The organism is Mycobacterium sp. MFM001 (assembly GCF_003402475.1).
Taxonomy (GTDB): domain Bacteria; phylum Actinomycetota; class Actinomycetes; order Mycobacteriales; family Mycobacteriaceae; genus Mycobacterium.
The window spans coordinates 1-54,864 of the sequence record NZ_BFAB01000012.1 but is presented as its reverse complement, the minus strand read 5'-3'; the positions used below and the strand labels follow the sequence as shown (position 1 = coordinate 54,864).

The 54,864-nt window shown below is 66.6% G+C and carries 60 protein-coding genes (1 of these 60 only partly in view); 34 read left to right on the top strand and 26 right to left on the bottom strand.

From position 1 onward, the window contains the following. Together rlmB and MFM001_RS19145 are read left to right on the top strand one after the other, a co-directional pair. Positions 1-604: the 3' portion of a 23S rRNA (guanosine(2251)-2'-O)-methyltransferase RlmB gene (gene rlmB, locus MFM001_RS19150; protein WP_116376853.1), read on the top strand. 329 nt of this gene lie to the left of the window's left edge; the window shows 604 of its 933 coding nt (coding positions 330-933); its start codon lies off the left edge, out of view; it ends in the stop codon at positions 602-604. Positions 605-606: 2 nt separating this feature from the next. Then, entirely contained in the window at positions 607-1,494 is an 888-nt protein-coding gene (locus MFM001_RS19145) for a glycerophosphodiester phosphodiesterase family protein (protein WP_116376852.1), read from the top strand. Here the strand turns inward: MFM001_RS19145 and MFM001_RS19140 are convergent. The 3 genes from MFM001_RS19140 to MFM001_RS19130 are packed head-to-tail and all read right to left on the bottom strand — an operon-like array spanning position 1,491 to position 4,420. Beyond that, a complete protein-coding gene (locus MFM001_RS19140; RefSeq protein ID WP_116376851.1) occupies positions 1,491-2,732 on the bottom strand; it encodes an SLC13 family permease in 1,242 nt (413 codons plus the stop codon). The two genes, MFM001_RS19145 and MFM001_RS19140, sit on opposite strands and share 4 nt — an antisense overlap. A gap of 6 nt (positions 2,733-2,738) precedes the next feature. Further along, on the bottom strand, positions 2,739-3,659 hold the full coding sequence (locus MFM001_RS19135; RefSeq protein WP_116376850.1) for an MBL fold metallo-hydrolase: 921 nt from the start codon (positions 3,657-3,659) through the stop codon (positions 2,739-2,741). Next, positions 3,659-4,420, bottom strand: a complete 762-nt coding sequence (locus MFM001_RS19130) for a LamB/YcsF family protein (RefSeq protein ID WP_116376849.1) — start codon at positions 4,418-4,420, stop codon at positions 3,659-3,661. The genes MFM001_RS19135 and MFM001_RS19130 overlap by 1 nt, the downstream gene beginning before the upstream one ends. 18 nt (positions 4,421-4,438) lie before the next feature. Here MFM001_RS19130 and MFM001_RS19125 point away from each other — a divergent pair, with 18 nt between their 5' ends. Together MFM001_RS19125 and MFM001_RS19120 are read left to right on the top strand one after the other, a co-directional pair. Continuing rightward, positions 4,439-5,278, top strand: coding sequence for a sulfurtransferase (locus MFM001_RS19125; protein ID WP_116376848.1), 840 nt, complete (start codon positions 4,439-4,441; stop codon positions 5,276-5,278). Positions 5,279-5,297: 19 nt separating this feature from the next. Continuing rightward, positions 5,298-6,371: a substrate-binding domain-containing protein gene (locus MFM001_RS19120; RefSeq protein ID WP_116376847.1), complete on the top strand. Its 1,074-nt coding sequence runs from the start codon at positions 5,298-5,300 to the stop codon at positions 6,369-6,371. A gap of 5 nt (positions 6,372-6,376) precedes the next feature. Here the strand turns inward: MFM001_RS19120 and kstR are convergent, their stop codons facing one another. After that, a complete protein-coding gene (gene kstR / locus MFM001_RS19115) occupies positions 6,377-6,982 on the bottom strand; it encodes a cholesterol catabolism transcriptional regulator KstR (RefSeq protein ID WP_163659790.1) in 606 nt (201 codons plus the stop codon). A gap of 239 nt (positions 6,983-7,221) precedes the next feature. Here kstR and MFM001_RS19110 point away from each other — a divergent pair, with 239 nt between their 5' ends. Then, a complete protein-coding gene (locus MFM001_RS19110; protein ID WP_116376846.1) occupies positions 7,222-9,315 on the top strand; it encodes an acyl-CoA dehydrogenase in 2,094 nt (697 codons plus the stop codon). A 67-nt stretch (positions 9,316-9,382) separates the two neighbouring features. Here the strand turns inward: MFM001_RS19110 and MFM001_RS19105 are convergent, their stop codons facing one another. Both MFM001_RS19105 and MFM001_RS19100 read right to left on the bottom strand, forming a co-directional pair. Continuing rightward, positions 9,383-9,901, bottom strand: coding sequence for a hypothetical protein (locus tag MFM001_RS19105; RefSeq protein ID WP_371685574.1), 519 nt, complete (start codon positions 9,899-9,901; stop codon positions 9,383-9,385). 34 nt (positions 9,902-9,935) lie between these two features. Then, positions 9,936-11,015 (bottom strand): ferredoxin--NADP reductase, encoded by a 1,080-nt coding sequence (locus MFM001_RS19100; protein ID WP_116376845.1) that lies wholly within the window; start codon positions 11,013-11,015, stop codon positions 9,936-9,938. Positions 11,016-11,111: 96 nt separating this feature from the next. Between MFM001_RS19100 and hsaA the strand changes: the two genes are divergently transcribed. Genes hsaA through hsaB form a run of 4 tightly spaced genes read left to right on the top strand, consistent with a single transcriptional unit; the run spans position 11,112 to position 14,637 of the window. Beyond that, on the top strand, positions 11,112-12,299 hold the full coding sequence (gene hsaA, locus MFM001_RS19095; RefSeq protein ID WP_116376844.1) for a 3-hydroxy-9,10-secoandrosta-1,3,5(10)-triene-9,17-dione monooxygenase oxygenase subunit: 1,188 nt from the start codon (positions 11,112-11,114) through the stop codon (positions 12,297-12,299). A 3-nt stretch (positions 12,300-12,302) separates the two neighbouring features. Then, the gene (gene hsaD, locus MFM001_RS19090; RefSeq protein WP_116376843.1) at positions 12,303-13,169 is read left to right on the top strand and encodes a 4,5:9,10-diseco-3-hydroxy-5,9,17-trioxoandrosta-1(10),2-diene-4-oate hydrolase; all 867 of its coding nucleotides are present in this window, start codon (positions 12,303-12,305) and stop codon (positions 13,167-13,169) included. Next, entirely contained in the window at positions 13,169-14,074 is a 906-nt protein-coding gene (hsaC, locus tag MFM001_RS19085; protein ID WP_116376842.1) for an iron-dependent extradiol dioxygenase HsaC, read from the top strand. The genes hsaD and hsaC overlap by 1 nt, the downstream gene beginning before the upstream one ends. Further along, the gene (hsaB, locus tag MFM001_RS19080) at positions 14,071-14,637 is read left to right on the top strand and encodes a 3-hydroxy-9,10-secoandrosta-1,3,5(10)-triene-9,17-dione monooxygenase reductase subunit (RefSeq protein ID WP_116376841.1); all 567 of its coding nucleotides are present in this window, start codon (positions 14,071-14,073) and stop codon (positions 14,635-14,637) included. Before hsaC ends, hsaB begins: the two co-directional genes overlap by 4 nt. A gap of 13 nt (positions 14,638-14,650) precedes the next feature. Here the strand turns inward: hsaB and MFM001_RS19075 are convergent, their stop codons facing one another. Beyond that, entirely contained in the window at positions 14,651-15,079 is a 429-nt protein-coding gene (locus MFM001_RS19075; protein WP_116376840.1) for a type II toxin-antitoxin system VapC family toxin, read from the bottom strand. Next, a complete protein-coding gene (locus tag MFM001_RS19070; protein ID WP_116376839.1) occupies positions 15,066-15,314 on the bottom strand; it encodes a hypothetical protein in 249 nt (82 codons plus the stop codon). The genes MFM001_RS19075 and MFM001_RS19070 overlap by 14 nt, the downstream gene beginning before the upstream one ends. 164 nt (positions 15,315-15,478) lie before the next feature. Between MFM001_RS19070 and MFM001_RS24385 the strand changes: the two genes are divergently transcribed. After that, positions 15,479-15,733 (top strand): hypothetical protein, encoded by a 255-nt coding sequence (locus MFM001_RS24385; RefSeq protein ID WP_142760712.1) that lies wholly within the window; start codon positions 15,479-15,481, stop codon positions 15,731-15,733. Between the two features lie 35 nt (positions 15,734-15,768). On the opposite strand, the gene MFM001_RS19065 is transcribed toward MFM001_RS24385, so the two are convergent. Genes MFM001_RS19065 through fadD3 form a run of 7 tightly spaced genes read right to left on the bottom strand, consistent with a single transcriptional unit; the run spans position 15,769 to position 23,697 of the window. Beyond that, a complete protein-coding gene (locus MFM001_RS19065) occupies positions 15,769-17,019 on the bottom strand; it encodes a hypothetical protein (protein ID WP_116376838.1) in 1,251 nt (416 codons plus the stop codon). Continuing rightward, the gene (locus tag MFM001_RS19060; protein WP_116376837.1) at positions 17,016-18,179 is read right to left on the bottom strand and encodes a pyridoxal phosphate-dependent aminotransferase; all 1,164 of its coding nucleotides are present in this window, start codon (positions 18,177-18,179) and stop codon (positions 17,016-17,018) included. Before MFM001_RS19060 ends, MFM001_RS19065 begins: the two co-directional genes overlap by 4 nt. Beyond that, positions 18,176-19,162 (bottom strand): linear amide C-N hydrolase, encoded by a 987-nt coding sequence (locus MFM001_RS19055; RefSeq protein WP_116376836.1) that lies wholly within the window; start codon positions 19,160-19,162, stop codon positions 18,176-18,178. Before MFM001_RS19055 ends, MFM001_RS19060 begins: the two co-directional genes overlap by 4 nt. A gap of 4 nt (positions 19,163-19,166) precedes the next feature. Further along, positions 19,167-20,123 (bottom strand): acyl-CoA dehydrogenase family protein, encoded by a 957-nt coding sequence (locus MFM001_RS19050; RefSeq protein WP_116376835.1) that lies wholly within the window; start codon positions 20,121-20,123, stop codon positions 19,167-19,169. Beyond that, complete coding sequence (locus MFM001_RS19045; protein ID WP_116376834.1) at positions 20,123-21,058, bottom strand: acyl-CoA dehydrogenase family protein; 936 nt, start codon at positions 21,056-21,058, stop codon at positions 20,123-20,125. Before MFM001_RS19045 ends, MFM001_RS19050 begins: the two co-directional genes overlap by 1 nt. Continuing rightward, positions 21,055-22,176 (bottom strand): acyl-CoA dehydrogenase family protein, encoded by a 1,122-nt coding sequence (locus MFM001_RS19040; RefSeq protein ID WP_116376833.1) that lies wholly within the window; start codon positions 22,174-22,176, stop codon positions 21,055-21,057. Before MFM001_RS19040 ends, MFM001_RS19045 begins: the two co-directional genes overlap by 4 nt. Continuing rightward, complete coding sequence (gene fadD3 / locus MFM001_RS19035; protein WP_116376832.1) at positions 22,177-23,697, bottom strand: 3-((3aS,4S,7aS)-7a-methyl-1,5-dioxo-octahydro-1H-inden-4-yl)propanoate--CoA ligase FadD3; 1,521 nt, start codon at positions 23,695-23,697, stop codon at positions 22,177-22,179. A 110-nt stretch (positions 23,698-23,807) separates the two neighbouring features. On the opposite strand from fadD3, the gene ipdE1 reads away from it, so the two are divergent. The 5 genes from ipdE1 to MFM001_RS19010 all read left to right on the top strand — a co-directional run bounded on the left by ipdE1 (position 23,808) and on the right by MFM001_RS19010 (position 28,554). Further along, positions 23,808-24,956 carry an acyl-CoA dehydrogenase IpdE1 gene (gene ipdE1, locus MFM001_RS19030; protein WP_116376831.1) on the top strand — a complete coding sequence of 383 codons (1,149 nt, stop codon included), beginning with the start codon at positions 23,808-23,810 and terminating at the stop codon, positions 24,954-24,956. After that, positions 24,953-25,741, top strand: a complete 789-nt coding sequence (gene ipdF, locus MFM001_RS19025; RefSeq protein WP_116376830.1) for a (5R,7aS)-5-hydroxy-7a-methyl-1-oxo-2,3,5,6,7,7a-hexahydro-1H-indene-carboxyl-CoA reductase — start codon at positions 24,953-24,955, stop codon at positions 25,739-25,741. Before ipdE1 ends, ipdF begins: the two co-directional genes overlap by 4 nt. Next, positions 25,738-26,325: a TetR family transcriptional regulator KstR2 gene (kstR2, locus tag MFM001_RS19020; RefSeq protein WP_116376829.1), complete on the top strand. Its 588-nt coding sequence runs from the start codon at positions 25,738-25,740 to the stop codon at positions 26,323-26,325. Before ipdF ends, kstR2 begins: the two co-directional genes overlap by 4 nt. Further along, a complete protein-coding gene (fadA6, locus tag MFM001_RS19015; protein ID WP_116376828.1) occupies positions 26,318-27,466 on the top strand; it encodes a steroid 3-ketoacyl-CoA thiolase FadA6 in 1,149 nt (382 codons plus the stop codon). Before kstR2 ends, fadA6 begins: the two co-directional genes overlap by 8 nt. 125 nt (positions 27,467-27,591) lie before the next feature. Next, positions 27,592-28,554: a hypothetical protein gene (locus MFM001_RS19010; protein ID WP_116376827.1), complete on the top strand. Its 963-nt coding sequence runs from the start codon at positions 27,592-27,594 to the stop codon at positions 28,552-28,554. A 51-nt stretch (positions 28,555-28,605) separates the two neighbouring features. On the opposite strand, the gene MFM001_RS19005 is transcribed toward MFM001_RS19010, so the two are convergent. After that, the gene (locus MFM001_RS19005) at positions 28,606-29,178 is read right to left on the bottom strand and encodes a TetR/AcrR family transcriptional regulator (protein WP_238159283.1); all 573 of its coding nucleotides are present in this window, start codon (positions 29,176-29,178) and stop codon (positions 28,606-28,608) included. Between the two features lie 82 nt (positions 29,179-29,260). Between MFM001_RS19005 and MFM001_RS19000 the strand changes: the two genes are divergently transcribed. From MFM001_RS19000 to MFM001_RS18990, 3 genes are all read left to right on the top strand, one after another. Further along, complete coding sequence (locus tag MFM001_RS19000) at positions 29,261-29,947, top strand: DUF899 family protein (RefSeq protein WP_116376825.1); 687 nt, start codon at positions 29,261-29,263, stop codon at positions 29,945-29,947. Then, entirely contained in the window at positions 29,944-30,321 is a 378-nt protein-coding gene (locus MFM001_RS18995; RefSeq protein WP_116376824.1) for a VOC family protein, read from the top strand. Before MFM001_RS19000 ends, MFM001_RS18995 begins: the two co-directional genes overlap by 4 nt. Positions 30,322-30,441: 120 nt before the next feature. Next, entirely contained in the window at positions 30,442-31,359 is a 918-nt protein-coding gene (locus MFM001_RS18990) for a hypothetical protein (RefSeq protein WP_116376823.1), read from the top strand. A gap of 14 nt (positions 31,360-31,373) precedes the next feature. Here MFM001_RS18990 and ipdC read toward each other — a convergent pair whose 3' ends face one another. The 4 genes from ipdC to echA20 are packed head-to-tail and all read right to left on the bottom strand — an operon-like array spanning position 31,374 to position 34,840. After that, the gene (ipdC, locus tag MFM001_RS18985; RefSeq protein ID WP_116376822.1) at positions 31,374-32,432 is read right to left on the bottom strand and encodes a (3aS,4S,5R,7aS)-5-hydroxy-7a-methyl-1-oxo-octahydro-1H-indene-4-carboxyl-CoA dehydrogenase; all 1,059 of its coding nucleotides are present in this window, start codon (positions 32,430-32,432) and stop codon (positions 31,374-31,376) included. Between the two features lie 49 nt (positions 32,433-32,481). Next, positions 32,482-33,225 (bottom strand): cholesterol ring-cleaving hydrolase subunit IpdB, encoded by a 744-nt coding sequence (gene ipdB, locus MFM001_RS18980; protein WP_116376821.1) that lies wholly within the window; start codon positions 33,223-33,225, stop codon positions 32,482-32,484. After that, positions 33,222-34,100, bottom strand: coding sequence for a cholesterol ring-cleaving hydrolase subunit IpdA (gene ipdA, locus MFM001_RS18975; protein ID WP_116376820.1), 879 nt, complete (start codon positions 34,098-34,100; stop codon positions 33,222-33,224). The genes ipdB and ipdA overlap by 4 nt, the downstream gene beginning before the upstream one ends. Beyond that, positions 34,097-34,840, bottom strand: a complete 744-nt coding sequence (gene echA20, locus MFM001_RS18970; protein ID WP_116376934.1) for a (7aS)-7a-methyl-1,5-dioxo-2,3,5,6,7,7a-hexahydro-1H-indene-carboxyl-CoA hydrolase — start codon at positions 34,838-34,840, stop codon at positions 34,097-34,099. The genes ipdA and echA20 overlap by 4 nt, the downstream gene beginning before the upstream one ends. A 55-nt stretch (positions 34,841-34,895) precedes the next feature. Between echA20 and MFM001_RS18965 the strand changes: the two genes are divergently transcribed. Further along, entirely contained in the window at positions 34,896-35,669 is a 774-nt protein-coding gene (locus MFM001_RS18965; protein WP_238159282.1) for an SDR family oxidoreductase, read from the top strand. Positions 35,670-35,683: 14 nt separating this feature from the next. Then, positions 35,684-36,589, top strand: coding sequence for an SDR family oxidoreductase (locus tag MFM001_RS18960; protein WP_116376818.1), 906 nt, complete (start codon positions 35,684-35,686; stop codon positions 36,587-36,589). Here the strand turns inward: MFM001_RS18960 and MFM001_RS18955 are convergent. The 4 genes from MFM001_RS18955 to MFM001_RS18940 are packed head-to-tail and all read right to left on the bottom strand — an operon-like array spanning position 36,586 to position 39,025. Further along, the gene (locus MFM001_RS18955) at positions 36,586-37,038 is read right to left on the bottom strand and encodes a nitroreductase family deazaflavin-dependent oxidoreductase (protein WP_116376933.1); all 453 of its coding nucleotides are present in this window, start codon (positions 37,036-37,038) and stop codon (positions 36,586-36,588) included. The genes MFM001_RS18960 and MFM001_RS18955 overlap by 4 nt on opposite strands. Beyond that, positions 37,038-37,490, bottom strand: coding sequence for a nitroreductase family deazaflavin-dependent oxidoreductase (locus MFM001_RS18950; protein WP_116376817.1), 453 nt, complete (start codon positions 37,488-37,490; stop codon positions 37,038-37,040). The genes MFM001_RS18955 and MFM001_RS18950 overlap by 1 nt, the downstream gene beginning before the upstream one ends. A gap of 9 nt (positions 37,491-37,499) precedes the next feature. Then, entirely contained in the window at positions 37,500-37,865 is a 366-nt protein-coding gene (locus MFM001_RS18945; protein WP_116376816.1) for a nuclear transport factor 2 family protein, read from the bottom strand. Continuing rightward, positions 37,865-39,025 (bottom strand): steroid 3-ketoacyl-CoA thiolase, encoded by a 1,161-nt coding sequence (locus MFM001_RS18940; RefSeq protein ID WP_116376815.1) that lies wholly within the window; start codon positions 39,023-39,025, stop codon positions 37,865-37,867. Before MFM001_RS18940 ends, MFM001_RS18945 begins: the two co-directional genes overlap by 1 nt. A gap of 118 nt (positions 39,026-39,143) precedes the next feature. On the opposite strand from MFM001_RS18940, the gene MFM001_RS18935 reads away from it, so the two are divergent. The 7 genes from MFM001_RS18935 to MFM001_RS18905 all read left to right on the top strand — a co-directional run bounded on the left by MFM001_RS18935 (position 39,144) and on the right by MFM001_RS18905 (position 45,983). Next, on the top strand, positions 39,144-40,394 hold the full coding sequence (locus MFM001_RS18935; protein WP_116376814.1) for a cytochrome P450: 1,251 nt from the start codon (positions 39,144-39,146) through the stop codon (positions 40,392-40,394). Further along, a complete protein-coding gene (locus MFM001_RS18930) occupies positions 40,394-41,407 on the top strand; it encodes an acyl-CoA dehydrogenase family protein (protein WP_116376813.1) in 1,014 nt (337 codons plus the stop codon). Before MFM001_RS18935 ends, MFM001_RS18930 begins: the two co-directional genes overlap by 1 nt. Then, a complete protein-coding gene (gene fadE29 / locus MFM001_RS18925; RefSeq protein ID WP_116376812.1) occupies positions 41,392-42,555 on the top strand; it encodes an acyl-CoA dehydrogenase FadE29 in 1,164 nt (387 codons plus the stop codon). Before MFM001_RS18930 ends, fadE29 begins: the two co-directional genes overlap by 16 nt. After that, positions 42,552-43,481: a bifunctional MaoC family dehydratase N-terminal/OB-fold nucleic acid binding domain-containing protein gene (locus MFM001_RS18920; RefSeq protein WP_116376811.1), complete on the top strand. Its 930-nt coding sequence runs from the start codon at positions 42,552-42,554 to the stop codon at positions 43,479-43,481. Before fadE29 ends, MFM001_RS18920 begins: the two co-directional genes overlap by 4 nt. After that, on the top strand, positions 43,478-43,873 hold the full coding sequence (locus MFM001_RS18915; protein ID WP_116376810.1) for a MaoC family dehydratase: 396 nt from the start codon (positions 43,478-43,480) through the stop codon (positions 43,871-43,873). The genes MFM001_RS18920 and MFM001_RS18915 overlap by 4 nt, the downstream gene beginning before the upstream one ends. After that, positions 43,860-45,020, top strand: coding sequence for a lipid-transfer protein (locus tag MFM001_RS18910; RefSeq protein ID WP_116376809.1), 1,161 nt, complete (start codon positions 43,860-43,862; stop codon positions 45,018-45,020). The genes MFM001_RS18915 and MFM001_RS18910 overlap by 14 nt, the downstream gene beginning before the upstream one ends. A gap of 117 nt (positions 45,021-45,137) precedes the next feature. Then, entirely contained in the window at positions 45,138-45,983 is an 846-nt protein-coding gene (locus tag MFM001_RS18905) for an endonuclease domain-containing protein (protein ID WP_116376808.1), read from the top strand. Positions 45,984-46,034: 51 nt separating this feature from the next. Here MFM001_RS18905 and MFM001_RS18900 read toward each other — a convergent pair whose 3' ends face one another. Beyond that, on the bottom strand, positions 46,035-46,895 hold the full coding sequence (locus MFM001_RS18900; RefSeq protein ID WP_116376807.1) for a MaoC family dehydratase: 861 nt from the start codon (positions 46,893-46,895) through the stop codon (positions 46,035-46,037). A gap of 1 nt (position 46,896) precedes the next feature. Next, positions 46,897-48,555 (bottom strand): 3-oxosteroid 1-dehydrogenase, encoded by a 1,659-nt coding sequence (gene kstD, locus MFM001_RS18895; RefSeq protein ID WP_116376932.1) that lies wholly within the window; start codon positions 48,553-48,555, stop codon positions 46,897-46,899. A 72-nt stretch (positions 48,556-48,627) separates the two neighbouring features. On the opposite strand from kstD, the gene MFM001_RS18890 reads away from it, so the two are divergent. The 7 genes from MFM001_RS18890 (at position 48,628) to MFM001_RS18860 (ending at position 54,844) form a co-directional block, all read left to right on the top strand. Next, positions 48,628-49,413, top strand: coding sequence for a 2-keto-4-pentenoate hydratase (locus tag MFM001_RS18890; RefSeq protein ID WP_116376806.1), 786 nt, complete (start codon positions 48,628-48,630; stop codon positions 49,411-49,413). Positions 49,414-49,433: 20 nt separating this feature from the next. Further along, complete coding sequence (locus MFM001_RS18885; protein ID WP_116376805.1) at positions 49,434-50,348, top strand: acetaldehyde dehydrogenase (acetylating); 915 nt, start codon at positions 49,434-49,436, stop codon at positions 50,346-50,348. Beyond that, a complete protein-coding gene (gene dmpG / locus MFM001_RS18880) occupies positions 50,345-51,385 on the top strand; it encodes a 4-hydroxy-2-oxovalerate aldolase (protein WP_116376804.1) in 1,041 nt (346 codons plus the stop codon). The genes MFM001_RS18885 and dmpG overlap by 4 nt, the downstream gene beginning before the upstream one ends. A gap of 19 nt (positions 51,386-51,404) precedes the next feature. Next, entirely contained in the window at positions 51,405-51,701 is a 297-nt protein-coding gene (locus MFM001_RS18875) for a hypothetical protein (RefSeq protein WP_116376803.1), read from the top strand. 88 nt (positions 51,702-51,789) lie between these two features. Further along, positions 51,790-52,917, top strand: a complete 1,128-nt coding sequence (locus MFM001_RS18870; RefSeq protein WP_116376802.1) for a hypothetical protein — start codon at positions 51,790-51,792, stop codon at positions 52,915-52,917. A 2-nt stretch (positions 52,918-52,919) separates the two neighbouring features. Then, positions 52,920-53,702 (top strand): SDR family oxidoreductase, encoded by a 783-nt coding sequence (locus MFM001_RS18865; RefSeq protein ID WP_116376801.1) that lies wholly within the window; start codon positions 52,920-52,922, stop codon positions 53,700-53,702. Continuing rightward, entirely contained in the window at positions 53,699-54,844 is a 1,146-nt protein-coding gene (locus MFM001_RS18860) for a sulfotransferase (RefSeq protein WP_116376800.1), read from the top strand. Before MFM001_RS18865 ends, MFM001_RS18860 begins: the two co-directional genes overlap by 4 nt. Positions 54,845-54,864 lie beyond the last annotated feature (20 nt).

Sequence of the window (54,864 nt, the reverse complement as noted above, 5' to 3'; positions counted from 1 at the left end):
CGATTCCGGTATCCCAATCCTCGAGGTGCCGCGCACCGACCTGGACCGGATGACCACCAACGGCCTGCATCAGGGCATCGCGCTGCAGGTTCCCCCGTACGACTATGCCCATCCCGACGACCTGGTTGCGGCGGCGATGGAATCTCCGCCGGCATTGCTGGTCGCGCTGGACAACATCTCCGACCCCCGCAACCTGGGTGCCATCGTGCGCTCGGTCGCGGCGTTCGCCGGCCACGGCGTGTTGATCCCGCAGCGGCGATCGGCCTCGGTGACGGCGGTGGCGTGGCGAACCAGTGCGGGTGCGGCGGCCCGGGTTCCCATCGCGCGGGCCACCAATCTGACTCGAACACTTAAGGATTGGGCCGGCCAAGGTGTGCAGCTGGTCGGGTTAGACGCCGACGGTGACACCACGCTCGACGACCTGGACGCCACCGGCCCGGTGGCCGTCGTGGTCGGATCGGAAGGCAAAGGGCTCTCCCGGCTGGTGCGGGAAAACTGCGACGCGGTGGTGTCGATCCCAATGGCCGGCCCCGCCGAGTCGCTGAATGCCTCGGTGGCCGCCGGGGTGGTGCTCGCCGAAATCGCCCGCCAGCGCAGGCATTAAAGGTGCCGTGCCGCCTGCGCGCACTGGTTGCGCTGGCGGCCGTCGCGTTTCTGGGCGCACAGCCGACGGCCGTCGCGCAGCCATGTGAATTTGACGTGGTGGCGCATCGCGGCGCCGCCGACGCGCTCGAAATCGGCGTCAGCACTTTGGAATTCGATATCGGCATCACCAAAGACCGCCAACCGGTGGTGTGGCATGACCAGGACATGCAGCTGCAAAAGTGCACCGACACCGGGCCCGCGTCGGCCGCAGACCCGCAGTACCCGTACGTCGGAAAGCTGGTGCACGAGCTGACTCTCGCCCAGATCCGCACACTCGACTGCGGCGACCGGATCGCGACGCTGCCGGAGATCTTCGCACTCACCGACTCGTATCGCGCCGACGTTCGATACGACATCGAAACCAAAGTCGACCCTGAGCAGCCGAACGTGACGGCCAGCCCGCAGGAGTTCGTCGACGTGATCCTTGCCGCTGTCCGGGCGGCCGGCAAGACCGACCGCGTCGAGATACAAAGCTTCGACTGGCGAACCCTGCCTTTGGTTCGACAGGCGGAGCCGTCGATTCCAGTGGTGACGCTGTGGAACCAGGCGACGTGGCAACCGGATTCGCCGTGGCTGGCCGGAATCAAACCCGCCGTCGTCGGTGATCCGCTTGTCGCGGCCAGGATGATCGGCGCCAGCATCGTCTCACCCGCGTATCAGCTGGTCGACAAACCGTTTGTGGACCGGGCACATGCGTTGGGGCTCAAGGTGCTTCCATGGACGATCAACGACGCTGAGACCATGCGGCGGCAGATCGACGACGGCGTCGACGGCATCATCACCGACGATCCCGCGGCATTGCGTGCGGTGATGGCCGATCTCGGCATGCCGCTGCCGCCCAGCTACTAAACGCCCAGCAGTCGCACGCTGACCCATAGCGCCAGCACCGCCGCGACCAGCGCGGTGGGCACCGTGCACAGCCCGAGCCGGGTGTATTCACCGACGCTGGCTGGAACGTCGTGGCGGCGTAACACCCTGCGCCACAGCAGGTTCGACAGCGACCCGACATAGGTCAGGTTGGGTCCGATGTTCACCCCGATCAGCACCGCCAGGATCGCCGCCGGCCCACTGCTGGCGGCCAGCGGCACCAGCACCAGCGTCGCGGGCAGGTTGTTGACGATGTTGGCCAGCACCGCCGCGACGGCCGCGATGCCCAGCAAGGCAAGCAGGCCCGAACCCGTCGGCAGCGCCGCCCGCATGCCGTCGGCGAACCCGTTGAGCATCACGGCCTGCACCACGACACCGAGCGCCAACACGAACAACAGGAACGGCACGTTGACCGCGCGCACGATCTCGACCACCGAGGTGTGCCGCCGAGCGAGGCTGCGCACGGCCAGCACCAGCGCTCCGGCCAGCGCCGCCCAGGCCGGTGCCACGCCGGCAGCTTCGGCGATCGCGAACCCCGCCAACGTCAGTGCGACCACCACCAGCACGAACACCGGTGGCCGGGCCGGTGGCCCGATTTCCTGCCGCTCCGGCACCGCGGACAGATCACGCCGGAAAAACCAGCGGAAGACGACGTACACGGTAGCCACCGCGGCCAGCCACGGCAGCGCCATCAACAGCGTGAATTTGACGAAAGACAGGTCGGCGACATGGAACGCGAGCAGGTTCGTCAGATTCGACACCGGAAGCAGCAGCGAGGCGGCGTTGGCCAAATGCGCACTGGCATAAGCGTGTGGACGCACCGGCGCCCGCAGCCACCGAACCGTGACCAGCACCACCGGAGTCAACAGCACCACGGTGGCGTCCAAGCTCAGCGCGGCGGTGATCACGGCGGCGATGACGAACACCTGCCGCAGCAGGCCCTGGGGCCCGAAGCGGGAGTGTGCCATTGCCGCGCCGGCCGCCTCGAACAGGCCTTCGTCGTCGCACAGCTTGGCCAGCACCAGCACCGCGCCCAGGAACGCGACCACCCGCGCCAGGCTCGCCACTTCGGCCACGGCCTGATGCACCGAGATCGCGCCGACCCCAAGCAGCACAACGACGGCGGGGACGGCGGCGAACGCCTCCGGCCAGCCCCGCGGTCGGGCGACCGCGAACCCCAGCACGACAGCAAGAAGCAGCAGCGCGAGAAATAGGGTCAACGTTCTTCAGTTCCAGGGGTCTTCGCGTCGCCATACCGTCGGCATATCCAGTGCGATCCCGTCTGCTGCGGCCAGTTGATCGAGGACCCGCATCGAAGCGTCTAGATCGTCGCCCGCATATGGCAACGCCCGCAACGGTTTCGACAGTGGGCGGAAGAAGTCATCCCAGTGGATAGGTACGACGCGGCGTGCGCCCACCGCGCGCACCGTCTCGGTCCAGTAGTCGACGAGGTAGCTTTCCGGCTGCAGGCCAAGCTGTCCCACGCCGAGGTAGACGACGTCGGCGCGTTGTCCGGTCAGCGCGCCCTTGACGAAGCCGGCGCTGCCCTGGATCAAGCACCGCCGGTCCGACGGTCGATGGTGCACGATCGCCGACCAAGCCTCCCCGCAGCGGTACACCGAGGCTTTGACGGGAGGAACGACCGGCGCGGTGATCGCGCCGGGAAACCGATCGGGCGGGCAGTGCTGCGACTCGATCAATGTCAACGCGAAGGGCCCCAACACAATTGACTCGCCAGAGGTTGCCACAGTTATGCGGTCGGCAGGCAGCCCGTGGCCGCGGCCGACGTTGGCCGCCGATTCTCCGCCGACCAGTTGCGCGCCGGTGCGGTCGGCCACCAGGGCGGAGTCCAACGCATGGTCGATATGCGTGTGCACCGGAATCACGGCTTCCAGCCGCGAGACCTTGGCCCGGGCCAGGCAGCCGTCGACCCGGGCCGGCGAGGGTGCCACCTTGCGCAGCGCGACCCGCGCCAGGCTCGGCCGGGAGAAGTAGCCGTCGGTCAGAAGCGCGGACGATCCGTCGTCGAGCAGCAGCGTGGACACGCCCATCCACGTCACCGCAAGCGGCGCACCGGAATCCGCGGCCGGAACGGTGAACCGGTGTGCATACCGGCCGATGTCCGGTCGCCCGAGCCGCAGCCGCATCAGCTGAACGCCTTCACGTCGATGCCGTCGGCTTTCAGCCGGTCCCGCACCGCAGTGGCGATCTGCACAGCGCCTGGCGAATCACCGTGCACGCAAACAGATTCCACGTGGATGTCGATTGTTGACCCCTCGACTGCGGTGACTCGCCCCGCGGTCACCATGGTCAGCACACGGTCGGCGATGGCCGCCGGATCGTGCAACACCGCGCCGCGTTCGCGTCGGGACACCAACTGGCCGTCTGGCCGGTACGCGCGATCGGCGAACGCCTCGGCGACGGTGCGAAGGCCGCGCTGCCGGGCCTCGTCGAAAAACACCGAACCCGCCAGGCCCAGCACCGGCAGCCCAGGGTCCACCGAGCGCACCGCCTCGGCGACCGCGGCGGCCTGCTCGCGGTGTGTGACGATCGTGTTGTACAGCGCGCCATGGGGTTTGACGTAGGACACGGCCGAGCCGGCGGCCTGGGCCAGTCCTTGCAGCGCGCCGATCTGGTAGACGACGTCGGCGAGCAGATCGTCGGCGGAGACGTCGATGAAGCGCCTGCCGAAGCCGGCCAGATCGCGGTAGCTCACCTGCGCGCCGATGCGCACACCCCGCTCGGCGGCCAACCGGCAGACCCGCAGCAGCCCGGCAGGGTCGCCTGCGTGGAAGCCGCACGCAACGTTGGCGCTGGTGACGATGCCGAGCATGGCGTCGTCGTCACCGAGGCTCCAGACGCCGAAGCCCTCGCCGAGGTCGGCGTTGAGATCCACGGAGGAGGCCACGGACGTTAGCTTAGGGCTGTGGAGAGTACCCGTGCCGAGGTCTTGATCACCGCGACCGAGTTGGCGCAGCGCATCGACAAGGGCCAGCCGGTCACGATTCTCGACGTGCGCTGGCAGCTCAGCGAGCCGGACGGGCGGGCAGCCTATCGGCAGGGCCACCTACCGGGTGCGGTGTACGTGTCGCTCGAGGACGAGCTGACCGATCACACGGCCACCGGCCGGGGCCGTCATCCGCTGCCGTCCGGGCGCAGCGTCGAGGCGGCCGCGCGACGGTGGGGCGTCCGTCGAGGTGTGCCTGTGGTGGCCTACGACGACTGGAACCGGGCCGGTTCGGCGCGGGCCTGGTGGGTGCTGACGGCAGCGGGGCTCGACGACGTCCGCATCCTCGACGGCGGCTTGGCCGCGTGGGTCGCGGCCGGCGGCGCGCTCGACGCCGGGACCGTCGCACCCGAGCCCGGAGACGTGACGGTGTCGCACAGCGACCTCTACTCCGGAGCGCGGCGGACGCTGACGGCGGAACAGGCCGCGGACGCCCCGCTGCTCGACGCACGTGCACCCGAACGCTTCCGCGGTGACGTCGAGTCCGTCGATCCGGTCGCGGGCCACATCCCGGGCGCGACGAACGTGCCCAGCACTCGCGTCCTTGCAACTGACGGCACATTCCTGCCCGACAAAGAGCTGCACGAGCTGTTCGCGGGGCAAGGCGCCGTCGGCGCCTACTGCGGCTCCGGGATCACCGCCTCGGTGCTCGTCGCGGCGCTGGCCGCGACAGGGCGGGACGCCGCGTTGTTTCCGGGCTCGTGGTCGGAGTGGATTTCTGATCCCGCGCGGCCGGCAGCCCGTGGCGAGGACGGCTGAGCCGGTAGCGTCACGGAGCATGAGTCCCACGCCGCGACGGCGGGCGACCCTGGCTTCGCTCGCTGCCGAGCTCAAGGTGTCGCGGACCACTATCTCCAATGCCTACAACCGGCCCGATCAACTGTCGCCAGAACTGCGGCAGCGGGTGCTGGCCGCCGCGAAGCGACTGGGATATCCGGGACCTGATCCGGTCGCGCGGTCGCTGCGCACCCGCAAGGCCGGCGCGGTCGGGCTGGTCAGCACCGAACCGCTGACCTATTCGTTCAGCGACCCGGCGGCGCTGGATTTCGTTGCGGGACTGGCACAGTCGTGCGAGGAACGGGGCCAGGGCCTGATGCTGATCGCCGTCGGGCCGAGCCGGAGCGTGGCCAAGGGATCCGAATCGGTGCTCGCGGCGGGCGTCGACGGCTTCGTGGTCTACTCGGTGTCCGACGACGACCCCTACCTGCAGGTTGCGCTGCAGCGACGGCTGCCCGTGGTCGTAGTCGATCAGCCCAAAGACGTTCCCGGAACGTCGCGGGTTGCCATCGACGACCGGGCCGCGATGCGCGAGCTCGCCGATCACGTGCTCGCGCTGGGCCATCGGCATATCGGGCTGCTGACCATGCGGCTGCGACGCGACCGCCGCGAAGGAGTGGTCAACGCGGGACGCTTGCGCTCTGCCACGTTTCAGGTGCAAGCCGAACGCATTCACGGTGTCCGCGACGCCATGACGGCCGCCGGCCTCGACCCGGAGTCACTGACGGTCGTCGAAAGCTACGAGCACACGCCCACGTCGGGCGGTGTCGCGGCGGAGGTGGCGCTGCAGGCGAACCCGCGGATCACCGCACTGATGTGCACCGCCGACGTCCTCGCCCTCTCGGCGATGGACTACCTGCGCGGCCGGGGTACCTATGTGCCCGGTCAGATGACCGTCACCGGCTTCGACGGCGTGCCGCAAGCACTGCGTCGCGGGCTGACCACGGTCGCGCAGCCAAGCCTGCACAAAGGCCGTCGCGCCGGTGAGCTCTTGAACGAGGCCCCAAACCAGCCGAAGGTCGAACTGCTGGACACCACGCTGGTCCGCGGACGCACGGCAGGACCGCCCGCTTAAGCCGGTTAGATCTTCGGGTGCTCCTGGTCGCCGATCAACAGCCGGACCGCCAGGTCCAGCCGCTTGCTCACGTCGGTCGCCGATGCGCGACGCGTCAGCCACGCGAGCAAGTTGGAGGTCCACACATTCGAGAGCACCCGGGCGATGTGGTACTCCTCCTCGGTCGGCTCACCCTCGGCCATCGCGCGGGCGAACATCGAGTCGATCACCTTCTCGACGTGGTCGACCTCACCCGCCGCGGACGCGTCGGCAAACACGTACGCACGGGTCATGGCCTCGGTCAGCAGCGGGTTGCGCTGCATCGCCCGGTTGAGCCTGTTGATCATGAAATTCAGCCGCTGATACGGCGTTCCGCCGGTCAGCGTGGACCGGTCGGTTTTGGCGTCAATGCGCTCGAACTCCCGGCCCAGCGCCGACACCAGCAAATGCACCTTCGACGGGAAATAGCGATACAGCGTGCCGACCGCGACGTCCGCCCGGTCTGCCACCGCCCGCATCTGGACCGCCTCGTAGCCGCCCTTGGAGGCAATCGCCATCGTCGCGTCCAGGATGCGTTTGCGACGCTCACGCTGCGCCTCGGACCCGAGTTCGGACTCGGCCAAAACCGCCACGTTCATGACCTCACGGGGCTGTGCATCCCCGGAGCGGCCCGAATTGGCGTTCGCTGGCGACGACATGTGACGGGCAGCTCCTTCTGTTGCGTTCCCGCTCAAACGATACGCACGCAGAGCGCGAATTTCCCATCTCGCTGCAGCCGGGACACCGGAGCGTCCTGCTGCGATGGCGTTCGACTTGACGGTCAATCGCTGGCACTATTAGAACACGTTCTAGTCGACCGAGGAGCCTCAACGTGCCAGCCACTATCACCGACGAACAGTTCGCGGCGCGTGAGTTGGTGCGCGATTGGGCCGGCGGAGTGGGTACTGAGTCCCGTTCCAAGGTCGCGATCCGCGACATCGAGCAGGGCAAGCCCGAGGCCTGGCGGCCGGTGTACGACGGCCTGGCCAGCCTGGGCTTGTTCGGTGTCGCGGTTCCCGAGGACCGCGGCGGCGCGGGCGGCAGCATCGACGATCTGTGCGCGATGGTCGACGAGGCGGCAAAGGCGCTGGTCCCCGGCCCGGTGGCGACGACGGCGCTGGCCACGCTGGTGGTGACCGATCCCTCGCTGGTATCGGGTGAGCGCGTCGCCGGGCTGGCTCTGACCGGCGACGTGGACTTCGACGGTTCACGGGCGTCGGGCAGCCTGCCGTGGGTGCTGGGCGCCGACCCCGAGGGCCTGTTGCTGCTGCCGGCCGGCGACAAGTGGCTGCTCGTCGACGCCACCACCGACGGTGTGACGGTCGAGCCGCTGCAGGCCACCGACTTCTCCCGGCCGCTGGCCCGGGTGGTGCTGGCGTCGGCGCCGGCGACCGTGCTCGACGCGCCGCACCTGGAGGACCTGGCCGCGACGGTGCTGGCCGCCGAGATGGCCGGGGTGGCCCGGTGGGCGCTGGACACCGCCGTCGCCTACGCCAAGGTGCGCGAGCAGTTCGGCAAGCCGATCGGCAGCTTCCAGGCCATCAAGCACATCTGCGCCGAAATGCTGTGCCGGGCAGAAGAGACCGCGGTCGCCGCCGCCGACGCCGCGCACGCCGCCACGGACCCAGAGCAGTTGCGCATCGCAGCGGCCATTGCCGCGAGCATCGGCATCGAGGCGGCCAAGGCCAACGTCAAGGACTGCATCCAGGTGCTCGGCGGCATCGGTATCACCTGGGAGCACGACGCGCATCTGTACCTGCGGCGCGCCTATGGGATCGGACAGTTCCTCGGCGGCTCGGCGCGCTGGCTGCGTCGCACCGCCGCGTTGACCGAGGCCGGTGTGCGGCGTCAGCTCTCCATCGACCTCAGCGATGTTGCCGACCTGCGGCCCGAGATCGCCGAAGCGGTCGCCGAAATCGCCGCGCTGCCCGAGGACAAGCGGCAGGCGGCGCTGGCTGAGAAGGGCCTGCTGGCCCCGCACTGGCCGCCGCCCTACGGTCGCGGCGCCGGGCCGGCCGAGCAACTGCTGATCGACCAGGAGATGGCCGCGGCCGGTGTGGCGCGGCCCGACCTGGTGATCGGTTGGTGGGCCGCCCCGACCATCCTCGAACACGGCACACCCGAACAGATCGAGCGCTTCGTGCCCGCCACCCTGAGCGGCGAAATCTTTTGGTGCCAACTGTTTTCCGAGCCCGGCGCCGGCTCGGACCTGGCGTCGCTACGCACTAAGGCCGAACGGGTCGACGGCGGCTGGAAGCTGACCGGGCAAAAGGTGTGGACGTCGTCGGCGCACAAAGCGCAGTGGGGTGTGTGCTTGGCCCGCACCGACCCGGAAGCCCCAAAACACAAGGGCATCAGCTACTTCCTGGTCGACATGACCTCGCCTGGTATCGAGATCCGGCCGCTGCGGGAGATCACCGGCGCCGCTTTGTTCAACGAGGTCTTTCTCGACGGCGTGTTCGTGCCCGACGAGATGGTGGTCGGCACGGTCAACGACGGCTGGCGGCTGGCCCGCACCACGCTGGCCAACGAGCGTGTCGCGATGGCCACCGGCACTGCGCTGGGCAATCCGATGGAGGAACTGCTCAAGGCGGTGGCCGAGCGCGATCTCGACGATGCTCAGCGAGATCGGTTGGGGCAGTTGATCATTACCGCGCAAGCCGGCGCACTGCTGGATCAGCGGATTGCGCAGCTGGCCGTCGGCGGCCAGGACCCGGGCGCCGAGTCCAGTGTGCGCAAGCTGATCGGTGTGCGCTACCGGCAGGCGCTGGCCGAATACCGGATGGAGCTGACCGAAGGTGCGGGCCTCGTCGAGGACGCCACCGTGCAGGATTTCCTCAACACCCGCTGCCTGACGATCGCAGGTGGCACCGAGCAGATTCTGCTCACGCTGGCCGCCGAGCGATTGCTGGGTCTACCGCGGTAGCCAGTGCCCAACGTCGAGTTGTTGCGCTCAATAGCGCGATTTCGCCCAATAAGTCGACGTTCGCGGCTTACGAGAACGTGGTCTGCGCGCAGGTGCTCGGCGAGGTGAGGTTGACCCCGCTGTAGACCACCTGGATGTGTGTGCAGACGATGACGCTGACGTCGGTCTTCGGTTGCCCGGTGTGCCAGTCGGTGGAGTCGATCCGGCCGCTGCTCTGGTATTTCTCCGGTGGGCCCTCACCCATGTAGATGTCGGTCATCACGTCGGTCCCACCCTGTTTCATGACCCGCTCGTACTGACCGTCGGCATGCACGTCGAGGTAGGCCATCCGGTTCGGCGAGCGGAATTCGGTGCTTTGCCGTGCCCATAGGTCGTTTGGAAATCCGGTGACCCCGTCGGGCGTTCGCAAGTCGGCCCCGACGGTGAAGTCGCAGCTGCCGGTCGGCTTATGGCAGTCGAGCAGCACGCGGGTCTCCAGCTGGTTGGCCTCGTCGACCGGTATCAACGTGGTGGCGGTATTGCTTGCCGCCGACGACGGGGGCGCCAACGTTAACGCCGCCGCGAGACCCGCCAGTGCCGCACCCAGCTGCTTGATCACCACAAGAACCTAACGCCCGCGGCTATTCGTCATAGGTGACTTCGACTGAATCGGTCTCCGGATGCGACTGGCACGCCAGGATCAGGCCCTCGTCGAGGTCCTGCTGTTCGAGAACGTCGTTGACCTCCATGGTCACCTTGCCCTTGCGCAGGGTGCAGGCACACGCGCCGCAGTGACCCTCGCGGCAGGAGAACGGCGCGTCCAGGCCGGCGTCCAGCAGCACGTCGAGCAGCTTGGCTCCGCGCGGCCACGACACCGTGTGGGTTTCGCCGTCGAGCTGCACCACCGCGGTGGCCGGCGGCTCGTCGCCGTCGTCCTCGATCTTCACCGCGGCGAACGGATCGGATTCCAGCGACTTGAACACTTCGAGATGTACTTGGGCCGCAGGCACTTTCAGCGCGTCCAGGGCCTCCCGCGCCGCCTCCATGAAAGGGCCGGGCCCGCAGATGAACGCCTGCCGGTCGGTGTACGGGCCGGCCAGTTGCGCCAGCGCGGTGGCGCTCGGCAGCCCCTGCAGCGACTCCAGCCAGTGCACGACGGTCAGCCGGTCGGGGTATTTGGCGGCCAGCTCGCGCAGCGCGTCGCCGAAGATCACCGAGCGGTCGTCGCGGTTGGCGTAGAGCAGCACCACCTGCCCGCTGCCCTCGGACAGCGCCGACTTGCAGATCGACATGATCGGGGTGATCCCGCTGCCGCCGGCGATCAGCAGGAAGTCGTCGTCGAGGGTCTTGGGCACGAAGTTGCCCGACGGCGCCAGCACGTGGATCCGCATGCCGGGGTGGGCGTGGTCGCAGATCCAGTTCGACGCGTAGCCGTCGCGATCCCGCTTGACAGTGACGGTCAGCGCGTCGTCGGTGAATGGCGAGCTGCACAGCGAATAGCAACGCGCCACCGAGCCGGTGCGGTCGCTGGGAATGCGCAGCGTCAGGAACTGGCCGGGGGCGTAGCGGAGCCGGTCGGCCGGGATCTGGACGCCGTCGGGGACGGCGAACACCAGAGACCGCGCGTCGTCGGTCTCGGCGACGACGTCGGCGACCTGCAGCTCCAGGACGTGACTGCCGAGCGGCTCGTCGGGAACGGTCACGGCGCTCTCTCCCGTCATAACTAGAACAGGTTACAGAAAACCCACTAGGTACCGCTACCAGCCGCAGGAATACCCTGCTCGACACAAATCGGAACGTGTTCTAGTCTTTGATCTATGTCAGCCTCTATTCAACAGCGTGACGCGCAGTCGGTCCTAGCCGGCATCGACGACCTGCTTCCCCAGTTGCGCGAGCGCGCTCAGGCCACCGAGGATCTGCGTCGGCTGCCCGAGGAGACCGTCAAGGCGCTCGACGAGGTCGGGTTCTTCACGTTGCTGCAGCCCGAGCAGTGGGGTGGGCTGCAATGCGACCCGGCGCTGTTCTACGAGGCGGCGCGACGGCTGGCCAGTGCGTGCGGCTCAACGGGCTGGGTGGGCTCGATCATCGGGGTGCACAACTGGCATCTGGCGCTGTTCGACCAGAAGGCGCAGGAGGAGGTCTGGGGCGAGGACCCGACAGTGCGGATCTCCTCGTCGTACGCGCCGATGGGCGCGGGCACCGTGGTCGACGGCGGGTATCTGGTCAGCGGTGCGTGGAACTGGTCGTCGGGCTGCGACCACGCCACCTGGTGCTTCTTGGGCGGCCCGGTCATCAAAGACGGCCGGCCGGTCGACTTCGGCAGCTTCCTGATCCCGCGCACCGAATACGAGATCAAGGACGTCTGGCACGTGGTCGGGCTGCGCGGAACCGGCAGCAACACGATCGTCGTCAAGGACGTCTTCGTGCCGCGGCACCGCTTCCTGTCGTACAAGGCGATGAACGACGGCACCGCGGGCGGGTATGAGACCAACACCGCGCCTGTCTACAAGATGCCTTGGGGCACAGTGCATCCCACCACCATTTCGGCGCCCATCGTCGGCATGGCCTACGGCGCCTACGAGGCGCACGTCGAGCACCAGGGCAAGCGGATCCGTGCGGCTTTCGCCGGCGAGAAAGCCAAAGACGACCCGTTCGCCAAGGTTCGCATCGCCGAGGCCGCCAGCGACATCGACGCGGCGTGGCGGCAGCTGATCGGTAACGTCAGCGACGAGTACGCATGTCTGGTGGCCGGCAAGGAGATTCCGTTCGAGCTGCGGGCCCGCGCCCGTCGCGACCAGGTCCGCGCGACCGGCAGGGCGATCGCCTCGGTCGACCGGCTGTTCGAGGCGTCCGGTGCGACGGCGCTGGCCAATGACGCTCCGATCCAACGGTTTTGGCGCGACGCGCACGCCGGCCGGGTGCACGCCGCCAACGACCCCGAGCGCGCCTACGTGATCTTCGGTAACCACGAGTTCGGGTTGCCGCCCGGCGACACGATGGTTTAACCGATGACCGCCGTCGAGGAGCTGACGTTCGAGTCGACCTCGCGCTACGCCGAGGTCGACGTCGACGGACCGCTGAAGCTGCATTACCACGAGGCCGGTAGCGGCCCAACGATTGTCCTGCTGCACGGCGGCGGGCCGGGCGCGTCCAGCTGGACGAACTTCTCCCGCAACATCGCCGTGCTGGCGCAGCACTTTCACGTGCTGGCCGTCGACCAGCCCGGCTACGGCCACTCCGACAAACGCGCCGAGCACGGGCAGTTCAACCGTTACGCCGCCAGGGCGCTCAAGGGGTTGTTCGACCAGCTGGAGCTGGGACGTGTTCCGCTGGTGGGTAATTCGCTGGGCGGGGGCACCGCCGTCCGCTTCGCGCTGGACTACCCCGACCGAGCCGGCCGGCTGGTGCTGATGGGCCCAGGTGGGCTGAGCGTCAACCTGTTCGCACCCGACCCCACCGAAGGCGTCAAGCGGCTGGGCAAGTTCTCCGTCGAGCCCACCCGGGAGAACCTCGAGGCGTTCCTGCGTGTCATGGTCTACGACCAGAAGCTGATCACCCCGGAACTGATCGACCAGCGTTTCGAATTGGCCAGCACGCCGGAATCCCTGGCGGCGACCATCGCGATGGGAAAGTCGTTCGCCGGAGCCGATTTCGAGGCCGGCACGATGTGGCGCGAGGTGTACCGGCTGCGCCAGCCGGTGCTGCTGATCTGGGGCCGCGAGGACCGGGTCAACCCGCTGGACGGCGCACTGGTCGCGCTGAAGACCATTCCGCGGGTGCAACTGCATGTTTTCGGGCAGTGTGGACACTGGGCACAGGTGGAGAAGTTCGACGAGTTCAACAAGCTGACCATCGATTTCCTGGGAGGCGCGTGATGAGCATCCGGTCGCTGGGCTATCTGCGCATCGAGGCCACCGACGTGGCGGCGTGGCGCGAGTACGGGCTGAAGGTGCTCGGCATGGTCGAGGGCAGCGGGGCATGCGAGGGCGCGCTTTATCTGCGAATGGACGACTTCCCGGCGCGCCTGGTGATCGTGCCCGGCGAGCACGACCGGCTGTCGGCAGCAGGCTGGGAATGCGCGAACGCCGAAGGGCTGCAAGAGATCCGCAACCGCCTCGACGTCGAGGGCACGCCGTACAAGGAGGCCACCGCCTCCGAGCTGGCGGATCGGCGGGTCGACGAGATGATCCAATTCCAGGATCCGTCGGGTAACTGCCTCGAGGTCTTCCACGGTGCGGCACTGGAGCACCGCCGGGTCGTCAGCCCGTACGGGCACAAGTTCGTCACCGGCGAGCAGGGCTTGGGCCATGTGGTGCTGTCCACCCGCGACGACGACGAGGCGCTGCACTTCTACCGCGATGTGCTCGGCTTCAAACTGCGCGACTCGATGCGGATGCCGCCGCAACTGGTCGGTCGCCCCGCCGACGGAGCCCCGGCCTGGCTGCGGTTCTTCGGCTGCAATCCACGGCACCACAGCCTGGCCTTCCTGCCGCTGCCGACCCCGAGCGGCATCGTCCACCTGATGATCGAGGTGGAGAACTCCGACGACGTCGGGCTGTGCCTGGACCGGGCGTTGCGCCGCAAGGTGCCGATGTCGGCGACGCTGGGCCGGCACGTCAACGACCTGATGCTGTCGTTCTACATGAAGACGCCCGGCGGCTTTGATGTCGAATTCGGTTGCGAGGGACGGAAAGTCGACGATCACGACTGGATCGCCCGGGAAAGCACCGCAGTGAGCCTGTGGGGCCACGACTTCACGGTAGGTGCCCGGAACCAGTGAGCTCAGCGCCGATCGACCCGCGCACGTTCCGCAACGTGCTGGGTCAGTTCTGCACCGGGATCACGATCATCACCACTGTGCACGACGACGTTCCGGTCGGCTTCGCGTGCCAGTCGTTCGCGGCCCTGTCGCTGGAGCCGCCCCTGGTGCTGTTCTGCCCGACCAAGGTGTCGCGGTCCTGGCAGGCCATCGAGGCCAGCGGAAAGTTCTGCGTCAACGTGCTGACCGAGGGCCAGAAGGACGTGTCGGCGCGGTTCGGCTCCAAGGAGGCCGACAAGTTCGCCGGGATCGACTGGACCCCATCGGAACTCGGGTCGCCGATCATCGACGGTTCGCTGGCCTACATCGACTGCACGGTCGCATCGGTGCACGACGGCGGCGACCACTTCGTGGTGTTCGGCGCGGTGAAATCGCTGTCCGAGGTGCCGAAGATCAAGCCGCGTCCGCTGCTGTTCTATCGCGGCGACTACACCGGCATCGAACCCGACAAGACCACACCGGCGCAGTGGCGCGACGACCTCGAGGCATTCCTGACGACGACCACCCAGGACACCTGGCTGTAATTCCGCCAGGGTGTTAATCGAATGGCCCTCGCCAGCGTAAGCCTGGGAAACGGGCGAATCCGCGGTCGGTGGTAATCCACATGGCGCCGTTCTCGATTGCAAGCGCCGCGTGATACGCGTCTGGAACCGTGTTGGCCTTTGCTCCTACTTCCGTGCAAAGGGATTCGAAGATTTCCCAATGTCGCGGTCCTGGGCGCAACGGGATGGTGGCCGGAGCCGATCGCAGCGCACGGCATGCATCAATCGCCTGCGCTGTCGAACTGGGTTGGAGAAAGATGCGGTGGTTGGTGAGAAGCCGAATGACGCCGGACAGCACGAGTTCACTTATCCCTACGGGCTCGTCACCAGTGAGGACCTGGTCAACCCATGTCCGGTACGCGTCGTGGTCGATACTGTCTTCTCGGATGGCAAATACACAGACATTTACGTCAAGGAGCAGCATTGTCGCCCAACAGCTCCGCGAGAGCTTCTTTGTCTTCTAGGTCGACACCGGGCTGCAAACCTCCACTACCGTGCGTCGGCAACCGGAAGTCGCCGCGACTCTGTTCGTCGTCGCTGCGCCGCAGCATGACACGTAACGCGTCCTCGAGCACCGCGCCAAGCGATCGGGATGTTCGCGCGGCCAGAACTTTCGCCTGGGCGAGCAAGTGATCGTCAATATTGACCGTGGTGCGCACCGAATCATCATAACATCATAGGGCCGCATCATGATGCGCTCTCAGGTGCAGTCTCAGTGCGCGTAGGTGGTTTCGGTATTCGCGTCCTGGAACATCTCGGACACGATGAGACGGCTTCGCAGAGCTGAGTCGCAATGTCAGTGGGCATGCATACAGTCACACACATGTTCGAATCATACGAATTGCCTCGGCGAGACCAGATCGCCGAATTAGATGAAGTCGGCCTGGTCGATGCCATGGCCGTCGCGACGCTGATGGAATCTGCGGCGCTCGATGTGCGCCTCGCGGCGATCCAGGAAATGTACGAGCGGCTCCGCCCCTCCGCGAGCACGCGGTCGAGCCCGCCACATCCAAAAGCTGCTCTTCGGCCACCGTCGAATAGACGAAGTCGCAGGAGCCGCAAGAGAAAGCGCCGCTAGGAGATCCCGCAACGACGGCGTCGTCGATCCAGAAACTACTGGCCGTGCCAGCGGGCCTGATGTTCAGCGTGCGTCGCCAGATAAGCGCCGGGACCGAAGAGCTCGTCGTAGAAATCGGTGTCGAGATGTTGTGCCTGTAGATACATCAGCACGTGGACCGTCGGAACGGTGCCGGGCAGTTTGCCGAAGGTGTCGTAGATGTACGACGCCTCGAGCGTGACCAGCTCCTGGATGCCCTCCCGCGGCAGCGCGGAAGCGCGTACCTTCGGGCTGTCCGACCATGGTCCGGGCGTGTCTGGGTGAAAGGGACCACCGGGCCCGTACTTGCGGGCGACCAGCTTCTCCACCCCTGCTGCGACTGAGGGCACATGGGGCGGGCTGAGCGTCTCGAAGTATCCGGGCAGGCCGGTGACGTTGGGGAAGGGCCAGCGTTCGTCTTCGTCGGCGACGAAGCCCAGTCCATCCAACACCGACAACCGATTCAGGCCGTCGTACATCCAGCCGCCCAGGCCCAGCGCCTGCAACGCCAACACGCCGTTGTTGGCGCCGACGGCGAGCTCCGCACTGGCCTCGGTCAGCGTGTACTGCTCGACGAATGAGAGCGGAATCGGGTCGTCGGCATGAGGTAGCCCCGAAAAGCGTTCGGCGCCGGGGATATTGCGACCGTTGATGTCGTCAGTGATGAGGTAGCCGTTGGCGGCGAAGAACCACAGGTTCTCCATCAGGTGTTCGGCGAGGTCGGCAACCGGGTAGGCCAGCAGGCTGCCGGGGTGGTTGGCGATCCAGAGGTTGTGGCCTTCCATGTGTGGTTCCTCGCGCGGCAGCTGCAGGCGAGTGTCCGAAATCCGGACATACGAGGCGGCGGTGTGGCTGATCCAATCCTCGATGCTGTCGAACTCGCGCGGTTGCGCGTCACGGTTGGGCAACATGTACGCGCCGGTGTCGTCGGTGAAGAACAACTGGCTGGTGTGAAAGCCAGCGGCCGAGGGGAACGTTCGGCCAATCGCGCTCCCCGAATAGTTGGGCAGCGACGGCGCATACCCGGGGTTGTGGGTGATGCCGTAATGCCAGCCGGTGACGCCGCTGGTAACCGAAACCAGCAGTGCCCGTTCGACTTCCGACAGCGGCTGGACCGGCCGGCGACTGGCGTACGCCAGCGCACCGGCAGGGATCCGGCCGCCGACCGGGAATCGGCGTGACCGTCGCCCGGTGATGGCCGCCAACAGAGGGAACTGGGCGACCTCCGCCAGCGCCGCCCGCTCATGGGCGGAGATGACGAGGCTCATGTTTGTAGCCATGACCCGATGCGCCGCAACGCCTCTTCGATGTCGCTCGTCGGCCCCGCGAACGACAGCCGGACGAACGATCCGCCATGCACGGTGTCGAAGTCGATGCCGGGCGCAATCGCAACGCCGGTGTCCGCCAGGAGCTTTGAGCAGAACGTCATCGAGTCGGTCGTGAAGTCCGACACGTCGGCGTAGACGTAGAAGGCGCCGTCGGTGGGCGCCAGTCGGTCGATGCCGATGTTCCGCAGGCCGTCGAGCAAGAGCCGGCGGTTGATTGCGTACTGGTGCAGGTGCCCGTCGGCTTCGGCGACCGCATCGGGAGTGAACGCTGCGACAGCGGCGTGCTGTGACAAAACCGGCGGGCAGATGGTGAAGTTTCCGGTCAGGCGGTCCACTGCGCGGCGGAGCTCGGTCGGCACCAGCAGCCAGCCCAGCCGCCAGCCCGTCATCGCGAAATATTTGGAGAAACTGTTGACCACCATGGCATTTCGTGATGTCTGCCAGGCGCAACTGGTTTCCGGCGCGCCCTCGTAGACCAGTCCGTGGTAGACCTCGTCGCTGATCAGCCGCACCCCGGCAGAATCGCACCACGACGCAATCTCGGCCAACTCCGCCGGCGGAATGACCGTCCCGGTCGGGTTGGCCGGACTGGCGACCACGACGCCGGCCACGGGCGGGTCGAGGTTGGCGAGCATCTGCGCGGTTGGCTGAAACCTGGTGTCCGGTCCGCATTCAAGCTCGACGACCTCACACCCGAGCGCCGTCAAAATGTTGCGGTAGCACGGGTATCCCGGACTGCTGACCGCCACCCGATCGCCGACGTCGAAGCACGCCAAGAACGTCAACAAGAATCCGCCCGACGAACCGGTCGTCACCACGACGTCATCGACGCCGACCTGCAGGCCATAGCGCTCCCGATACGATGCTGCGATCGCGGCGCGCAGCTCCGGAATGCCCAGCGCCACCGTGTAACCCAGTGGGCTGCTGTCCAGCGCGGCTTTGGCGGCCACACGCACCGGTTCCGGGGCGCCGGCACTGGGTTGTCCCGCCGACAGATTCACCAGATCGCCGTGGGTGCGTCGACGCTCGGTGGCGGCCAGCCAGACGTCCATCACGTAGAACGGCGGGATCCCGGCGCGCAGCGCCTCCGACTTGTTCATGGCGTGATCCCCAAGAACGTAAACGGCTCGGCGGGTTCGAAGCTCCCCGAGCTTTCCCCGGCGAACGTGTTCGTCTCATTGCGGCCCAGGTCCAGCTTGCGAACCGGGGTGCCGTCGGCAAGGTCGAGCTTGTTCAGGTCGACCCAGAACACGTTGGGAGTCAACGCCGACTCGAAGAAATAGAGCCTGCGCGTGTGATGAGCAACCGTGCGCCACCGGGTCGAGGAGATGTTCGGTTCGTCGGGTGTGGAGATGCCAAACGGCACCGAGACGTTGCGCACCACGCTGAACACCGACGCCAGCGCAAGCCTGGGGTCGTCGACCTTCGGCACCGCGTTGACGTAAAACGATGCGCGGGCGAATCTGTCGGCGGCCCGGTTGGTTCCGGGCAGCATCACCGTGCCGCCGAGCTGTGCCCAGTAGGCGTTGATCGCCAGCTGCTGGTCGAACGTCGGCGAGTTCGTCATCACCTGGTACTCGCGGCTGTGATGGATATTCTGTTGGCCGCCAATGTATTCCACGATTGCACTGTCGCCATCGGCGTCCGACATCGACAAGTGCAGGGTGGCCAGCCGGTCCTCGCCGGGCACGCCGTCAGTGACCACGTCGAACGGTTCGCCGGCCAGCGCGTCGACCGCCTCGGCCACCGACCCGAAGTTGTCGAGGACATACTGCGCCCAGGCGGCGATGGTCAACCCCGGCCGGCTGCCGTCATACGCCGGATACTCCGACTCGGCCAGCCACAGCAAGTTGGCCGACAACCCGGCCTCGTTCAGCCCGTCGGTGGTGCATATGTCGTAGGCGCTGGCCACCACGCTGCCGTACCTCGCAGTCCACGCGACGGAGTTCGCGCCTACCTGGCCGGTGCGTTTCATCCCGGCCGGCAGCGCCCACAAGTTGGTCGCCAGGTCCAGCTTCCAGTCCATCGACCGCCCGGTGATGATGTTGCCGCCGGGGCCGAGGTACACCAAGCGAGTGCACATATGCCTACCGTACGGGGTCGGCGAACACTTCCGATTCCAGTCGGCGCAAGTGCGCGCGGGGCGGACCCAACAGTTGCGAACTGCCATGTGCGCGTTTGAAATACAGCTGCATGTCGTGTTCCCACGTGATCGCGATACCGCCGTGCAGCTGAATGCCTTCGGCTGCCACGGTGGACAACGCCTCGCTGGCTGCCACCCGGGCCAGCGCTGCCGAGGTCGGCGACGGGTCACCGACGGAGTCGTTGACCACCGCGCGCGCGGATTGCACCGCGACGTACAGGTCGGCCATCCGGTGTTTGAGCGCCTGGAAGCTGCCGATCGGCCGGCCGAACTGCACCCGCTCCTTGGTGTAGCCGACGGTCAGCTCCAGGCAGCGGGCGGCCGCGCCGATCTGCTCGGCGGCCAGCAGGATGGCCGCGGTGTCGGCGAGGCCGGGGTCCGCGCCGAGCGCCTGGCTCTGCTGGGCGGTGACTCGGGCGAGCCGACGGGTGGGATCCATCGGCACGACGGGCTCGGCGCTGAACGAGGTCCACCGGGTGAGTTTCTCCCCGTCGGCCGCAATCACGACGTCGGCGATGTCGCCGTTGACCACATAGTCGGGGTCGAACACCACGGCGCCGATCGAGGTGCCCTCGGCAAGGCCTTCCAACGCTTCGCTGTCCGGCTTGTCGGCGGCGAGCAGCGCCAGTTCCGCCAGTGTGGTGCCCAGCAGCGGGGTGGGCACCAGGCTACGGCCGAGTTCTTCGACGACGACGGCGGCGTCACCGAGACTGCCGCCCGCGCCGCCATATTCCTCGGGTACCACCAGGGCAGCCGCGCCCACCTGTTCGCACAGCAGCCGCCACAGCGATTCGTCGTAGCCGCGTTCGGAGTCCATTGCCGCGCGAACCGCCTCTGGCGCAGCGTGTTTGGCCACCAGCGCCGCGACCGTCTCGCGCAGGAGTTCCCGTTCGTCAGTCATCACAGTGCCTCCAACACCCGTCGCCGGTGCGCCGCCGGGTCACCCCAGGCCGACCGCAGCGCTTGCACTCGCAGCAGCCACAGCGACAGGTCGTGCTCGGCGGTGAAGCCAATGGCGCCGTGGGTTTGCAGCGCCGAGCGGGCCGCCAACAGCGCGGCGTCCGACGCGGCGGCCTTGGCTGCGCTGACATCACGTGGGGCCAGCGACAGCGCGGCGCCGTAGACCAGTGGCCGGGCCAGCTCGACCGCGATGTGCACGTCGGCGAGCTTGTGCTTGATCGCCTGATACGAGCCGATCACCCGGCCGAACTGCGCGCGCTGCTTGGCGTACTCGACCGCCGCGTCCAACAGCGCCTGGCCGGCGCCGACTAGTTGTGCTGCGGTGGCCAGCGCGCCGAATTCATTGGCCCGTGCGACGTCGGCGTCCCACGCCGCGCCGTCGGCGGTGACGTCGAACAGCCGACGACTGGGGTCGACGGACTCGTGCTGCGTTCCGCGCTGTGCCTCGGTCACGTGCCCGTCTTCTGCCAGCAGCACCAGGCCGGCGGTGTCGGCGTCGACGGCCCGCGGCACCTGCGGCGGAAGCGCGACGGTCGCGATCAGCTCACCCGCCGCGAGCGCTGCACACCGTTCGTCGTCGGCCAGCAAAATGGGCGCCACCGCAATGGATTCGGTGACCGGCCCCGGCACGCACCAGCGGCCGAGTCGTTCGGCCGCGACGACGAGGTCGACAGGATGCGCGCCGATGCCGTCGAACCGCTCCGGCACCATCAGCGCGGTGACACCCAGATCGGCCAACTGCGCCCACACCTTGCGGCCCGGCGCGGTGTCGCCGGTGGCCCAGGCCCGCACGGCGCCGGGTACGTCGGCTGCAGCCAGCGCCGCGTCGATGCTGGCCGCGAAATCGCGCTGCTGTTCGTCCAGGTCGAACTTCATCTCGGTAGTCCTAGCAATCGCTCGGCGATGATATTGCGCTGAATCTCGTTGGTGCCGGCATAGATCGGGCCGCCGAGCGCGAACAGCAAACCGTCGGTCCAGGAGTCGGCCAGCTCGCCGTCGGCACCGCGGATGTCCAGCGCGGTCTGATGCACTGCTACGTCCAGGTCGGACCAGAACACCTTGGTCACCGACGACTCGGCGCCGAGTTCGCCGCCTTCGGCCAGCCGGGTCACGGTGCCGAAGGTGTGCAGTCGGTAGGCCTGGGCCTTGATCCAGGCGTCGGCCACTTGGTCACCGAAAGCGCTGCGGCCCTGGGACTTCCACAGTTGTGCCAGCCGTTCCGCGGCGGCCACAAATCGCGCCGGGCTACGCAGCGACATGCCGCGCTCGTTGCTCGACGTGCTCATCGCGGCCCGCCAGCCGTCGTTCACCTGGCCGATGACGTCGTTGTCGGGGACGAACACGTCGTCGAGGAAGATCTCGCCGAAACCTGTGTCGCCGCCGAGCTGGGCGATCGGCCGGACGGTGATCCCGTCGGCCTTCAGGTCGAACATGAAGTAGGTCAGCCCACGGTGCCGCTCGGCGGACGGGTCGGACCGAAACAGCCCGAATGCCCTGTCGCCGAACGGCGCCCGCGAACTCCAGATCTTCTGCCCGTTCAAAAGCCAGCCGCCGTCGGTCTTCGTCGCGGTCGACCGCAGCGACGCCAGGTCGCTGCCGGACTCAGGCTCCGACCAGGCCTGTGCCCAGATCTCCTCGCCGCTGGCCATCTTCGGCAGCACCCGATCCAGTTGCTCTTCGGTGCCGTGCGCGAACAGTGTGGGCGCCAGCATCGACGTGCCGTTGGCGCTGGCCCGCCCGGGGGCGCCGGCGCGGAAGTACTCCTCTTCGAACACCACCCACTGCAACAGCGTCGCGTCGCGCCCACCGTAGCGTTCCGGCCAGGTGATCACCGACAGCCCGGCGTCGTAGAGCACCTTGTCCCAACGCCGGTGCTGTTCGAAGCCCTCGGCGGTGTCGTAGGACTTGGTGGGGAATGAATCCCGATGCGCCGCAAGGAACTCCCGCACTTCACTTTGAAAGGCGCGCGTCTGGTCGTCGAAATCAAGGTCCATCTAGGGCATCTCTCGCAGTAGCGGTTTGACCACCTTGCCGCCCGCATTGCGGGGCAACGTGTCGACAAACCTCACCGAACGGGGGGTCTTGAAATTCGCCAGATGTTCACGGGTGTAGGCGATCACTGCCTGCTCGTCGAGCTCAAATCCGGGACGCGGCACCACAAAGGCCCGGCCCACCTCCCCGAGCCGCTCGTCGGGCACGCCGATCACCGCGGCGTCGAGCACGCCGTCCAGCCGGGCCAGTACCTGCTCCACCTCGGCCGGATACACGTTGAACCCGCCGCAGATGTACATGTCCTTCAGGCGGTCGGTGATCTGCAAATTGCCTGCGCCGTCGAGCTTTCCGATGTCGCCAGTGTGCAGCCAGCCGTCGGCGTCGATCGTGGCCGCCGTCGCCTCCGGGTCGTCGAGATAGCCGAGCATGACGTTGGGACCGCGCAGCAGAACCTCGCCTTGCTCGCCGATGCGCAACTCGAAATCCGCGATCGGGCGCCCGCATGTGGTGGCGACGGTGACCGCGTCGTCGTCAGCGCGGCACATGGTGCCGAACCCGTTGGACTCGGTCAGCCCGTAGGCCGTCAGCACGATGTCGATGTCCAGCTCGGACTGCATGCGCTCGATCAGCACCACCGGGACCGTCGCCGCGCCGGTGACCGCGAACCGCAGCGAGCTCAGGTCGTAGTCGGCACGCTTCGGGTGGTCGAGCAGCGTCTGGTAAATCGTTGGCGGACCGGGCAATACGGTGATCCAGTGCTCGGCCACGGCGCGCATCGCCTGGTCCGCGTCGAACGTCAGCTGCGGGATCAACGTCGCGCCGGTCTGCAGGCAGGCCAGGATGCCGGCCTTGTAGCCGAAGTTGTGGAAGAACGGGTTGATGCACAGGTAGCGGTCGTCGGCGGTGATCTTCCCGCAGGCCGCCCAGGCCGCCGAGCCGGCCAGCGATTGCCGATGCGCGCACAGCACGCCTTTGCTGCGGCCGGTGGTGCCGGAGGTGAACAGGATGTCGGAGACGTCGTCGGGCCTGACGGCGGCGGCGCGGGCGTCGGCGGCCTGCAGATCAGTGCCGTGCGCGACGAACTCGTCCCACGTCCCGTCGTCGGTCTCTATCGGCACCCGCACGATGTGCCGCAAGTCGGGAAGGGCGCCGCGGTCGAGATCGGCCAGCTTGTCCGACCCCAGAAACTCACCCATCGCGACCAGCAGCGGGGCCTTGGTCCGGACCAGAATGTCGGTGGCCTCCGAGGCGGTGTAGCGGGTGTTCAGCGGAACCATCGTGGCGCCCGCGTTGTGCGTGGCCAGACAGGCGACCACCCAGTGCCAGGTGTTCGGTGACCAGATCGCCACCCGGTCGCCCGGGTCCACGCCGAGCGCGATCAACGCGGCCGCGGCCCGGCGCACCTCGTCGCGCAACTCCCCAAAGGTGAGCGTCCGATCCGCCGTGACCAGCGCTTGGTGGTCCGGAAGCTCACCCGCGATGCGCTCCAACGCCGCAGGAATGGTCCGCGGCTGGGTCGACATCGACGCTCCTCCCGGCCTGGGCTCAATTGCCCGGCTCCTCCTCGGGCCGCTTCACGGCCCGCATCGTCACCGGCCTAGCAAGCAAGTGCTTGGTAGGTTAGCCTACAGGGATGCAGGACGTCGAGGAGTTCCGGGCCGAGGTCCGCGACTGGCTGGCCGAGAACCTGGTCGGGGAATTCGCCAAGCTCAAGGGCCTCGGCGGTCCGGGCCGCGAACACGAGGCGTTCGAAGAACGGCGCGCCTGGAATCAGCATCTCGCCAAGGCCGGCCTGACCTGCCTCGGCTGGCCCGTCGAGCACGGCGGTCGGGGGTTGTCGGTCGCCCACCGGGTCGCGTTCTACGAGGAGTACGCGATCGCCAACGCGCCCGCGAAGGTCAACCACTTCGGCGAGGAGCTGCTCGGGCCGACGCTGATCGAGTACGGCACGCCCGAGCAGCAGCAGCGCTTCTTGCCGCACATCCTCGACGTCACCGAGCTGTGGTGCCAGGGCTACTCCGAGCCCGGCGCCGGCAGCGATCTGGCCAACGTGTCGACCACCGCGGTGCTCGACGGCGACCAGTGGGTGATCAACGGCCAGAAGGTATGGACGTCGCTGGCGCACTGGGCGCAGTGGTGTTTCGTGGTGGCGCGCACCGAGAAAGGCTCCAAGCGGCACGCGGGATTGTCGTATCTGCTTGTGCCGCTGGACCAACCTGGTGTCCAGATCCGCCCGATCGTCCAGCTGACGGGCGATTCGGAATTCAACGAGGTGTTCTTCGACGATGCCCGCACCGACGCCGACTTGGTGGTCGGCGCACCCGGGGACGGCTGGCGGGTGGCGATGGGCACGCTGACCTTCGAGCGCGGGGTGTCGACGCTCGGCCAGCAGATCGTCTACGCACGCGAACTCCAAGGCGTCGTCGAGCTGGCCAAACGCACTGGCGCCGCGGACGATCCGCTGATCCGCGAACGGCTGACCCGGTCCTGGGCGGGGCTGCGAGCGATGCGTTCGTACGCATTGGCCACCATGGACGTCGAGCAGCCCGGGCAAGACAACGTCTCGAAACTGTTGTGGGCCAACTGGCATCGAGAACTCGGCGAGGTCGCAATGGAGGTCCGAGGCAAGGCCGGCCTGGTGCTCACCGACGGCGACTTCGACGAGTGGCAGCGGCTCTACCTGTTCACCCGGGCCGACACCATCTACGGCGGCTCCAATGAGATCCAGCGCAACATCATCGCCGAGCGGGTGCTCGGCCTACCCCGAGAGGTCAAAGGATGACGTTAGCGGTCGCGCCGAAAGAGATTGATGGCCATGGACTTCTGTCCGGGAAGGTCGTGATCGTCACCGCGGCGGCGGGCACCGGCATCGGCTCGGCGACCGCGCGCCGTGCGCTGCTCGAGGGCGCCGACGTCGTCGTCTCCGACCACCACGAGCGGCGCCTCACCGAGACCGCCGACGAACTGTCGAAACTGGGGCTCGGGCGCGTGGAGCATGTGCTGTGCGACGTCACCTCCAGCGTGCAGGTCGACGCCCTGATCGCTTCGGCCACCGCGCGGATGGGCCGCATCGACGTGCTGGTCAACAACGCCGGGCTCGGCGGGCAAACGCCGGTGGTCGACATGACCGACGAAGAGTGGGACCGCGTGCTCGATGTCACGCTGACGTCGGTGTTTCGCGTTACCCGGGCGGCGCTGCGCTACTTCCGGGAGGCTGATCACGGCGGCGTGATCGTCAACAACGCCAGCGTATTGGGTTGGCGCGCACAGCATTCACAGGCGCACTACGCTGCGGCCAAGGCTGGCGTGATGGCGTTGACCCGGTGCAGCGCGATCGAGGCCGTCGACTACGGCGTACGGATCAACGCGGTGTCGCCCAGCATTGCCCGGCACAAATTCCTGGACAAGACGTCGTCGCCGGAGTTGCTCGACAGATTGTCGGCCGAGGAGGCGTTCGGCCGGGCCGCCGAGCCGTGGGAGGTGGCGGCCACGATCGCCTTCTTGGCCAGCGACTACTCCAGTTACCTGACTGGAGAAGTGATTTCGGTTTCGAGCCAGCACCCATGAACCGGCGCGAGGAACTTCTCGAACTGGCCGCGACGATGATGGCCGAAAGGGGCCTGCGCGCAACCACCGTGCGTGACATCGCCGACGGCGCCGGAATCCTCTCCGGCAGTTTGTATCACCACTTCTCCTCCAAGGAGGAGATGGTCGACGAGGTGCTGCGCAGCTTTCTGGACTGGCTGTTCGCCCGCTACCAGGAAATCATTGACACCGAACCGAATCCGCTGGAGCGGCTCAAGGGTTTGTTCATGGCGTCGTTCGACGCGATCGAGCACCGGCATGCGCAGGTCGTCATCTACCAGGACGAGGCCAAGCGGTTGCAGTTGCAGCCGCGGTTCTCCTACATCGAGCAACGCAACAAAGAACAGCGCAAGATGTGGGTCGACGTGCTGCGGCAAGGCATCGAGGAGGGTTACTTCCGTCCGGACCTCGACGTCGACCTGGTTTACCGATTCATCCGGGACACCACCTGGGTGTCGGTGCGCTGGTATCAACCCGGCGGACCGCTCACCGCCGAACAGGTGGGCCGGCAATACCTCGCCATCGTCCTAGGCGGAATCACTACAGAAGGAGTTGGAAATGGCTGAGGCCTACGTCATCGATGCCGTGCGGACCGCGGTCGGCAAGCGCAACGGCTCGCTGGCCGGCGTACATCCGATTGACTTGGGGGTGTTCGCATTTCATGGCCTGTTCGACCGTGTCGACGTCGATCCCGCCGCCGTGGACGACGTGATCGTCGGTTGCGTGGACGCGCTGGGCGGGCAGGCCGGCAACATCGGCCGCAACGCGTGGCTGGCGGCCGGCTACCCGGAGGAGGTGCCCGGTGTCACCGTCGACCGGCAGTGCGGCTCCAGCCAGCAGGCAATTTCCTTTGGCGCGCAAGCGATCATGTCCGGTACCGCCGATGTGATCCTTGCCGGCGGCATGCAGAACATGAGCCAGATCCCGATCGCGTCGGCGATGGTCGTAGGCAAGGAATTCGGCTTCACCTCGCCCACGAACGAGTCGAAGAACTGGCTGCATCGCTATGGCGACCAGGAGATTTCGCAGTTCCGCGGCGCGGAGCTGATCGCCGAGAAGTGGAACCTGTCGCGCGAGGAGATGGAGCAGTTCGCGCTGACCAGCCACCAGCGGGCGCTGGCCGCGATCCGCGGCGGTCACTTCGACAACGAGATCGTCGACGTGGATGGGTTCCGGATCGACGAGGGCCCGCGCGAGACGTCGCTGGAGAAGATGGCCGGGCTGAAGACCCTGTCGGAGGGCGGGCGGCTGACCGCGGCGGTGGCGAGCCAGATTTCCGACGGCGCCAGCGCGGTGCTGCTGGCCTCCGAGCAGGCGGTCAAGGACCACAAGCTCACCCCGCGGGCCCGCATCCACCACATCAGTGCCCGCGGCGCCGACCCGGTGTTCATGCTGACCGGCCCGATCCCGGCGACCCGCTACGCGCTGGAGAAGACCGGGTTGTCGATCGACGACATCGACGTCGTGGAGATCAACGAGGCGTTCGCGCCGGTGGTGATGGCCTGGCTCAAGGAGATCAAGGCCGACCCGGAGAAGGTGAACCCCAACGGTGGCGCGATCGCGCTGGGTCATCCGCTGGGCGCGACCGGGGCCAAGCTGTTCGCCACGATGCTCAATGAGCTCGAGCGCACCGGCGGCCGCTACGGGCTGCAGACGATGTGCGAGGGCGGCGGCACCGCCAACGTCACTGTTATTGAGCGCCTATAGGCGCTCATCTGCGCCGAGTGTGAAATCCGCGACGCCGCGTCGGCGTGTCGCGTCGTGTGGTTCACACTCGCGGGCGTGTCAGAGGGTGCTGCTAGACCTGAGCCAACACGAGATGGAGGTTGGCAATGGCAACGAAGTCGGCAGTCACGGTAGACGGCGACGAATTGAGGCTCGGCCCAGCGCGAGTGAGTTTCCAACGGACCCTGCGGATTCCGGAAACAGGATTGCATCCGCTACCGCCCGGGTTGGGACGGTTCCCGCTGCGGCGGGTCGAGGACTATCCCGACACCGCGCCCGCTGAATGGCTGACCCGCGGCGGGGTGATGCTGCCGATCTATCAGCGAGAGGCCATGTGGCTTTCGTTCGATTCCGACGAGCCCGCTGCGCTGCAGGTCGGTGTCGGCAAGGTGTGCGCGGTCAGCGGCAAAAAGTGGCGCGAGCGCCTGAAGAGAAAACCGCAGAACTACGTCGCCCTGCCCGACCAGCCGTGGCTGGACGGCATCAACGCCGGCGACGGGTTCATCCGCCAATTCGTCGCAGTACCACTCGGTTCGGGCGCCACGGTGGAAGGCCAGATCACCGGAGAGGAGATCCACGGCGGCATCCAGTTGCGCGCCGTCGGCCTCACCTCGGAGGCACTGAAGAAGTGGCGGACGGAGCGGGCTCGCGTCGTCGACTGCCTGGCCATGACCGGCATCCAGCCGGCGCCGTCCATGGGGCTGGGAGCGGGCGGACGGATGCGGCAGGAGGTCTACCGCGACGAACGCTCGCCATCCGACTACGACGAGAACCGCTCGTGGCGGGTCTTCGTGCACTTGTGCTCGCCAGCGCAGTGGACGGCGATCACGGGTGAGGTTCCGCCTCCGACTCCGGTCGACCGGGAGAGCTATGTGAGCGCGGGTTTGCCGTGGTTTGACTACTTCGACGCCGACGCCAGCGATCTCGCACCCAGCCACACCTTGACTCAGGTGAAGACCGTCGGGACGCTGCTGGCCGACAAGGAGGACGCGTTCACTCCCGTTGACCCTGCCACGGTTATTTCGCTGAAGGACTCCGGTGGCGAACCCGTTACAGATGGCACGTGGTAGATACGGCGTAGCCATACACATGCACGCTCTCGACGCGAAAGCGTCGCCGTTTCAACGCGATAGACCCGCAATGATGTCATCGACCGTGCGTGCTGCCAGCGACTCAACTTCTCGCCGGCTCGCGCCCCGCAACGGCCCATGCAGAGCCAGTTCGGCGAAGCCGTGAACGGCGGACCAGCATGGCCACTCGGCGCCGTCGCGCCGCTTGCGTGACAGCAGCCCGGCCTCCACCATGGCATCGAGCGCCTCGACCAAGGCCAGATACGGTGGCGCACTGCCTGTTTCGGCGAACTGCTCAGTCCCGAAGAATGCGACCGCGAACCACCCCGGCTCGTCCAGTGCGAACTTGATGTAGCCAAGGCCGACGGCCCGCAGCAGCTCGGTCGGGGTACGCCGGCGCACCGATGCCCGCATCCGCTCCGTCATCCGATGCTGCACCGCAGTCCCGACGGCTTGCAGCAAGGCTTCCCGGTCGGCGAAGTGCCGATACGCGGCGTTGGGCGAAACCCCGACTCGCCGTGTGGCTTCCCTGATGGTCAGCGCGTCCGGACCGCCTGTCTTGGTGAGCTCGAGGCCGGCCTCGATCAGGGCGGCGCGCAGATCTCCGTGGTGGTAACCGCTCACGCTTGACCTCCTCCGCCTCAAAGTGTACGGTGTGAACATTATCAATGTTGACGGCGTGAACATAGCAAATGGAGGATGGCTGGTGACTGCACCAGGATTACCGCCGGTCGTGGACGCCGAGACCTGGCACCAGCAGTTGGACGCGTTGCGTGTCCGCGAGAAGGCGGCCACCCGCGAGCTCGATGCCATCGCCGCGCAACGCCGCCGGCTGCCGATGGTCGAAATGCCCGACTACGTACTGGAAAGTGAGCGCGGTCCGGTGCGGCTGGTCGATGTGTTCGACGGCAAGAGGCAGTTGATCGTGTACCACCACATGTGGTTCCCCGGCGAAACGTGGCAATGCCCGGGTTGCACCGGCTTCACTTCACAGTTCACCCGCCTGGGCTTCCTGGACAACTACGACGCCCGGTTTGTCATCGTCACGCAAGGACCGATCGACGAAGCGCTCGCCTACAAGCGGCGGGTGGGCAACCGGATGACGTGGTACTCAACCGCGAACAGCCCCTTCGGCGCCGACGTCGGTGCGCCACCTGGCGGCGGGTTCGCAGTGAATGTCTTTCTGCGCGACGGGAATCGGGTCTACCGGACCTGGCACACCGACGGGCGTGGCACCGAACAGCTGAGCCACTCGTTTGCCTTGATCGACATCCTGCCCTACGGCCGTCAGGAAGACTGGCAGGACTCACCCGACGGCTGGCCGCAGTCGCCGACATACAGCCGGTGGGCCAGTTCGCAAGAAATCGCCGAAGCATACGGAGGAGAAAAATGACTGGTCTGACCACGATCAGCTTGGTGTGCGTGCCGACACCCGAGCAGGACAAAGCGGTCGAGTTCTACGAGTCGCTGGGGTTCGAGAAGCGAACCGACCAGCCGTTCGGTGGCGGCCACCGGTGGATCGAGGTCTACCCACCCGAGGGCACCACCGGCATCGCGCTTGCCCCGCCCCCGCCCGATGGCGGAGAGGTGCAGCCGATGAACACCGGAATCACCTTGACCACCAGCGACATTGACGCCACCCACGCGGCGATGCGAGAACTCGGCGTCGACGTCGATGCCCAGGTAGCGCGCATGGGCGAACCGGTGCCGCCGATGTTTTGGTTCCGCGACCCGACCGGCCACACGCTGCTGGTCGTGGAGACCTGATCGGTGCGTCGGCTGGGAATCTGACGACGCCCTCACGGCGTGTCGCGTCGTCAGATTCACACTCGGCGGGGCTGTGGACGCGGGTAGGCGGTATTCGGCGGGCGCTGGCAAGCTTCCGCCATGGGGGAGTTGGCCTGGCCATTCCTGGGGGCCGAGATGCTAGCCGCGAAGACAATTCCCGAGCGGGCGATGCGGACGCTGTACGAACCGGTCTACCCGGGCGTTTATGCGCCGTGGGGCGTCGAGTTGACGGCACGCCAGCGGGCGGAAGCGGCGTGGTTGTGGTCGCGGCGTCGCGGTGTAGTCGCCGGTAACTCTGCTGCCGCAATGCTGGGCGCCAAGTGGGTGAGCCGGGACCTCGACGCCGAGCTGGTGCACGACAACCGCAAACCGCCGCGGAGGCTCGTCGTTCACACCGACACCCTGCAGCCGGGCGAGGTGGTGACCGTCGACGGGATTGCGGTCACCGGCCCGGCGCGCACCGCCTTCGACATCGGGCGGCGAACCGGGTCGCGGTTACTGGCCCTGCAGCGCATTGACGCGCTGGCCAATGCCACCGGGGTCGGTATCGACGAGGTTGAGGCCGTTATCGCCGTACACCCCGGGATGCGGGGCTTGAACCGGCTCCGTCGGGTACTGTCGCTCGTCGACGGCGGCGCGGAATCCCCGCAGGAGACCCGCACCCGGCTGGTGCTGATCGACGCCGGTCTGCCCCGGCCGAAGACCCAGATCACGGTTGACGACGAGTACGGCGAGTTCGTGGCGCGAGTCGATATGGGCTACCGAGACCTTCGGGTCGGAATCGAGTACGACGGCCCGCAGCACTGGACCGATCCGGAGCAGCGACAGCGCGACATCGACCGCCATTGGGCGCTGGTTGCCCTGGGCTGGGTGATTATCCGGGTCAGCGCCGACCTGCTCCGCTTCCGTGAGGCCACACTCGTCGGTCGGGTAAAAACAGCGATGTACGCAGCCGGGTGGGATGGCCAGCCCACGAGCGTGAATTCCACGACCGTGAATCAGCGTGTCGCGTCGTGAGATTCACACTCGCGCTAGGTGATGTGTCCCGAAGCCGCCTGCAGGTGCTTGATGGCGTCGGCGACGATCGTGGCGATCAGCTCCGCGCACGACGGCAGGTCCTCGAGGATGCCGGCCACCTGACCGGAAGCCAGCACACCGGCGTCGGTGTTGCCCTCGACCAGGCCCGCCTTCAACAACATCGGGGTGTTGGCCGCCATCACCACCTGCGACCAGGTCAACTCCTTGCCGTGCCGCATGGCCAGGCCGTCGCGGATCATTGAGGGCCAGGTCATCTGCGACATCTTCTTGAACTTGGCGGCGTTACGCACGGCGGCGGTGAAACCGCGTGCGCGCGAGCCGCTCTCGAGCTTCTCGACCAGTCCGGTGCGCAGCACGCGGTGCGGCATGCCGTCGACGCGGGTGGTGACCACCGTGCCGTCGAGTCCGGACTCCAGGTAGCGCCGCTTGACCGCATCGGGCACAGTCGAATCCGAGGTGAGCAGGAACCGGGTGCCCATCGCCACCCCGGCCGCACCGTACGACAAAGCGGCCGCCAGCCCGCGCCCGTCGAAGAACCCACCGGCCGCCACAACCGGGATGTCCACGGCATCGAGCACCGACGGCAACAGCAGCGTCGTCGCGACGGGCCCGGTGTGGCCGCCGCCCTCGCCGCCCTGCACGATCACCGCATCAGCACCCCACGAGGCCACCTTGCGAGCGTGTTTGGCCGCACCGACCGACGGAATCACCACGGAGCCGGCCTCTTTGAGCCGGGTGATCAGCTCCTGCTTGGGCGCCAACGCGAACGACGCCACCTTCACGCCTTCGCGGATCATGAGGTCCACCCGGTCGCCGGCATCGGCCGCATCGGCGCGGATGTTGACACCGAAGGGCTTGTCGGTGGCGTCCTTGACCTTGCTGATCGCGGTGGCCAACTCGTCGATGGTCATGGTCGCCGACGCCAGGATGCCCAACCCGCCGGCGTTGGCGGTCGCCGAGACCAGCCGGGCGCCGGCCACCCAGCCCATTCCGGTCTGTACGACCGGGTGCTCGACGCCGACCAGCTCGGTCAGCGGCGTGCGCAGTCTCATAGCCACCGCCGACGATGCAGAGCGAAGCGATGAGGAGGAGGCGGAATAATCATGAACGTACCTCTTTGTCCCGCAACGATTTCGGGTCGATGACCTCGCGGATCAGCCGCAACTCGTCTTCGGTCGGCGGCCTGGTCTCTCCAGCCTGGTCCAGCCCGTGTACCTCGAACGACGTGGCTTCCCGCACGTCGTCGGGGGAGACGCCGGTGTGCAGGCTCACCGCCCGCATCGTGTGGTCGGGACCGCCGAAATCGAACACGCCGAGATTGGATACCACCCGGTGCACGTTGACGAACCGGAACGCCGGATTGCCGGGATCGACCTTGTCGTAGCCGATTCCGGAAACCACATCGACCGAGTCGCAGAACACCCGCTTGGAGTGGTTGCCGACCCAGTAGCTGGTGGCGTGGTTGATCGTGTTACCGGGAGCGCCGCGAACCCCGAACATCTGCCGCGTCGGGTGCTGCAGCGGCCCGAACGCCGACAGGTTCTGATTGCCATAGCGGTCAACCTGATTGGCGCCCATCACCACATGCCGCCGACCCCACGCCAGTGTCTCGAACACTCGGCCGAATGGCATCCAGCCCTCGACCGCGCCCGCGGCGCCGAGCGCCGGGGTGCCCGCCAGCAGTTGGGCTTCGCCGTCGGTCAGCAGAATGTCAGGGGAGAACGTCAAGCGGGCTAGCCGGGCGCCGACCAGGGCCACGGTGGTCATCGGGCTGATCATGATCTCGCCGGCGTCGCGGAACAGCTCGGCGCATGCGGTCACGCAGATTTCGGCTCGGGTGATCATGACTGTGCTCCAAACTTGCGGACCGCCGCCTGATAGTCGGCCTCGCTGCCGGACAGATAGGTCGCGACGAAGTCGCGCCAACCCTCTTCGGAACCTGCGGCCTCGACGTAGTGCCGCTGGAACTTCTCGTCGCGCCCGTAATCGGGTGCCGCCGTGGTGAAGTGGGCCCCGCCGGGCGCTTCCACCACCGCGTCGACCATCATCCGGTTGACCAACAGCGCCTGCGGCGGCACCGCCTTGACCAGCTCCTCGGTCGGCACCAGACGCTCGACCGACAGGTAGCGCTTCTCGGCGGCCATCAGATACAGGTCGTCGAAGTAGGGATCGATACCGGTGTAGGCCGCATTGCCGCGGGCATCGCCGAGATTCATGTGCACGAACGCCGCATCCAGCTGAAGCGCTGGCATCGCGATCAGTGTCTCGTGACCGCCGTCCGGCGACGGGTATGGCGAAGTGACGGTTTGCAATTCGCCGTCGAAGAAGTCCGGCACCGAACTGCCCAGGCCGGCGCGGATCGGCAGGAACGGCAGCCGCTGCGCTGCCGCCTGCAGCCCGCAGCGCAGCATGCCCTCGTCCATCTCTCGGGCTTCGATCGAGCCGCCCGTACGCGCTTTAGCGAACCACGGGTCGTAGAACGGCGGCGAGTCCAGCGAGACGAAGCCGTAGTAGACCCGGCGCACTTTGCCCGCCGAGCACAGCAGTCCGAGATCCGGTCCGCCGTAGGTCACGACCGTCAAATCCGTGACGTCCGTGCGCAGAATCGCGCGCACGAACGCCATCGGCTTACGCCGTGACCCCCAGCCGCCGATTCCGATGGTCATGCCGCTGCGCAGTTCGGCGACGGCCTCGTCAAGAGTTGTCCGTTTATCAGTCATGACTTCTTCACAAATGCGTCGCGGTGCTCGTCGGAAACCCCGGCGAGATTGAGTTCGAACGTAAAGCCTTGCTCCATGCGGTAACTGGTGTTGACCCGCTGCACGTCGATAAAGTTCAGCGCCTCCTTGGCGGCCCGGATCACCCGGGTGTCCTTGGCGGCGATGTCGCGGGCCACCCGTAATGCTGCCTCGTCCAACTGTTCTCGAGGCACCACCTCGTGGACCGAGCCGAAGTGATGCAGGGTGGCGGCGTCGACGGTGGCCGCCGTGAAGAACAGCCGTCGCATCATGTGCTGAGGTACCAGTCGGGACAGATGAGTGGCCGCGCCCAGCGCGCCGCGTTCCACCTCGGGCAACCCGAAAGTGGCGTCGTCGGAGGCCACGATGACATCGGCGTTGCCCACCAGCCCGATGCCGCCGCCGACACAGAATCCGTTGACCGCGGCGATCACCGGCACCGCGCACTCGTAGACCGCTCGGAACGCGGCGAAACAGCCGCGGTTCGCGTCGATCAGCGCAGTGAACCCTTCGGTGCGTTGCATCTCCTTGATGTCGACGCCGGCGTTGAAGCCGCGGCCCTCGGCCCGCAGGATCACCGCGTGAGTGTCCGGGTTGTCGCCGGCGGCGGTCAGCGCGTCGGCCAGTTCGAACCAACCTTGCGACGGGATGGCGTTGACCGGGGGAAAGTCGACCGTGACGGCGACGATGCCCGGTTCTTTGACGGTGGACGTGATCGGCATTGCACTTCCTGGGGGTCGAGTACCTGAGCAAGCACTTGCTTGGTACGCTAGCACAGTGACCGACGGCGCAGCAGGGCTCAATCTGGGATTGTCCGGCCGGGTGGTGCTGGTGACCGGCGGCGTTCGGGGGGTGGGCGCCGGGATCAGCTCGGTTTTCGCCGGCCAGGGCGCGACGGTGGTGACCTGTGCGCGCCGCCCGGTCGAGGGCCTGCCGTACGAGTTCCACTCTTGCGATATCCGCGACGACGACGCCGTCAAAGCGATGATCGACGCGGTCCTCGACCGGCACGGCCGCCTCGACGTCGTCGTGAACAATGCCGGCGGTTCGCCGTACGTGCTGACCGCCGATTCCAGCGCGAAGTTCAACCGCAAGATCATCGAGCTGAACCTCCTTGGCGCGCTGTTTGTTTCACAGCACGCCAACGACAAGATGCAAGCTCAGGAGCACGGCGGCTCGATCGTCAACATCACCAGCGTCAGCGGCCGACGGCCTACACCGGGCACCGCGGCATACGGAGCGGCCAAGGCGGGCATGGAAAGCCTCACCCAGACCCTGGCGGTGGAATGGGCGCCGAAGGTCAGGGTGAACGCCCTGGTGGTCGGCATGGTCGAAACCGAACAGGCCGATCTGTTCTACGGCGACGCCGAGTCGATTGCCGCTATTTCGAAGAATGTGCCGCTCGGCCGGCTGGCAAAGCCGGAGGATATCGGCTGGGCCGCAGGGTTTTTGGCATCCGACGCGGCGTCCTATATCAGCGGTGCCACGTTGGAGGTCCACGGGGGCGGCGAACCGCCGCACTACCTCGCCACGACGAGCGCGATCAAGTAGAGGAGACAACGGATATGGGTTTGCTCGACGGCCGAGCGGTCATCGTCACCGGAGCAGGCGGCGGTATCGGCCGCGCGCACGCGCTGGCCTTCGCGGCCGAAGGTGCGCGAGTCGTCGTCAACGACATCGGGGTCGGCCTGGACGGATCGCCGGCGAGCGGCGGCAGCGCGGCACAGAGCGTCGTCGACGAGATCACCTCTGCCGGTGGCGAAGCCGTCGCCAACGGATCTAACGTCGCGGATTGGAACCAGGCGGCCGAGCTGATCCAGACCGCGGTCGACACGTTCGGTGGTCTAGACGTCCTGGTGAACAACGCCGGCATCGTGCGGGACAGGATGATCGCCAACACCAGCGAAGAGGAGTTCGACGCCGTCGTCGCCGTGCACCTCAAGGGTCACTTCGCCACGATGCGGCACGCGGCGTCGTACTGGCGCGGCCTGTCGAAGGCCGGCAAAACCGTTGACGCGCGGATGATCAACACCAGTTCCGGCGCGGGCCTGCAGGGCAGCGTCGGGCAGGGCAACTACAGCGCCGCCAAGGCCGGTATCGCCGCTTTGACGCTAGTGGCCGCCGCCGAGATGGGCCGCTACGGCGTCACCGTCAACGCGATCGCGCCGTCCGCCCGGACCCGCATGACCGAGACCGTTTTCGCGGAAATGATGGCCAAGCCCGACGAGGGCTTCGACGCGATGGCACCGGAAAACATTTCACCGCTGGTGGTTTGGCTTGGTAGCGGCGAGTCGAAAGACGTGACGGGCAAGGTCTTCGAGGTCGAGGGCGGCATCATCCGCGTCGCCGAGGGGTGGGCGCACGGCCCGCAGGTCGACAAGGGCGCCAAGTGGGATCCCGCCGAGCTCGGACCCGTCGTCGCCGACCTTTTGGCCAAGGCGCGGCCGCCGGTCCCGGTGTACGGGGCCTAACGCGGTTCGCATACCACCAACGGGATCACCCGGTCGGTGGCCTGCCGGTACCCGCGGTACGGCGGATACATCTTGATCAGCGACGGCCAGTAGCGCTGCCGCTCTTCGTCGGTGGCATCACGGGCCACCAAACGCAGCTGCTCGGAACGAATCTGGACCTCGACGTCAGGATTGTCCTTGAGGTTGAGGTACCAGGTCGGATTTTCGGCGCGGCCACCGAAGGAAGCGGGAAGGATCACCCGGTCGCCGTCGCGCAGGTACAGCGTCGGAGTGGTCCGCGGCTCACCGGACTTGCGGCCCATGGTGGTCAACAGCGCCGCCGGGAACCACAAGAGTCTGGCGCCCAGCCGACCGTTAGTGCGGCGATAGACCCAGATGTGGGCGCGGGCAAAGTATTTCAGCAACCACGCGAGGACACGCGAGTTGCGGATCCAGTGCCGCTGCGTAATCAGGGCTCGCAGACCACGATCGGGATGGTCCGATCGGTCCAGGACTGGTAGTCCTCGAAGGAGGAGTACATCTCGACCAGCGACGGCCAGTACTTGGCGCGCTCTTCCTCGGTGGCGTCGCGCGCGGTGAGCTCGAGCACCTCTTTCTTGATCTGAACCGAAACCTTGGGATTGGCCTTGAGGTTCAGGTACCACATCGGGTTCTTCTCGCGGCCGCCGTGCGACGCGACCAGCACCACACGGTCGCCGTCGCGCAGGTACAGCAACGGACTTACCCGCGGCTGGCCCGTCTTGCGGCCGATCGTCGTCAGCAATGCGACCGGCGCGCCCTGCAGGAACTTGCCGCCGAGCTTGCCGCCGGTCGCCTTGTACAGCAATGCGTTAGTGCGCGACATCCACTTGATTAAGACGCCAGTGCCGGCGGAGTTCAGTGCACGCGGCGGATTGGCCATCGGTGATCCCTATCGCTGGATGAATGGGCGGAGGCGAGCATGGATGTGGTGAATCTTGCCATCCGGGACCAGAAACGTCTCGTCCACGTGCGCCCCCACCCGCCGGCCGGCGAGCGACGGCTTGGTGATCACGTCGAACCGTGCCCGCACCACCTCGCCGTCGACGGTGAAATCCGGCAGCGTCGTCGCCTCGATCAGCCGGAACTGCGGACCCCGATTCAGGCTGCGCCGCAAATGATTTCCGGAGAAACCAGTCTTGATGCCCTGCTCTATTCGCACACAGTCCGGCGCGAACGGAACCGCGTCGCCGTTGTGGGTGACCAGCGCGTCGATGTAGGACTGGGCCGCCGCGATCCGATCGGCGTCGGAAACCACTAGATCCGCTCGATGATGGTGCCGGTCGACAGCGCACCGCCGGCGCACATCGTGATCAGCGCGGTGCTCTGATCGGAGCGTTCCAACTCGTGCAGCGCGGTGGTGATCAGCCGGCTGCCGGTGCAGCCCACCGGATGGCCCAGCGCGATCGCGCCGCCGTTGACGTTGACCCGGGCCATGTCGGCTTCGTGCACCCGCGCCCAGGACAGCACCACCGACGCGAACGCCTCGTTGATCTCGACGATGTCGATGTCGCCCATCTTCATGCCGGCCTTCTCGAGCACCTTGGCCGTCGACTGCACCGGGCCGTCCAGGTGGTAGTAGGGCTCGGCGCCGACGTTGGCCTGGCTGATGATCCGGGCGCGCGGCTTCAGGCCGAGTGCTTTGGCTTTTTCTTCGTCCATCCACAGCACCGCCGCGGCGCCGTCGGAGATCTGCGACGACGTGCCCGCGGTGTGGATACCGCCGTCAAGCACCGGCTTCAGCCCGGCCAGGCCCTCCAGCGTGGTGTCGCGCAGACCCTGGTCGCGGCTGACCATGTGCCGCTCACTGGTCGGCTGCTTCTGCTCGTCGAGCACTGGCGCCTCGATCGGCGAGATCTCCCGGTCGAAGCGACCCTCGTCCCAGGCTTGCTTGGCCTTCAGCTGTGAGGCCAACCCGAACTCGTCGATGTCTTCGCGGGTGATGCCGCGGCGCTTGGCAATCCGCTCGGCGGCCTCGAACTGGTTGGGCATGTCGATGTCCCACGATTCGGCGCGCCAGTTGCGGTCCGGGCCGGCGTTGGCGCCCAGGCCGACGCGGCTCATCGCCTCGATGCCGCAGGCGATGCCGATGTCGATGGCACCGGCCGCGATCAGCCCGGCGATCAGGTGGTTGGCCTGCTGGCCGCTGCCGCACTGACAGTCGACGGTGGTGGCGCCGACCTGTTCGGGCAAACCCGCGGTCAGCCAGGCGGTGCGGCTGATGTTGTTGGACTGCTCGGCGTACTGGGTGACGCATCCGCCGATCACCTGCTCGACGGCACCGGGGTCGATGCCGGCCTTGGTTACCAGCGCCTTTTGCACCGAGCCAAGGAGCTCGGTGGCATGCAGCCCCGACAGCCAGCCGTTGCGTTTGCCGATCGGACTGCGGGTGGCTTCGACGATTACCGGGTTACCCATGCGGTCAGGCTAGAACACGTTTCATTACTCTGACAAGCGAGGATGCGCTCACACCTTTTGGTCTGCGGTGGAGCCGTGTTTTACTGGCACTAGAACACGTTGCAATGAGGAGCCAGCGATGCCTACCCCTAATCTTCCCCCCGGGTTCGACTTCCTCGATCCTGATATCAACGTCAAGGGTCTGCCGGTCAAGGAGCTTGCCGAGCTGCGTAAGGCGCAGCCCATCTTCTGGGTCGACGTTCCGGGTGGAACCGGCGGCTTCGGGGACAAGGGCTATTGGGCGATCTCCAAGCACAAGGACGTCAAGGAGATCTCCGTCCGCAGTGACGTCTTCTCCTCTCAGCAGGACTGTGCCATCCCGGTCTGGCCGCCGGAGATGACGCGCGAGCAAATCGACCTCCAGCGCAACGTCATGCTCAACATGGACGCGCCGCACCACACCCGTCTGCGCAAGATCATTTCGCGTGGGTTCACCCCGCGTGCCATCGGGCGGCTGCGCGACGAACTCGATGCCCGCGCGCAGAACATCGCGAAGACCGCCGCCGCGGCGGGAACCGGTGACTTCGTCGAACAGGTGTCATGCGAACTGCCGCTGCAGGCCATCGCCGGTCTGCTGGGCGTTCCCCAGGACGACCGGGACAAGATCTTCCGCTGGTCCAACGAGATGACCGGCAACGAGGATCCCGAATACGCGCACATCGACCCGGCGATGTCGTCGGCCGAGCTGATCATGTACGCGATGAAGATGGCCGAGGAGCGGGCCAAGAATCCCGGAGACGACATCGTCACCCAGTTGATTCAGGCCGACATCGACGGCGAGAAGCTCTCCGACGACGAATTCGGGTTCTTCGTGGTGATGCTGGCTGTCGCCGGCAACGAGACCACCCGAAACTCCATCACGCACGGCATGATTGCGTTCTCCGAGAACCCCGAGCAGTGGGAGCTGTTCAAGAGGGAACGCCCGGAGACCGCGCCCGACGAGATCGTCCGTTGGGCCACCCCGGTCACCGCGTTCCAGCGCACCGCGTTGGAGGACTACGAGCTCTCCGGGGTGCAGATCAAGAAGGGGCAGCGGGTGGTGATGTTCTACCGCTCGGCCAACTTCGACGAAGAAGTCTTCGAGAATCCGTTCACGTTCGACATTTTGCGCAACCCGAACCCGCACGTCGGCTTCGGCGGCACCGGGGCGCATTACTGCATCGGCGCCAACCTGGCGCGGATGACAATCAGCCTGATCTTCAACGCAGTCGCCGATCACATGCCTGACCTCAAACCGCTCTCGACGCCCGAGCGGCTGCGGTCGGGGTGGCTGAACGGCATCAAGCACTGGCAGGTCGACTACACCGGTAAGTGTCCGGTGGTGCACTGATGGATTTCACCCTCGACCCGGCGCAGCAGGCTGTCGCCGACGTGGTCACGTCGGTGCTGGACCGCGATTTGAGCTGGGAGGCACTGGTTTCCGGCGGTGTGACGGCGTTGCCGGTGCCTGAACGACTGGGCGGCGACGGGGTAGGCCTGTCCGAAGTCGCGACGGCACTGACCGAGATCGGCCGGCGCGGTTTCGTCGGTCCGGCCCTGGCGACTCTCGGGCTCGGTGCCGTGCCGCTGCTGGACCTGGCCTCCTCCGAGCAGCAGGACCGCTACCTCGCAGGCTTGGCCAAGGGATCGATTCTCACCGCGGCGCTGAACGAACCCGGCGTCGCACTGCCGGAGCGGCCTGCTGTGACGTTGTCCGGTAACCGGTTGTCCGGCACCAAGATCGGCGTCGGCTATGCCGAGCAAGCCGAGTGGATGATCGTGACTGCCGACAGCGCCGTCGTCGTGGTGTCGCCCAAGGCTTCTGGTGTGGAGTTGGTGCGCACCCCGACCTCCAACGGATCCGACGAGTACGCGGTGACGTTCTCCGACGCGGAGGTCGACGGTGTGTTGCACGAGGCGACCACGCACCGAGTGAATCAACTGGCGCTGGCTGTGGTGGGAGCGTATGTCGCCGGTTTGGTGGCTGGCGCGCTGCGCCTGACCGCCGACTACGTGACCAACCGGCACCAGTTCGGCAAGCCGCTCTCGACGTTCCAGACAGTCGCGGCGCAACTCGCGGAGGTCTACATCGCCTCGCGCACAATCTCCTTGGCGTCGACGTCGGTGGTGTGGAGGTTGGCCGAGGGCCGCGACGCCGACGACGACCTCGACGTGCTCGGCTACTGGATCACCTCGCAGGCGCCGCCGGTGATGCAGATCTGCCACCACTTGCACGGCGGGATGGGCATGGACATCACCTATCCGATGCCGCGGTACTACTCGACGATCAAAGACCTGACCCGGTTGCTGGGCGGGCCGTCGCATCGTCTCGATCTGGTGGGAGCGCAATGTTCGTCGACCTGACGCCGGAGCAGCGGCAGCTGCAAGCCGAGCTGCGGCAATACTTTTCGAACCTGATCTCGCCCGAAGAGCGCAAGGCGATGGAGTCGGACCGCCACAACGAAGCGTACCGCGCGGTAATCCGGCGGATGGGCCAGGACGGCAAGCTCGGCGTGGGCTGGCCAAAGGAGTTCGGCGGCCTGGGCTTCGGACCGATCGAGCAGCAGATCTTCGTCAACGAAGCGCATCGGGCCGACGTGCCGCTGCCCGCGGTGACGCTGCAGACGGTCGGGCCCACCCTGCAGATGTACGGCAGCGAGATGCAGAAGAAGAAGTTCCTGCCGGCGATCCTGGCCGGCGAGGTGCACTTCGCGATCGGCTACACCGAACCGGAGGCGGGCACCGACCTTGCGTCGTTGCGCACCACCGCTGTTCGGCACGGCGACGAGTACATCGTCAACGGCCAGAAGATCTTCACCACCGGCGCGCACGACGCCGACTACATCTGGCTGGCCTGCCGCACCGACCCGGATGCGGTGAAACACAAGGGCATTTCGATCCTGATCGTCGACACCAAGGATCCCGGCTACTCCTGGACGCCGATCATCCTGTCCGACGGCGCCCACCACACCAACGCCACCTACTACAACGACGTCCGTGTTCCCGCCGACATGCTGGTCGGCGAGGAGAACGGTGGATGGCGGCTGATCACCACCCAGCTCAACAACGAGCGGGTGATGCTGGGTCCGGCCGGCCGGTTCGCCAGCATCTACGACCGGGTGCACGCGTGGGCGTCCAAGCCGGGCGGCAACGGCGTCACGCCGATCGACCACGACGACGTCAAGCGCGCGCTGGGCGAGATCCACGCGATGTGGCGGATCAACGAACTGCTGAACTGGCAGGTGGCGGCGGCTGGCGAGGACATCAACGTCGCTGACGCCGCATCGACGAAAGTCTTTGGTACCGAACGGGTTCAGTATGTCGGTCGGCTCGCTGAGGAGATCGTCGGGAAGTACGGCAACCCGGCCGAGCCGGAGACTGCGGAGCTGCTGGCCTGGCTGGACGCGCAGACCAAGCGCAACCTGGTGATCACGTTCGGGGGTGGCGTCAACGAAGTGATGCGGGAAATGATCGCGGCCTCGGGTCTCAAGGTGCCGAGGGTGCCACGATGAGCGATTTCGAGGCCGCCGTCGAGCAGGTGAAAGCGGCGGGCAAGAGCAAGCCGCGCCTGGGCCGGGATCCGGTGAACCTGCCGATGATCCACCACTGGGTGGACGCGATGGGCGATGCGAACCCCATCTACGTCGACGAGGCGGCGGCGAAGGCCGCCGGCCACCCGGGAATCGTGGCGCCGCCGGCCATGATTCAGGTCTGGACAATGATGGGCCTGGGCGGCGTGCGGCCGGACGACGACCCGCTGGGCCGCATCATCACGTTGTTCGACGACGCCGGCTACGTCGGGGTCGTTGCGACCAACTGCGAGCAGACCTACCACCGCTATCTGCGGCCGGGCGAAGAAGTCAGCGTCAGCGCCGAGCTCACCGACGTGGTCGGTCCCAAGCAGACCGCGCTGGGCGAAGGCTATTTCATCAATCAGCACATCACCTGGCAGGTCGGTGACGAGGATGTCGCCGAAATGAATTGGCGCATCCTGAAATTCCGGCCGCGTGAGGCCGACAAGCCGGCGGTGCCCGACGACCTCGACCCCGACGCACTGATGCGACCGTCGTCGTCGAAGGACACGCAGTTCTTCTGGGACGGCATCAAGGCGCACGAACTGCGGATCCAGAAGCGCGCCGACGGCAGTCTGCAGCACCCGCCGGTGCCGGCGGTGTGGCAGGACAAAGAAGCTCCGATCGACTACGTCGTGGCCAGCGGCAAGGGCACCGTGTTCAGCTTCGTGGTGCACCATGCGCCGAAGGTGCCCGGCCGAACGTTGCCGTTCGTCATCGCGCTGGTCGAACTCGAGGAGGGGGTGCGGATGCTCGGCGAGCTGCGCGGGGTCGACCCGTCGCGCGTGGAGATCGGAATGCCGGTCCGGGCAACGTATCTGGACTTTCCGGACTGGACGTTGTATGCGTGGGAGCCGGACGCATGACAGCCGTGGGTACTACGCTGCCGGAGCTCAAGCTGTACGGTGACCCGACGTTCATCGTGTCGACGGCGCTAGCGACCCGGGATTTCCAGGATGTCCACCACGACCGGGACAAGGCGCAGGCCAAGGGTTCCAAAGACATCTTCGTCAACATCCTCACCGACACCGGCCTGGTGCAGCGCTACATCACCGACTGGGCCGGCCCGTCGGCGGTCATCAAGTCGATCGGCTTGCGGCTGGGCGTGCCGTGGTACGCCTACGACACCGTGACGTTCTCCGGTGAGGTCACCGCCGTCGAAGACGGCCTGATCACCGTGAAAGTGGTGGGCCGCAACAGCCTTGGCGATCACGTGGTCGCCACCGCTACCTTGGAGGCCCCTGATGCTGTCCGGTAAGGCCGCGATCGTCGGGATCGGTGCCACCGACTTCTCGAAGAACTCCGGCCGCAGCGAGTTACGGCTGGCGGCCGAGGCGGTGGCCGATGCCCTCGACGACGCCGGGCTCAGCCCGTCGGACGTCGACGGGCTGACCACATTCACGATGGACACCAACACCGAGGTAGCCGTCGCGCGTGCGGCCGGCATCGGTGAGCTCAAGTTCTTCTCCAAGATCCACTATGGCGGCGGCGCGGCGTGCGCGACCATCCAGCAGGCCGCGATGGCCGTCGCCACCGGGGTAGCGGATTGTGTTGTCGCATACCGCGCTTTCAACGAGCGTTCCGGCATGCGGTTCGGCCAGGTGCAGACCCGGCTGAGCGAGAACGCCGATTCGACGGGCGTGGACAACTCGTTCTCGTACCCGCACGGCCTGTCCACACCGGCGGCACAGGTCGCGATGATCGCGAAGCGCTACATGCACCTGTCCGGCGCGACCAGTCGCGACTTCGGCGCCATCTCGGTGGCCGACCGCAAGCACGCCGCCAAGAACCCGAAGGCCTACTTCTACGAGAAGCCGATCACCATTGAGGACCACCAGAATTCGCGGTGGATCGCCGAGCCGCTGCGGCTGCTGGACTGCTGCCAGGAGACCGACGGCGCGGTCGCGATCGTAGTGACGTCGGTCGAGCGCGCGAAAGACCTCAAACACCGCCCGGCTGTCATCGAGGCCGCGGCGCAGGGGTCCAGCCCCGACCAGTACACGATGGTGAGCTACTACCGGCCTGAGCTCGACGGGTTACCCGAGATGGGTTTGGTCGGCAAGCAGCTGTGGGCGCAGTCGGGGCTCAAGCCTTCCGACATCCAAACCGCTGTGCTTTACGACCACTTCACTCCCTTCACCCTGATTCAGTTGGAGGAGTTGGGATTCTGCGGCTGGGGCGAGGCCAAGGACTTCATCGCCGACGGGGCGATCGAGATCGGCGGCCGGCTGCCGATCAACACGCACGGCGGCCAGCTCGGTGAGGCCTACATCCACGGCATGAACGGAATCGCCGAGGGTGTGCGGCAATTGCGCGGCACGTCGGTGAACCAGGTCGACGACGTCGAGCACGTGCTGGTCACTGCGGGTACTGGTGTTCCCACATCGGGCCTGATCCTGGGCTAACCCCCTTCCGCTCGTCGAGCGTGCGGCGAGCCGCACGTTCGCGACCGAGTGTGCGGCCAGCCGCACACTGGGCGGCTGAAGTGACACCCGCGGTTGGTCGTGCAAGCCTGCGGGGTCATGGGAGAGCCGTTCATCGGCAGCGAAGCCATCGCCACAGGCACCTTGACCAAGACCGAACTGGCTACACGACATCGGCGATTGTTTCCAGATGTCTATGTCGAACGCGATATCGACTGCACCGCGCAGCTACTTGCGAAGGCAGGCTGGCTGTGGACCGGCCGCCGCGGCGTGGTCGCAGGATTCGCAGCAGCCGCCCTGCATGGCAGCAAGTGGGTTGACGATGCGCTGGTCGTGGATTTGATTCACAACAACGGGCGCAGCGCGCCGGGCATCCGAACGCATCGTGAACGTATCGAAGAAGACGAGGTAGAGGAGGTGGCCGGAATGCCCATCACTTCACCGGCGAGGACGGCCCTTGACTTCGGATGTTGGTACCCGACCATGACAGCTGTCGCAGCCATCGACGCGCTCGGCAGGGCAACGAAGATCAAGGCGGACGACGTGGATCTGCTGCTTCGCCGATACGCCGGCCGCAGAGGCATCGCCGGAGCACGCTACGCCATAGATCTGTTCGACGCCGGGGCGCAGTCACCCAAAGAGTCGTGGCTGCGCGTCGTCTTGATCCAGGGCGGCCTGCCAAGGCCGCGGACGCAGATTCCTGTGCTCAACGAATTCGGCAATGCCATCGCATACCTCGACATGGGTTGGGTAGACCCGAAAGTCGCTGTCGAGTACGACGGTGACCACCACCGCAGCGATCGTCGACAATACAACTGGGACGTCAGGCGACTGGAAACGCTCGAGCGTCTCGGATGGATCGTCATCCGGGTCGTCGCAGGGGACCGGCCCGCCGAAATCGTCAGCCGTGTTCGCACGGCATTGGCTCGGCGACTGTGCGGCTAGCCGCACGCTCGGGAACGAAAGTGCGGCTAGCCGCACACTCGGCGAAAAGAGCTACGCCGAGACCAGCTCTACGCCGCTAAGCACTACCGCGTCGTCACGTCCCGGCGCGACGACGTGTCCCACCACGCGGTCGTTCTCACGCCACAGCTGCGCCCGCAACGTCTCGCCGGGAAAAACCACGCCGGCAAAGCGGGCGCCGTAGGAGGCCACCCGACTAACATCGCTGTCCAGGCAGGCGTCGACGATCGCTTTGCACGTGATGCCGAAGGTGCACAGCCCGTGCAAGATCGGCTTGGGAAACCCTGCAGCAGCGGCGAATTCGGGATCGGAGTGCAGCGGATTGCGGTCCCCGCACAACCGGTAGAGCAGGGCCTGCTGCGGCAGCGTCGGCATCTCCAGCTCGACATCCGGCGCGCGGTCCGGCGCGTCCGTAGTAGTCGACGGCCCACGCTCGCCGCCGAATCCGCCTTCGCCGCGGGCGAAAATCGAGCGGCGCTGGGTCCACAGCGGCGACCCGTCCAACGCAGTCACCGCCGTTTCCAACACGACGACCGCGGCCTTGCCCTTGTCCCACACCTCGACGATCCGGCTGACCGCGCGGGCACTGCCCGACGGCGGCAACGGCGCGGGCACGCTCACCTGCTCCGAGGCGTGCAGAATTTTGGCCAGGTCGATGTCGACGCCCGGCCAACTGACCTTCGGCGGCTCGATGTCGTTGAAGGAAGCCGCCACACAGCCGAAGGTCGGCAGCACCTGCGGCTTGTGATCTATCACGTAGCTCAGCTCGCTGGGATTCATCGGGTCTGCGCCGGCTCCCAGCGCGAGGTTGTAGAGCTGCACATTACTTGCTGTCCACGAGAATTCGACGTCACCGAACTCGGCGCCCAGTGCGACGTCCGGATTGATCGGCATGTCAGGCCTCCCCTGCGATGTGTAGCGCCGCCAAGTACCCGAATGTCATCGCCGGGCCGATGGTCCCGCCCGGACCGGGGTAAGTGTGGCCCATCACCGGGGCACTGACATTGCCTGCAGCGTAAAGGCCTTCGATGATGCTGCCGTCGTCGCGCAGCGCTCGCCCGTGCACATCGGTGCGGATGCCACCCTTCGTCCCCAGGTCGCCCGGCACCATCTTGGCGGCGTAGTACGGCGGGTGGCTGATCTCGCCGAGGTTCGGGTTGGGCTTGTTGGTGGGGTCGCCGTAGTAGCGGTCATAGGCGCTCTCGCCGCGGTGGTAGTCCTCGTCGACGCCCGAGCGCGCAAAGCCGTTGAACCGCTGCACCGTCGCGACGAACTCGTCGGCCGGCAAGCCCGCCTTTGAAGCCAGCTCTTCCAAGCTGGGAGCCTGGATGATCACGCCTGATTCCAGCCACTTGCGCGGAATGCGTTGCCCGGGCTGCAAACCCGCGAAGATGTAGCGGTCGCGATACTGCTGGTCGAACACCAGCCACGCCGGAATGTTCTCGCCCGGTCCGGGCCCCTGGCCGTATTCCCCGCCGTACATGTGATGGCAGGCCTCGACGTAGGGCATCGACTCGTTCATGAACCGCTTGCCCGACATGTTGACGATGATCGAGCCCGGCGAGTTGCGCTCCGACAGCGCGAACCACGGCGCGCCCACCAGCGGTACCGTCGGACCCCACCACGCGTCTTCCATCAGTTCCAAAGTGGCGCCCAGCTTTTCGGCGGCCAGAATCCCGTCACCGGTGTTGGCCGCCGCGCCCACGGTCCACTCGGTGGTGATCGGCGCACGCTGGTATTTGACCCGCATCTGCTCGTTGTGCTCGAAACCGCCGCAGGCCAGGATCACCCCGCGCCGGGCCTTGATGAGCTCGCCGTCGTTGACGTAAACCCCGCGCACCACGCCATCCTCGACGTAGAGATCCGTCAACGCGGTATTCAGCCGGACCGGAACGCCGGCCTCCCGCAAACCGATTCGCAGCGGCGCGATCAGCGCGCGCCCCATCCCGACCAGGTTCTTACCGGTCGCCTTCGCCCACATCGTGCGCGCGCCGATCTTCAGGCTGCGCAACACGCCGCGGGGATGCCGCTTCAACTGGTTCAACCGCACGTAATCCTGCTGCATGACAACGACATTCAAAGGCACCTTGCCGTACGGCGGCTCCAGCCCGGGCAGATCGGGACCCAACTTGCGCGCGTTGAACGGCTTGGGCTCGATCGAACGGCCGCCCGGCCGGCCGCCCGGGGCCTCCGGGTAGTAGTCGGAGTAGCCGGGCACCCAGCACATCTTCAGCGGCGTGTGGTCGAGCACGAACGACAGCATCTCGGGCCCGCGCTGCAGGTAGGTGTCGATGCGTTCCGGCTCGACGATGTCGCCGACGATTCCGTGCAGGTAGGTGCGGGCCGCTTCGGGGGTGTCGGTGACGCCGTCGCGCTTGAGCACCTCGTTGTTGGGAATCCAGACGCCGCCGCCCGAGCGCGCGGTCGAGCCGCCGTAGTGAGCGGCCTTCTCGATGACTATTGTCGAGAGACCTCGGTGAGCGGCGGCGAGGGCAGCAACCATGCCGGCGCCGCCGCTTCCGACCACGACGACGTCGAACTCCTGAGCTGTCATGTAGAACACGTTATAGAATTGCCCGGGTCGGGCGCTACTGGCCCGGTCACACCGACGAGGGGACTTCGGCAAATGATCCCGGTTGCCACCCGTGACGAGCTGGCCGCCGACCTGGCGCAGGCCGAGCGCAGCCGTCGGCCGATCGCGCCGTTGACGGCTGGGCACCCGGGGATCGACGTCGTCGACGCCTACGAGATCCAGCTGATCAACATCCGTCAGCGGGTGGCCGAGGGAGCCCGGGTGGTCGGCCACAAGGTGGGCCTGTCCAGCAAGGCGATGCAGCAGATGATGGGCGTCGACGAACCGGACTACGGCCACCTGCTCGACGAGATGCAGGTCTTCGAGGACAAGCCGGTCCCCGCCGCGAACTACCTCTATCCGCGGGTGGAGGTCGAGGTCGGGTTCATCCTGGCCGACGACCTGCCCGGCGCGGAATGCACCGAGGACGACGTGCTCGAGGCGACGGCCGCGTTCGCGCCCTCGATCGAGCTGATCGACACCCGCATCACCGACTGGAAGATCGCGCTGTGCGACACCATCGCCGACAACGCGTCCTCGGCGGGGTTCGTGCTCGGCACGGAACGGGTGTCGCCCAAGGACATCGACATCACCGCGATCGACGCCGTGCTGACCCGCAACGGCGAGGTCGTGGCCAAGGGCCGCAGCGACGCCGTGCTGGGCAACCCGGTCACGGCCGTGGCGTGGCTGGCCCGCAAGGTGGAATCCTTTGGTGTACGGCTGCGAAAAGGTGACATCGTGTTACCCGGCTCGTGCACCCGGGCCATCGACGCCCGGCCCGGCGACAACTTCGTCGCCGAGTTCACCGGCCTCGGGTCCGTCCGGCTGTCGTTCGAATAGTTCGAATAAGAGGAGCGTTCATGCCGTCCAAGGCCTCGGTCGCAATCGTCGGGTCGGGCAACATCAGCACCGACCTGCTGTACAAGCTGCTGCGTTCGGAGTGGCTGGAGCCGCGCTGGATGGTCGGCATCGACCCGGACAGTGAAGGCCTGGCCCGGGCGCGCAAGCTGGGCCTGGAGACCACGCACGAGGGCGTCGACTGGCTGCTCGCCCAGTCCGAGAAGCCAGACCTGCTGTTCGAGGCGACCAGCGCCTACGTCCACAAGGCCGCCGCACCCAGATACGCCGAGGCCGGCATCCGGGCCATCGACCTGACCCCGGCGGCCGTCGGGCCGGCCGTCATCCCGCCGGCCAACCTGCGGGAGCACCTCGACGCCCCGAACGTCAACATGATCACCTGCGGCGGTCAGGCGACCATCCCGATCGTGTACGCGGTCAGTCGCGTCGTGGAGGTGCCCTACGCCGAGATCGTCGCCTCCGTCGCAAGCGTCAGTGCCGGCCCGGGCACCCGCGCGAACATCGACGAATTCACCAAGACCACCAGCAAGGGCGTCGAGACCATCGGCGGCGCCCAACGCGGCAAGGCGATCATCATTCTCAACCCGGCCGACCCGCCAATGATCATGCGCGACACCATCTTCTGCGCCATCCCCGAGGACGCTGATCGCGACGCGATCGCGCAGTCGATTCACGACGTCGTCACCGAGGTGCAGACCTACGTGCCCGGCTACCGGCTGCTCAACGAGCCGCAGTTCGATGAGCCCTCGGTGGTCAACGGGGGCAACCATCTGGTCACCACGTTCATCGAGGTCGAGGGTGCCGGGGATTACCTACCGCCGTATGCGGGCAACCTCGACATCATGACCGCGGCGGCGACCAAGGTCGGCGAGGAAATCGCCAAAGAGACTCTCAGCGTTGCGGGAGGCACACGATGACCAGCATCTGGGATGTCCGCATCACCGACACGTCGTTGCGTGACGGCAGCCACCACAAACGCCACCAATTCACCAAAGACGAGGTTCACGCCATCGTCGCCGCGCTCGACGCGGCCGGGGTGCCGGTGATCGAGGTGACCCACGGCGACGGCCTGGGCGGATCGAGCTTCAACTACGGCTTTTCCAAGACCCCCGAGCAGGAGCTGATCAAGCTGGCGGCCGAGACCGCCAAGGAAGCCAAGATCGCGTTCCTGATGCTGCCCGGGGTGGGCACCAAAGAGGACATCAAAGAGGCACAGGACAACGGCGGCTCGATCTGCCGGATCGCCACCCACTGCACCGAGGCCGACGTGTCGATCCAGCACTTCGGGCTGGCCCGCGAACTGGGCTTGGAGACGGTCGGGTTCTTGATGATGGCGCACACGATTCCGCCGGAGAAGCTGGCCGCGCAGGCGCGCATCATGGCCGACGCCGGCTGCCAGTGCGTCTACGTTGTGGACTCCGCGGGCGCACTGGTCCTCGAGGGTGTGCGCGACCGGGTCGCGGCGCTGGTTGCCGAGCTTGGCGACGACGCCCAAGTCGGTTTCCACGGGCATGAGAACCTCGGTCTGGGGGTGGCCAACTCGGTCGAGGCGGTTCGGGCCGGCGCCAAGCAGATCGACGGGTCGGTTCGTCGCTTCGGCGCTGGTGCCGGCAACGCTCCGGTCGAGGCGCTGATCGGCGTGTTCGACAAGATCGGCGTCAAGACCGGCATCGACTTCTTCGACATCGCCGACGCCGCCGAGGACGTCGTGCGCCCGGCGATGCCGGCGGAATGCCTGCTCGACCGCAACGCGCTGATCATGGGCTACTCCGGCGTGTACTCGAGCTTCCTCAAGCACGCTGTGCGGCAATCCGAGCGGTATGGCGTGCCCGCCCACGAGCTGTTGCACCGAGCGGGTCAGCGCAAGTTGATCGGTGGCCAGGAGGACCAGCTCATCGACATCGCGCTGGAGATCAAGCGGGAGCAAGCCAGCGCACAGGCCGCACAAAGGTAGCCCGAGTAACCTGGCCCGCATGAGCACATCCAAGACACGTCACCGCGGGCTGTACGGCCTGCTCGTCGGCGGACTACTCAGTGCGACCGCCGCGACGGTGATCGCGGTACCCCTGGCCGGCACAGCCGCTGCGGATTGCAATCAGGACGTGGGTAGTTCCATCGACTCGTACCTGCAGCGCCATCCCGACCTCCATGCGCAGCTGCAGGCCAAGGCTTCGGCCGACGGCGGTAACGGCAACGTCATCGACTACCTGAACCGGCATCCCGACGTACGCCAGCACCTGATCGAGCTGTCCCACGCGTGCCCGCCCTAGTGAGTCGCGCTCGTCGTTGAACGGCGCGGTCAACGCCGCGGAATGTTCGCCCATTGACGAAAACTAGAACACGTTCTAGCGTCTAGGCGTGTTCTCTGAGCCACTTGCTGCCGCCATCGCCGAGGCCGAGGAACTCGTGGCCGCCGCACCACATATCGAGACAGAGGCCGACCTACTCGAAGGACTGCAGTACCTGGCCCAAGGCGTCGCCGCCTGTACCCATCTGGCCTTCCACTACGACCGGGACCACCCGTTCTTCCTCAGCGGCACCGGACCGTTCACCAAGATGGGTCTGGACAATCCGGACACCATGTACTTCGGCACCCGCGTACAGCCAGGCCACGCGTACGTGGTGTCCGGAGTGCGTGGCACCACCACTGACCTGAGCTTCCAACTCTTGGGCGGCGAGTACACCGACGAAGGCGTGCCGGTCAGCGAGGCCGCGTTCGACGACCGTGAACTCGACATTGCCTCCGACGGCAGCTTCGAATGGCGTTTCACACCCAAGAAGCCCGCGCAGCTCGTCGTCCGCGAAGTCTACGGCGACTGGTCCCAGCAGCGCGGCACGATCGCGATATCACGAGTCGACACTGCGGGCACCGCCCCGCCGCCGCTGACCCGGGCCACCATCGAAAAGCGTTACGCCACAGCGGGAAAGCAACTCGTCCAGCGGATCAAGACCTGGCTGCAGTTTCCCCAGTGGTTCTATCTCGACATCCCGGTCAACACCATGGTTCCGCCGCGGTTGACGCCCGGCGGTCTGGCGACGCAGTACTCGTCGGTCGGGCATTTCGACCTGCGGCCCGACCAGGCGCTGGTGATCACCCTGCCGGTGACCGACGCGCCGTACCTCGGCTTCCAGCTGGGCAGCATGTGGTACATCTCGCTGGACTACATCAACCACCAGACGTCGCTGAATGCCACTCAGGCCCAAGCGGATCCCGACGGCAAGATCCGGATTGTGGTGGCCGACCAGAACCCCGGCGTCACCAATTGGGTCGAAACGCTCGGGCACCGGCGCGGTTTCCTGCAGTTCCGTTGGCAGCGGGTGTCACGTCAGCTGACCGAAGCCGACGGGCCGAGCGTCGAGCTCGTCGACTTCGACGCGGTGCCGGCCGCGCTGCCGTACTACGAGCACAACAAGATTTCCGATGACGCCTGGCGTGCGCGAATTGCGCAGCGCCAGACGCAAATCGCCAACAGAATGCTGGGGTAGTGATGGCCGGAATGCTCGACGGCAAGGTCGTGGTGATCAGCGGGGTGGGCCCTGCGCTGGGCACCACGCTGGCCCGCCGCTGTGCTCGGGACGGTGCCGACCTGGTGCTGGCGGCCCGCACCGTGGAGCGTCTCGACGACGTCGCCAAGCAGATCACCGACAGCGGGCGGCGCGCGGTGGCGGTTTCCACCGATATCACCGACGACGATCAGGTGGCCAATCTGGTCGAGGCGTCCCTGGCGGCTTACGGCAAGGTTGACGTGTTGATCAACAATGCGTTTCGGGTGCCGTCGATGAAACCGTTGGCGGGCACGAGCTTTCAACATATCCGGGATGCCATCGAGCTCACCGTGCTTGGCGCGCTGCGACTCATTCAGGGTTTCACACCCGCGCTTGCCGAGGCTAAGGGCTCGATCGTCAACGTCAACTCGATGGTGATCCGCCACTCGCAGGCCAAGTACGGTGCCTACAAGATGGCCAAGTCCGCGCTGCTGGCCATGTCGCAATCGCTGGCCACTGAGCTGGGCGAACAGGGTATCCGCGTCAATTCCGTTGCGCCCGGCTATATCTGGGGCGACACCCTCAAAGGGTACTTCGCCCATCAGGCCGGCAAGTACGGAACCACGGTCGACGACATCTATACCGCCACCGCCGCCAATTCCGACCTCAAGCGGCTGCCCACCGAAGACGAGGTGGCATCGGCGATTCTTTTCCTGGCCAGCGATCTGTCCAGCGGCATCACCGGACAGACACTGGACGTCAACTGCGGGGAGTACAAAGCGTGACCGACCGCACCGATGTCGGCACCGTCGACGACTTGCACGCCTCGGCGTCGAAGTTCATCGGGCTGGACGACTTCGGCACAGACGACGACAACTACCGCGAGGCACTGGCGGTGCTGCTGGAGTCCTATCGGCGCGAAGCGGACCTGACTCCGTTGGGCAGCAAGATGAATCGGTTCTTTCTTCGCGGTGCGCTGGTGGCCAGGCTGCTGTCGGAGGCGGCTTGGAAGCAGTATCCCGAGCATGCCGACGTCGTGATCGAGCGGCCGATCTTCGTCACCGGCCTGGTGCGCACCGGCACCACCGCGCTGCACCGGCTGCTCGGCGCGGACCCGGCCCATCAGGGCCTGCAGATGTGGCTGGCCGAATACCCGCAGCCGCGCCCGCCGCGGGAAACCTGGGAATCCAATCCGGTTCATCAGCAGATCGATGCGCAATTCAACCGCCACCACGAGGAGAACCCGGACTACACCGGCCTGCACTTCATGGCCGCCGACGAACTCGAGGAGTGCTGGCAGCTGCTGCGACAGTCGTTTCATTCGGTGTCGTACGAGACCTTGGCGCACCTGCCGACGTACGCGCGGTGGCTATCCCGGCAGGACTGGACACCGGCATATCGGCGGCACCGCAAGAACCTTCAGCTGATCGGCCTGCGCGATGCCGACAAGCGGTGGGTGCTGAAGAACCCCAGCCATCTGTTCGCGCTCGACGCACTGATGTCGACCTACCCCGACGCGATCGTCATCCAAACCCACCGTCCGGTCGAGACGATCATGGCGTCGATGTGCTCGCTGGCCCAGCACACCGCCGAGGGCTGGTCGAACACCTTCACCGGTGCCCAGATCGGTTACGACTCGATGGAAACCTGGTCGCGCGGGCTGGAGCGGTTCAACGCCGCACGGGCCAAATACGATTCGGCGCAGTTCTACGACGTCGAGTACAGCGACTTCATCGCCGACCCGCTGGGCACGGTGGAACGGATCTACCGCCACTTCGGTCTGACACTGACCGACGAGGCCCGGGCCGCGATGGAAAAGAGCCACGCGGAGAGCAAGACCGGCCCGCGGGCGCCCAAGCACACGTATTCGCTTGCCGACTACGGGCTCACGGCGGAGTCAGTGAAGGAACGCTTCGCCGGGCTGTGATGCGCGAGCAGCTACCAGGG

Coding starts and splice junctions, on each gene's coding strand:
- MFM001_RS19135 (WP_116376850.1), bottom strand. CDS start 3,659: ATGCGGCTGCGGCTCGGGCGACCGGACATCGGCCGGTATGCACACCGG.
- MFM001_RS19120 (WP_116376847.1), top strand. CDS start 5,298: ATGAGTCCCACGCCGCGACGGCGGGCGACCCTGGCTTCGCTCGCTGCC.
- MFM001_RS19100 (WP_116376845.1), bottom strand. CDS start 11,015: ATGACGGGAGAGAGCGCCGTGACCGTTCCCGACGAGCCGCTCGGCAGT.
- hsaA (WP_116376844.1), top strand. CDS start 11,112: ATGTCAGCCTCTATTCAACAGCGTGACGCGCAGTCGGTCCTAGCCGGC.
- hsaD (WP_116376843.1), top strand. CDS start 12,303: ATGACCGCCGTCGAGGAGCTGACGTTCGAGTCGACCTCGCGCTACGCC.
- hsaC (WP_116376842.1), top strand. CDS start 13,169: ATGAGCATCCGGTCGCTGGGCTATCTGCGCATCGAGGCCACCGACGTG.
- MFM001_RS19075 (WP_116376840.1), bottom strand. CDS start 15,079: ATGCTGCTCCTTGACGTAAATGTCTGTGTATTTGCCATCCGAGAAGAC.
- MFM001_RS24385 (WP_142760712.1), top strand. CDS start 15,479: ATGTTCGAATCATACGAATTGCCTCGGCGAGACCAGATCGCCGAATTA.
- MFM001_RS19065 (WP_116376838.1), bottom strand. CDS start 17,019: ATGAGCCTCGTCATCTCCGCCCATGAGCGGGCGGCGCTGGCGGAGGTC.
- MFM001_RS19060 (WP_116376837.1), bottom strand. CDS start 18,179: ATGAACAAGTCGGAGGCGCTGCGCGCCGGGATCCCGCCGTTCTACGTG.
- MFM001_RS19055 (WP_116376836.1), bottom strand. CDS start 19,162: ATGTGCACTCGCTTGGTGTACCTCGGCCCCGGCGGCAACATCATCACC.
- MFM001_RS19050 (WP_116376835.1), bottom strand. CDS start 20,123: ATGACTGACGAACGGGAACTCCTGCGCGAGACGGTCGCGGCGCTGGTG.
- MFM001_RS19045 (WP_116376834.1), bottom strand. CDS start 21,058: ATGAAGTTCGACCTGGACGAACAGCAGCGCGATTTCGCGGCCAGCATC.
- MFM001_RS19040 (WP_116376833.1), bottom strand. CDS start 22,176: ATGGACCTTGATTTCGACGACCAGACGCGCGCCTTTCAAAGTGAAGTG.
- fadD3 (WP_116376832.1), bottom strand. CDS start 23,697: ATGTCGACCCAGCCGCGGACCATTCCTGCGGCGTTGGAGCGCATCGCG.
- ipdE1 (WP_116376831.1), top strand. CDS start 23,808: ATGCAGGACGTCGAGGAGTTCCGGGCCGAGGTCCGCGACTGGCTGGCC.
- ipdF (WP_116376830.1), top strand. CDS start 24,953: ATGACGTTAGCGGTCGCGCCGAAAGAGATTGATGGCCATGGACTTCTG.
- kstR2 (WP_116376829.1), top strand. CDS start 25,738: ATGAACCGGCGCGAGGAACTTCTCGAACTGGCCGCGACGATGATGGCC.
- fadA6 (WP_116376828.1), top strand. CDS start 26,318: ATGGCTGAGGCCTACGTCATCGATGCCGTGCGGACCGCGGTCGGCAAG.
- MFM001_RS19010 (WP_116376827.1), top strand. CDS start 27,592: ATGGCAACGAAGTCGGCAGTCACGGTAGACGGCGACGAATTGAGGCTC.
- MFM001_RS18995 (WP_116376824.1), top strand. CDS start 29,944: ATGACTGGTCTGACCACGATCAGCTTGGTGTGCGTGCCGACACCCGAG.
- MFM001_RS18990 (WP_116376823.1), top strand. CDS start 30,442: ATGGGGGAGTTGGCCTGGCCATTCCTGGGGGCCGAGATGCTAGCCGCG.
- ipdC (WP_116376822.1), bottom strand. CDS start 32,432: ATGAGACTGCGCACGCCGCTGACCGAGCTGGTCGGCGTCGAGCACCCG.
- ipdB (WP_116376821.1), bottom strand. CDS start 33,225: ATGATCACCCGAGCCGAAATCTGCGTGACCGCATGCGCCGAGCTGTTC.
- ipdA (WP_116376820.1), bottom strand. CDS start 34,100: ATGACTGATAAACGGACAACTCTTGACGAGGCCGTCGCCGAACTGCGC.
- echA20 (WP_116376934.1), bottom strand. CDS start 34,840: ATGCCGATCACGTCCACCGTCAAAGAACCGGGCATCGTCGCCGTCACG.
- MFM001_RS18960 (WP_116376818.1), top strand. CDS start 35,684: ATGGGTTTGCTCGACGGCCGAGCGGTCATCGTCACCGGAGCAGGCGGC.
- MFM001_RS18950 (WP_116376817.1), bottom strand. CDS start 37,490: ATGGCCAATCCGCCGCGTGCACTGAACTCCGCCGGCACTGGCGTCTTA.
- MFM001_RS18940 (WP_116376815.1), bottom strand. CDS start 39,025: ATGGGTAACCCGGTAATCGTCGAAGCCACCCGCAGTCCGATCGGCAAA.
- MFM001_RS18935 (WP_116376814.1), top strand. CDS start 39,144: ATGCCTACCCCTAATCTTCCCCCCGGGTTCGACTTCCTCGATCCTGAT.
- MFM001_RS18930 (WP_116376813.1), top strand. CDS start 40,394: ATGGATTTCACCCTCGACCCGGCGCAGCAGGCTGTCGCCGACGTGGTC.
- fadE29 (WP_116376812.1), top strand. CDS start 41,392: ATGTTCGTCGACCTGACGCCGGAGCAGCGGCAGCTGCAAGCCGAGCTG.
- MFM001_RS18920 (WP_116376811.1), top strand. CDS start 42,552: ATGAGCGATTTCGAGGCCGCCGTCGAGCAGGTGAAAGCGGCGGGCAAG.
- MFM001_RS18915 (WP_116376810.1), top strand. CDS start 43,478: ATGACAGCCGTGGGTACTACGCTGCCGGAGCTCAAGCTGTACGGTGAC.
- MFM001_RS18910 (WP_116376809.1), top strand. CDS start 43,860: ATGCTGTCCGGTAAGGCCGCGATCGTCGGGATCGGTGCCACCGACTTC.
- MFM001_RS18905 (WP_116376808.1), top strand. CDS start 45,138: ATGGGAGAGCCGTTCATCGGCAGCGAAGCCATCGCCACAGGCACCTTG.
- MFM001_RS18900 (WP_116376807.1), bottom strand. CDS start 46,895: ATGCCGATCAATCCGGACGTCGCACTGGGCGCCGAGTTCGGTGACGTC.
- kstD (WP_116376932.1), bottom strand. CDS start 48,555: ATGACAGCTCAGGAGTTCGACGTCGTCGTGGTCGGAAGCGGCGGCGCC.
- MFM001_RS18890 (WP_116376806.1), top strand. CDS start 48,628: ATGATCCCGGTTGCCACCCGTGACGAGCTGGCCGCCGACCTGGCGCAG.
- MFM001_RS18885 (WP_116376805.1), top strand. CDS start 49,434: ATGCCGTCCAAGGCCTCGGTCGCAATCGTCGGGTCGGGCAACATCAGC.
- dmpG (WP_116376804.1), top strand. CDS start 50,345: ATGACCAGCATCTGGGATGTCCGCATCACCGACACGTCGTTGCGTGAC.
- MFM001_RS18875 (WP_116376803.1), top strand. CDS start 51,405: ATGAGCACATCCAAGACACGTCACCGCGGGCTGTACGGCCTGCTCGTC.
- MFM001_RS18865 (WP_116376801.1), top strand. CDS start 52,920: ATGGCCGGAATGCTCGACGGCAAGGTCGTGGTGATCAGCGGGGTGGGC.